49 protein-coding genes and 1 tRNA gene (1 of these 50 running past the window's edge) are annotated in these 57,671 nt (G+C 53.7%); 9 read left to right on the forward strand and 41 right to left on the reverse strand.

What is annotated here, in order from left to right; translation table 11 throughout:
- Positions 1 to 786: hypothetical protein (locus tag AC222A_RS07165; RefSeq protein WP_486774799.1), on the forward strand; the 786-nt coding region annotated here is incomplete at its 5' end.
- 99 nt (positions 787 to 885) lie between these two features.
- On the opposite strand, the gene AC222A_RS07170 is transcribed toward AC222A_RS07165, so the two are convergent.
- From AC222A_RS07170 to AC222A_RS07180, 3 genes are all read right to left on the reverse strand, one after another.
- Positions 886 to 3,063, reverse strand: coding sequence for a TcfC E-set like domain-containing protein (locus tag AC222A_RS07170; RefSeq protein ID WP_486774800.1), 2,178 nt, complete (start codon positions 3,061 to 3,063; stop codon positions 886 to 888).
- A 148-nt stretch (positions 3,064 to 3,211) separates the two neighbouring features.
- Positions 3,212 to 3,733 carry a hypothetical protein gene (locus AC222A_RS07175; RefSeq protein WP_372749557.1) on the reverse strand — a complete coding sequence of 174 codons (522 nt, stop codon included), beginning with the start codon at positions 3,731 to 3,733 and terminating at the stop codon, positions 3,212 to 3,214.
- 135 nt (positions 3,734 to 3,868) lie between these two features.
- Entirely contained in the window at positions 3,869 to 4,444 is a 576-nt protein-coding gene (locus AC222A_RS07180; protein WP_372749558.1) for a hypothetical protein, read from the reverse strand.
- A gap of 258 nt (positions 4,445 to 4,702) precedes the next feature.
- Here AC222A_RS07180 and AC222A_RS07185 point away from each other — a divergent pair, with 258 nt between their 5' ends.
- Entirely contained in the window at positions 4,703 to 5,437 is a 735-nt protein-coding gene (locus AC222A_RS07185; RefSeq protein WP_372749559.1) for a fimbrial biogenesis chaperone, read from the forward strand.
- On the opposite strand, the gene AC222A_RS07190 is transcribed toward AC222A_RS07185, so the two are convergent.
- The 12 genes from AC222A_RS07190 to AC222A_RS07245 all read right to left on the reverse strand — a co-directional run bounded on the left by AC222A_RS07190 (position 5,434) and on the right by AC222A_RS07245 (position 16,108).
- Complete coding sequence (locus tag AC222A_RS07190) at positions 5,434 to 6,486, reverse strand: patatin-like phospholipase family protein (protein WP_372763717.1); 1,053 nt, start codon at positions 6,484 to 6,486, stop codon at positions 5,434 to 5,436. The two genes, AC222A_RS07185 and AC222A_RS07190, sit on opposite strands and share 4 nt — an antisense overlap.
- Before the next feature lie 5 nt (positions 6,487 to 6,491).
- On the reverse strand, positions 6,492 to 6,878 hold the full coding sequence (locus AC222A_RS07195) for a nucleoside triphosphate pyrophosphohydrolase family protein (RefSeq protein ID WP_372748905.1): 387 nt from the start codon (positions 6,876 to 6,878) through the stop codon (positions 6,492 to 6,494).
- On the reverse strand, positions 6,878 to 9,940 hold the full coding sequence (locus AC222A_RS07200; protein ID WP_372748904.1) for an efflux RND transporter permease subunit: 3,063 nt from the start codon (positions 9,938 to 9,940) through the stop codon (positions 6,878 to 6,880). Before AC222A_RS07200 ends, AC222A_RS07195 begins: the two co-directional genes overlap by 1 nt.
- Positions 9,937 to 11,121: an efflux RND transporter periplasmic adaptor subunit gene (locus AC222A_RS07205; RefSeq protein WP_372748903.1), complete on the reverse strand. Its 1,185-nt coding sequence runs from the start codon at positions 11,119 to 11,121 to the stop codon at positions 9,937 to 9,939. The genes AC222A_RS07200 and AC222A_RS07205 overlap by 4 nt, the downstream gene beginning before the upstream one ends.
- 68 nt (positions 11,122 to 11,189) lie before the next feature.
- Entirely contained in the window at positions 11,190 to 11,663 is a 474-nt protein-coding gene (gene bcp, locus AC222A_RS07210) for a thioredoxin-dependent thiol peroxidase (protein WP_372748902.1), read from the reverse strand.
- Between the two features lie 11 nt (positions 11,664 to 11,674).
- Complete coding sequence (locus tag AC222A_RS07215) at positions 11,675 to 13,024, reverse strand: DNA recombination protein RmuC (RefSeq protein ID WP_372763716.1); 1,350 nt, start codon at positions 13,022 to 13,024, stop codon at positions 11,675 to 11,677.
- Between the two features lie 85 nt (positions 13,025 to 13,109).
- Complete coding sequence (locus AC222A_RS07220; RefSeq protein WP_486774801.1) at positions 13,110 to 13,673, reverse strand: NUDIX hydrolase; 564 nt, start codon at positions 13,671 to 13,673, stop codon at positions 13,110 to 13,112.
- A complete protein-coding gene (locus AC222A_RS07225; RefSeq protein WP_372750684.1) occupies positions 13,673 to 14,149 on the reverse strand; it encodes a flavin reductase family protein in 477 nt (158 codons plus the stop codon). Before AC222A_RS07225 ends, AC222A_RS07220 begins: the two co-directional genes overlap by 1 nt.
- A gap of 116 nt (positions 14,150 to 14,265) precedes the next feature.
- Positions 14,266 to 14,727 (reverse strand): molybdopterin synthase catalytic subunit MoaE, encoded by a 462-nt coding sequence (gene moaE, locus AC222A_RS07230; protein ID WP_372763715.1) that lies wholly within the window; start codon positions 14,725 to 14,727, stop codon positions 14,266 to 14,268.
- Between the two features lie 2 nt (positions 14,728 to 14,729).
- Positions 14,730 to 14,978, reverse strand: a complete 249-nt coding sequence (locus AC222A_RS07235) for a MoaD/ThiS family protein (RefSeq protein WP_486774802.1) — start codon at positions 14,976 to 14,978, stop codon at positions 14,730 to 14,732.
- A complete protein-coding gene (gene moaC / locus AC222A_RS07240) occupies positions 14,975 to 15,457 on the reverse strand; it encodes a cyclic pyranopterin monophosphate synthase MoaC (protein ID WP_372763713.1) in 483 nt (160 codons plus the stop codon). The genes AC222A_RS07235 and moaC overlap by 4 nt, the downstream gene beginning before the upstream one ends.
- A gap of 3 nt (positions 15,458 to 15,460) precedes the next feature.
- Positions 15,461 to 16,108 carry an MBL fold metallo-hydrolase gene (locus AC222A_RS07245; protein WP_372750680.1) on the reverse strand — a complete coding sequence of 216 codons (648 nt, stop codon included), beginning with the start codon at positions 16,106 to 16,108 and terminating at the stop codon, positions 15,461 to 15,463.
- Between the two features lie 378 nt (positions 16,109 to 16,486).
- On the opposite strand from AC222A_RS07245, the gene AC222A_RS07250 reads away from it, so the two are divergent.
- A tRNA-Ser gene (locus tag AC222A_RS07250) sits at positions 16,487 to 16,574 on the forward strand.
- A gap of 63 nt (positions 16,575 to 16,637) precedes the next feature.
- Here AC222A_RS07250 and AC222A_RS07255 read toward each other — a convergent pair.
- The 3 genes from AC222A_RS07255 to AC222A_RS07265 form a co-directional block, all read right to left on the reverse strand.
- Positions 16,638 to 17,993: a type IV pilus assembly protein FimV gene (locus tag AC222A_RS07255; RefSeq protein ID WP_486774803.1), complete on the reverse strand. Its 1,356-nt coding sequence runs from the start codon at positions 17,991 to 17,993 to the stop codon at positions 16,638 to 16,640.
- 159 nt (positions 17,994 to 18,152) lie between these two features.
- Positions 18,153 to 18,956, reverse strand: coding sequence for an enoyl-CoA hydratase (locus AC222A_RS07260; protein WP_372780820.1), 804 nt, complete (start codon positions 18,954 to 18,956; stop codon positions 18,153 to 18,155).
- Between the two features lie 78 nt (positions 18,957 to 19,034).
- Positions 19,035 to 20,360, reverse strand: coding sequence for an ABC1 kinase family protein (locus AC222A_RS07265; protein ID WP_372798808.1), 1,326 nt, complete (start codon positions 20,358 to 20,360; stop codon positions 19,035 to 19,037).
- 228 nt (positions 20,361 to 20,588) lie between these two features.
- On the opposite strand from AC222A_RS07265, the gene AC222A_RS07270 reads away from it, so the two are divergent.
- A complete protein-coding gene (locus AC222A_RS07270; RefSeq protein ID WP_372749192.1) occupies positions 20,589 to 22,049 on the forward strand; it encodes a DUF3336 domain-containing protein in 1,461 nt (486 codons plus the stop codon).
- A gap of 26 nt (positions 22,050 to 22,075) precedes the next feature.
- Here AC222A_RS07270 and AC222A_RS07275 read toward each other — a convergent pair whose 3' ends face one another.
- Complete coding sequence (locus AC222A_RS07275) at positions 22,076 to 22,501, reverse strand: hotdog fold thioesterase (protein WP_372749193.1); 426 nt, start codon at positions 22,499 to 22,501, stop codon at positions 22,076 to 22,078.
- 138 nt (positions 22,502 to 22,639) lie between these two features.
- Here AC222A_RS07275 and AC222A_RS07280 point away from each other — a divergent pair, with 138 nt between their 5' ends.
- Positions 22,640 to 23,479 (forward strand): DMT family transporter, encoded by an 840-nt coding sequence (locus AC222A_RS07280; protein ID WP_372749195.1) that lies wholly within the window; start codon positions 22,640 to 22,642, stop codon positions 23,477 to 23,479.
- Here AC222A_RS07280 and AC222A_RS07285 read toward each other — a convergent pair.
- From AC222A_RS07285 to AC222A_RS07305, 5 genes are all read right to left on the reverse strand, one after another.
- Positions 23,435 to 24,361 carry a DMT family transporter gene (locus AC222A_RS07285; protein ID WP_486774804.1) on the reverse strand — a complete coding sequence of 309 codons (927 nt, stop codon included), beginning with the start codon at positions 24,359 to 24,361 and terminating at the stop codon, positions 23,435 to 23,437. The genes AC222A_RS07280 and AC222A_RS07285 overlap by 45 nt on opposite strands.
- A gap of 293 nt (positions 24,362 to 24,654) precedes the next feature.
- The gene (locus AC222A_RS07290) at positions 24,655 to 26,397 is read right to left on the reverse strand and encodes a sugar phosphorylase (RefSeq protein WP_372748622.1); all 1,743 of its coding nucleotides are present in this window, start codon (positions 26,395 to 26,397) and stop codon (positions 24,655 to 24,657) included.
- Complete coding sequence (locus AC222A_RS07295; protein ID WP_372748623.1) at positions 26,390 to 27,619, reverse strand: glycosyltransferase family protein; 1,230 nt, start codon at positions 27,617 to 27,619, stop codon at positions 26,390 to 26,392. The genes AC222A_RS07290 and AC222A_RS07295 overlap by 8 nt, the downstream gene beginning before the upstream one ends.
- A complete protein-coding gene (locus tag AC222A_RS07300) occupies positions 27,620 to 28,384 on the reverse strand; it encodes an HAD-IIB family hydrolase (protein ID WP_372758481.1) in 765 nt (254 codons plus the stop codon).
- A 54-nt stretch (positions 28,385 to 28,438) separates the two neighbouring features.
- Positions 28,439 to 28,903 (reverse strand): FKBP-type peptidyl-prolyl cis-trans isomerase, encoded by a 465-nt coding sequence (locus AC222A_RS07305; protein ID WP_372748625.1) that lies wholly within the window; start codon positions 28,901 to 28,903, stop codon positions 28,439 to 28,441.
- A 266-nt stretch (positions 28,904 to 29,169) separates the two neighbouring features.
- Between AC222A_RS07305 and AC222A_RS07310 the strand changes: the two genes are divergently transcribed.
- Positions 29,170 to 29,868 carry a sterol desaturase family protein gene (locus AC222A_RS07310; protein ID WP_372748626.1) on the forward strand — a complete coding sequence of 233 codons (699 nt, stop codon included), beginning with the start codon at positions 29,170 to 29,172 and terminating at the stop codon, positions 29,866 to 29,868.
- A gap of 21 nt (positions 29,869 to 29,889) precedes the next feature.
- Here the strand turns inward: AC222A_RS07310 and pepN are convergent, their stop codons facing one another.
- From pepN to AC222A_RS07335, 5 genes are read right to left on the reverse strand one after another with little or no spacing between them, the layout of a single operon-like run.
- Positions 29,890 to 32,553, reverse strand: a complete 2,664-nt coding sequence (pepN, locus tag AC222A_RS07315) for an aminopeptidase N (RefSeq protein WP_372748627.1) — start codon at positions 32,551 to 32,553, stop codon at positions 29,890 to 29,892.
- A 43-nt stretch (positions 32,554 to 32,596) separates the two neighbouring features.
- Complete coding sequence (locus AC222A_RS07320; protein ID WP_486774805.1) at positions 32,597 to 33,424, reverse strand: DUF2797 domain-containing protein; 828 nt, start codon at positions 33,422 to 33,424, stop codon at positions 32,597 to 32,599.
- Positions 33,424 to 33,687, reverse strand: a complete 264-nt coding sequence (locus tag AC222A_RS07325; protein ID WP_372758478.1) for a YeaC family protein — start codon at positions 33,685 to 33,687, stop codon at positions 33,424 to 33,426. Before AC222A_RS07325 ends, AC222A_RS07320 begins: the two co-directional genes overlap by 1 nt.
- Before the next feature lie 58 nt (positions 33,688 to 33,745).
- Positions 33,746 to 34,585, reverse strand: a complete 840-nt coding sequence (locus tag AC222A_RS07330) for a rhomboid family intramembrane serine protease (protein WP_486774806.1) — start codon at positions 34,583 to 34,585, stop codon at positions 33,746 to 33,748.
- Positions 34,586 to 35,464: an NAD(+) kinase gene (locus tag AC222A_RS07335; protein ID WP_372758995.1), complete on the reverse strand. Its 879-nt coding sequence runs from the start codon at positions 35,462 to 35,464 to the stop codon at positions 34,586 to 34,588. It abuts the gene before it with no gap.
- A 39-nt stretch (positions 35,465 to 35,503) separates the two neighbouring features.
- On the opposite strand from AC222A_RS07335, the gene AC222A_RS07340 reads away from it, so the two are divergent.
- The gene (locus tag AC222A_RS07340) at positions 35,504 to 36,403 is read left to right on the forward strand and encodes a DUF1853 family protein (protein WP_372796568.1); all 900 of its coding nucleotides are present in this window, start codon (positions 35,504 to 35,506) and stop codon (positions 36,401 to 36,403) included.
- Between the two features lie 80 nt (positions 36,404 to 36,483).
- Here the strand turns inward: AC222A_RS07340 and secF are convergent, their stop codons facing one another.
- The 3 genes from secF to purL all read right to left on the reverse strand — a co-directional run bounded on the left by secF (position 36,484) and on the right by purL (position 43,279).
- Positions 36,484 to 37,401 (reverse strand): protein translocase subunit SecF, encoded by a 918-nt coding sequence (gene secF, locus AC222A_RS07345; RefSeq protein ID WP_486774807.1) that lies wholly within the window; start codon positions 37,399 to 37,401, stop codon positions 36,484 to 36,486.
- 8 nt (positions 37,402 to 37,409) lie between these two features.
- Complete coding sequence (gene secD / locus AC222A_RS07350) at positions 37,410 to 39,275, reverse strand: protein translocase subunit SecD (RefSeq protein WP_372758992.1); 1,866 nt, start codon at positions 39,273 to 39,275, stop codon at positions 37,410 to 37,412.
- Between the two features lie 113 nt (positions 39,276 to 39,388).
- Positions 39,389 to 43,279 carry a phosphoribosylformylglycinamidine synthase gene (gene purL, locus AC222A_RS07355; protein WP_486774808.1) on the reverse strand — a complete coding sequence of 1,297 codons (3,891 nt, stop codon included), beginning with the start codon at positions 43,277 to 43,279 and terminating at the stop codon, positions 39,389 to 39,391.
- Between the two features lie 157 nt (positions 43,280 to 43,436).
- On the opposite strand from purL, the gene mltF reads away from it, so the two are divergent.
- The gene (gene mltF, locus AC222A_RS07360) at positions 43,437 to 44,858 is read left to right on the forward strand and encodes a membrane-bound lytic murein transglycosylase MltF (RefSeq protein ID WP_372749412.1); all 1,422 of its coding nucleotides are present in this window, start codon (positions 43,437 to 43,439) and stop codon (positions 44,856 to 44,858) included.
- Positions 44,859 to 44,918: 60 nt separating this feature from the next.
- Here mltF and tadA read toward each other — a convergent pair whose 3' ends face one another.
- From tadA to guaB, 3 genes are all read right to left on the reverse strand, one after another.
- Positions 44,919 to 45,374 (reverse strand): tRNA adenosine(34) deaminase TadA, encoded by a 456-nt coding sequence (tadA, locus tag AC222A_RS07365; protein ID WP_372781723.1) that lies wholly within the window; start codon positions 45,372 to 45,374, stop codon positions 44,919 to 44,921.
- 3 nt (positions 45,375 to 45,377) lie between these two features.
- Positions 45,378 to 46,949: a glutamine-hydrolyzing GMP synthase gene (guaA, locus tag AC222A_RS07370; RefSeq protein ID WP_372749410.1), complete on the reverse strand. Its 1,572-nt coding sequence runs from the start codon at positions 46,947 to 46,949 to the stop codon at positions 45,378 to 45,380.
- 104 nt (positions 46,950 to 47,053) lie between these two features.
- Positions 47,054 to 48,523, reverse strand: coding sequence for an IMP dehydrogenase (guaB, locus tag AC222A_RS07375; RefSeq protein WP_372758487.1), 1,470 nt, complete (start codon positions 48,521 to 48,523; stop codon positions 47,054 to 47,056).
- Between the two features lie 107 nt (positions 48,524 to 48,630).
- Here guaB and xseA point away from each other — a divergent pair, with 107 nt between their 5' ends.
- On the forward strand, positions 48,631 to 50,019 hold the full coding sequence (gene xseA / locus AC222A_RS07380; protein WP_372781717.1) for an exodeoxyribonuclease VII large subunit: 1,389 nt from the start codon (positions 48,631 to 48,633) through the stop codon (positions 50,017 to 50,019).
- 19 nt (positions 50,020 to 50,038) lie between these two features.
- Here the strand turns inward: xseA and AC222A_RS07385 are convergent, their stop codons facing one another.
- The 6 genes from AC222A_RS07385 to AC222A_RS07410 all read right to left on the reverse strand — a co-directional run.
- On the reverse strand, positions 50,039 to 50,689 hold the full coding sequence (locus AC222A_RS07385; RefSeq protein ID WP_372747246.1) for a Crp/Fnr family transcriptional regulator: 651 nt from the start codon (positions 50,687 to 50,689) through the stop codon (positions 50,039 to 50,041).
- A gap of 42 nt (positions 50,690 to 50,731) precedes the next feature.
- Positions 50,732 to 52,261, reverse strand: a complete 1,530-nt coding sequence (gene lysS, locus AC222A_RS07390; RefSeq protein WP_372747245.1) for a lysine--tRNA ligase — start codon at positions 52,259 to 52,261, stop codon at positions 50,732 to 50,734.
- Between the two features lie 15 nt (positions 52,262 to 52,276).
- A protein-coding gene (gene prfB, locus AC222A_RS07395) for a peptide chain release factor 2 (RefSeq protein ID WP_372747244.1) occupies positions 52,277 to 53,375 on the reverse strand; the annotation gives its coding sequence in 2 pieces (ribosomal slippage) (positions 52,277 to 53,299 and positions 53,301 to 53,375; 1,098 coding nt in all).
- Positions 53,376 to 53,541: 166 nt separating this feature from the next.
- Complete coding sequence (recJ, locus tag AC222A_RS07400) at positions 53,542 to 55,275, reverse strand: single-stranded-DNA-specific exonuclease RecJ (protein WP_372781715.1); 1,734 nt, start codon at positions 55,273 to 55,275, stop codon at positions 53,542 to 53,544.
- A complete protein-coding gene (gene thrC, locus AC222A_RS07405) occupies positions 55,275 to 56,672 on the reverse strand; it encodes a threonine synthase (RefSeq protein WP_372747242.1) in 1,398 nt (465 codons plus the stop codon). Before thrC ends, recJ begins: the two co-directional genes overlap by 1 nt.
- A gap of 84 nt (positions 56,673 to 56,756) precedes the next feature.
- Positions 56,757 to 57,671 carry the 3' portion of a homoserine dehydrogenase gene (locus AC222A_RS07410; RefSeq protein ID WP_372747241.1) on the reverse strand. The gene runs 393 nt beyond the window's last position, so only the last 915 of its 1,308 coding nucleotides appear in the window; its start codon lies beyond the right edge, outside the window; the stop codon is at positions 56,757 to 56,759.

The following is a 57,671-nucleotide window of genomic DNA, read 5'->3' on the forward strand; positions in this document are numbered from 1 at the left end:
GTGTGGGGCGCCGATTCCGGCACCAATGTAACCAAAACGGAAACCTTCTATCGCGATGCGATTACGTATCGCTACCGCGTGCGGGTACACCCCATTCCGCCCGACGGTCTGTACACCTCCTGGGACTACAACCGCAGTGCCATGGTGCCAGTTCCGGGTGAAAACGTAGAGGAAGGTCGCTACTTCACGGTGTTGCGCCCGCAGGGCGTACCGATTGACGGTATCAACGACGAGTTCGGCCAGATTGACAGCCTGTTTGGCTCGCCGGCCTTCTTTGATGCGCCTGATCCCACCTTTAACTTGGCGCTCGGTTTTGAAAACTGGGAACAGGTTTCAGGCAAGGGCGACAGCGGCTCACTGGTGTATATCTTTGAGTTGAAAAACGCTCAAGCTTTGGCCAACCCCTTGATCGTGCCCTACTACAGAGATGACGCCTGCCTCGATGACGGCACCGGCGATGATCCGGTGGCCCGGCCGTGGCCCGGTGAAACCTCTACCGACTCACGGGTAATCAGCGGCTACGAACAGGCTAACGACGGTACGCCCTATGAGCAGTTGCGCTGTGACCAACGCCAAGGGGCTTTTGGCGCACACGGCATTCACTACTTCTTTACTCACGATAGTGACAACGCTTTTTCCCCTGCGCCAATCACAGAGATTGATGGTCAGCAATGGCAGTTTATGGTGCCAACAGATACGCCGCACAATGTTGCTGAGCCCTACGCAAATACTGTGCGATCAAGGCTCATCCCAGTTGCCACGCCACTGATCGCACCAACTAATTAGTCGGCGTATCGCACAATATTGAGGAGGAGCCCTGCCAGAGGGCGCACTAACCGCGCTCTCTGGCTCAAGCATTTTTCAAAGTAGAATGGGTTTCAGCTACTACAGAGAACACCGGACTAACCCCAGATCAATAACCGGCTGAGCATCTTGTATGTCCACCGGAATATCACAGGCTCTACCATCTACGCTGAATTCAATTAGAGGGGAGTCTGTGGCCAGATCTACAGCAAAAAACCCATTATTTTCAGTAACATCAGAACCCCGACTGGTTTTCACGATCACCCGCGTATCTTCGGCTTTACCCTCAAAGCTAACCTGCCCAAACACAGGCAGCACCCGAATACCGACCCACTCCAGGACCGGAACATGCCCTGGATACAAAACAACCTGTTTTTCCGTGGAATCGTATTCAAGCGCCGCACCTGACCTGGAAGAAACACTAACGTTATACACCCGGTACGGTTGCAGTGGGATAAACTGAACACCGCCTGACGTCGTTACGATATGGCGCGCTCCATCGACAGTAATAACGACAGGTGACTGATGCTCAGATGGCAGCGAGACCAAGATACCAGAGCCCAAATCCGCTCCATCAAACATTCTGACCCCAGCTTTAGATACGTTAAAAGCTGTATTGAAAATACCGGAATAGGCTGTAGTAGTATTTTCACCAGAGCTGACATTCAGCGACGACACATGCCTAAAGCGCTCGTGCGAAAGATCAATATCAGCACCCAGGTTTTTTCGTTCACCCCGCTGCTCTAATTGTGCAGCGTAGCGAAGTGAGTCCAGGGTCTTGAATGAATCCCGCCGACCTGACAGCCCTACAGCATGTTGAAACTCGTCGTCCTCGCGATCACGCCAACCGGCCCGCGCCCAATAGGCACCAGAGTTGCCGGAAAATGTGAGGGTAACGGAAACACTTGCACTTAACTTGCTTCTTTCATCATAGGCAAGCGACGACGACACGGAGAGCGCGGAATCTCGCCCTATTCGCTTGGATATATAGGCTGAAAGACTACTGTAAATTGTGTCATCGAGGTCTGATTCAAGCTTTCTGACATTGGCTTGTAACGACAGGGATTGAAAATGGTAGCCATACCGCACCCCATATTCTCTCGCCCTGATATTAAATCGTCGAAATTCGGGCAACTCGCTGCTTGCTCCCGGATCACCTTGCGTCCAGGTGAGGCCATAGGAGCCATGAGGAGTTCGATAAGACGAATTCAATGCAAACGCTCTATAACCATCGTCGGCCTGCAAGAGCGAAACATCACCGACCATATTTTTGCGCAACCAGCGGTGCGACATCTGGAACGAGCGCCAATAGTGATTGGAGAGGTATTCAGCTTCTAGGTAATTGGCATCATTCAATCGAAACCCATAGCCCCAGCGCAGAAATTCGGAACCCTCGACACTGGCGAATTGATTGACGTCAGTAATGAGCCCCGCATCCATCCGGAACACAGATTCGCCAACCGGAGGCAGAGTTGACGATTTTGAGAAGAAGCGAGTGTCTTCCTGAACGACCACATCGTCTACGAATATTTTCACATGGATGTCGTAGGCGCCCACAGGCAAATCAGACACATCAAGGCTATTATTTCCAGTGGGATAATATTTGACACTGAGCAGCCTTCCGTCACGATAGATTTCGACGCGTGAGCGCTGCGGCATAAAGTATTCGAGCTGCGTCGCCCCTACCTGCTCAAGATCAAGCCTGAGATCATTGGTTGTCTGTAGCCCGGCACCATATATCAGGCGGCCCGGCGTTAAACTATTACCCGGCAGTTCGTAGCGACCAAACAAAAATCGTTCTCTTTTTCGATCACTTGAAAAATAAACACTACGGGCATAATAGCTCTCGGAATCGGTTTTTCCGAGCTGTGCAACTAAACGTTTGTCGCCGCTACTAAACACCTGATCCATAAAAAGATTGTATGAAGAGAGATGCCCCTGACTCTGATCGATGTAGGAATACAGAGCGCTGACACGGGACAAATACGATGGAGTACCGGAGTAACCCGGCAGATAGTCATCCAATTCAACGTCATGGACCGGTAACAGAGAGGGGGCAATAAAAACCTGCACCGCAAACAGCTCGCTATCAAAGGTAAAAATAATCTTTTCCGCACTCTGCTCAAAGCAGCGGCTGATATTTCCTGCATTGCAGGCGTTTGGTGACAGATAGCGAATCGGGCGTGACAAGTACTCCCTGATATAGGCTCTATCGAGAGTCTCCGGCAACTTCTGCTCAAGCAACTCGGCATCAAACAACGTTATCTGCTGTTCGTCATACTCAGCTAATACCGACTCCACAAACTGCTCACCGTAGAATACGTCGAGGTAGACAACTTCTTGGGCGGAAACACAGGGCGGTAACGCTGAGAAAATGGGAAGGATTATAGAAAGCAGGCTGCGCGACTTATTCGACAGCGATAAGAATTTCCAAAACGTCGCTATAGGCCCCTGCTTTCGCGGCGTCAAGATCTGCCTCAGCCACCAGGACCTTGAGGAAGGGGCGCTCGGAAGCTTCGGTACCATTACTGCAATCGGCTGAACGGGAGGACGTGGACTGCCCCGCCAGCGATTGACCACTGACAAGCTCTTGATAACCCGCGCCACTATTCCAGTGCACGCTGTAATCCAGCATGCGGTTATTCGCACCCAGCATGCTGAATCGACTGCCGCCTTCAGTGGTAGTTGCAGTAATGTTATAGCCACCTGTACTAGACCAAACACAAACAGCCTGCTCCCCGGACATTGGGCCGGCACCGGACCAGTTTCCCAACACAAACGGCTCAATCTGCGTCACGAGCACCTGTGCGGGGATACTAATACTGACAGTCGTTGTTGCTGTGGCAGAATTCGTCTGGGCCAAGCCATTCGGAACACTCAACACCACCAACATCACGAACCATAGGCTGATCAGCCTTCGGACCACCATTTACCACTTACCTTGCGTCTAGGGTTATATCCATAAAACCAACGCAGCACCGGCAAGTCAAGCGCTGGGCGACTCAAATAAAGGCGTTCAAAGCGATGGGGGCAGGCGCGGATACACGCCTGCCCGTTATGACGCTTACTCTGGTGAAACGGTGATATTCAGTTCAGCAGAATAGTTACCTACTCGCGCTGCGTAGAGGTCACTAGCGGCAATGGACACACCAATGGTGGTATTGGTGCAGTTTTTATTCGTCGCCGTGGTAACCAGACCCGTTAGATCCGTGTTGTAAGTCACCGATTGCGCCGTATTGGACTCATCGGTCCAGGTTAACGAGAACGGCAGCGGCGCCAAGGTGAGATCTTCGTGGCCGGTAGCAGCCGTGGCCTCCAGGTCGAATTCAGTAGTTCCCGATGCCGACGTATTGTCAGTGATTTTAACCTTGTAACCTTCCGTAGATGACCATACACAGAAAGACGCACTGGTTTCACTGATATCACTTTCGCTGGCATTCCAGCCGTCCAATGCGGTATCCAGATTTACCTCTGTCAGACCGGCAATCTGAACCTTCTCTTTGACAGTGCCCTTAACATCGACCTTGCCATTGGAAGTAGCGCCTTTACTGCCGTCGGTAGTAGCTGCGAATGAAGTGCCGCAGATAGCGACAAGAGAAATAGACAGAATAGAACGGGAAAAATGCTTGGAAGCACTCATCAACACAACCCCTTAATTGTAGTCCTGCATCATGCAATGACACGTTTATTAGAAGTTGAGTAAAATGTAGTGGCCGCCATACATGGTAGAGCTTACTCGGTACCCTACCCCCTCTCCTTAAGGAGCACGGGAAAATTAGCACTACAAAATCACACTGTCAATACTTTGTGTCATAGCAATTACTAAACTGAATCCGCCCCCCAGATACGATCTTGGGTGCTATGATGCGTACAACGATAATAGATACCGCAATAATCCATGCATCTGAAAAATATCCCCCTCTATCTACTTCTTTGCTCATTGACCATGCTTTCTGCGCCACCACTCAATGCAGAAATCACGCTGGACCAGAGCGTCATCGACGTGATCGCCGGGTCTACACGCAGAGCGGATTTCCACGTCTACAACCGCGGTAATTCCACACAGTCAGTTCAAATTGAAGTATACAAAGTCTTGTTCCCGGGACAGCCGGAAGAGCAACGGGTAACACTCAGCAACCCGAGAGAAATGGGAATGATCGCCACCCCGCGGCAATTTGATGTTGAGCCACAGGGGCGGCGCAAAGTGCGCCTGTCGTTTTTGGGCATTCCAGAAGATACCGATGCAATCTATCGCGTTGTGGTAAAACCGCGCCAGATAGCAACGCCAAAGGACGATCAAAAAGCCCCGATTGTTTCCATTGTGTTCAATTACGAGGTTCTGGCTGTTTACCGTCCACCGTCTCCCGTTAGCGCGCTCGAATTTTCCCACACTAACAATGGTTTGACGTTTACCAATACCGGCAACAGTAACTTTTTGCTCTATGTTGGCAGGGAATGTCGCTCCAAGCAGGCACCGGACTGCAAGGTGTTGCCAACTAAACGCATCTACGCTGGCGCTTCACATACCTATATGATTGATGACGACACGCGGCACGTATCCTTTCTGGTAAAAGATCATCAGGAGCCACGCGCAATTACCCTCTGCGGAAACCCCTTAACCTACTGCGATTAAAGCGGCTCAATCATGCTGGCAATATCCTGTCGCTGAATTCTCTGCGCCAGAAAGTCAGCCAACTCTTCGCTGCGCTGTGCCACCAGCCGCCAGTCGCGAAATCGGCCGGCATCGTCATTGCGGTAGCCTTCGAAATCTTTTCGATCAGGAATTTTACGGTTTGGTAGTGTGGCTATCCACTCATCTGAGGGGTGAATCACCAGTGTATTTTCAAGGAAGCGGGGTTTACGCCAGGGGACAAATTTATCCAGCCAACCGGGAATCAGCAGCTTCGAAAAATGCGGCATCAACACAATACCGCTATTACTCAATGGTAGGTCCATGTGGTAATCCACCATACCGCCATCGCGGTAATTGCCAGACTGCCCCTGTACCTTTACCGCCTCCATCACAAAGGGAATGGAACCACTAGCGAGCAAGGCAGACGGTAGATTGGCAGCGGTCAGCTCTGGCAACTGTGTACTGAAACCGGGAAACGCAGCTAGAGATAAGACACCCTCTCGCGGATCTGCAAACACATGCCGCTCAAGAAAAGCGCCAAGCAAAGGGCGGCGCAGCGTATTGAGCGCCATTGCAGCGCCAAACCCTATCCCCATCGGCACTACTGCATCTTTGCCCGTCCAACCTCTACAGAGAGCCGTTACGATGTGCAGCCGCGCCCAAGGATGCTCGAGAATGTCACTGACACCCGTTGCACCTAACAGGTCTGACACCAGACGGGTCGCAGTCTGAGTAACCTGCCGGTAGCTTGGTTTACCCACGTAGGCCTGCTCAATGTAGAGATTTTCCAAGCGATCAATAGCAGCTTTCGGATTGCTCTGCGCGAGCGCCGCAAACCGCCAGCTACCAATGGATGCGCCCACCATCGGTAGCGGGGCCTTCCTCTCACCAAGCCAATCGGCAAGCATACGATCGATACCAGCCAGCACCAGCCATTTGGGTCCGCCGGCAGCGCCAGCCAATGCAGCTATATCCTGCAAGTGCAGACCATTCTGCTCGATAAAACGGCGCGCCTTCGGGCCCGCCCTAAAGCGAAGGGGAGAACTCACTACAGCTATTGCTCCAGGATTTTCCGCTCTGTGTCGAGGTCGCGATTAACGGCGTCGAATTCGGTAAATTTGTTAGGGTAGCGCGCACGCAATTTTTCGATATTTACTCTCATTGCGTGCTCAAAGCTGGCTTTATCACCAACGTCCACTTTGAGTTCATCCATAAGAATAGCGATATACCAGAACACATCACCAATCTCTTCAACCAGATTCACTTTATCCAGTGGCGTGCCATAAAAGATATGACGCTTAACCGCATCAGTCAGCTCACCGGTTTCAGTCTGCAGCCCCATCAGCGCATGAAGAATGCGCAAATTAACACGAGATAACTGCTCTTCACTGGGTTGCGATTCTGTTTGCAGCGCCTGCTGTATATATTCATCACCTTTCATTAAACGGTCTCCTGATAGTTTTCACTGATAATGGGGTCGGGTTTGCGCACTCGGGCGAAAAAGGTATAAAGCACTGGCACAGCAAACAGCGTAAACACGGTACCTATCGACATTCCTGCCGTGATGACCAGACCGATACTATAGCGGCTTTCTGCACCCGCACCGGTCGCAGTCAGCAGCGGCAGCACGCCAAACACCATCGCGGCGGTCGTCATGAGAATGGGACGCAAGCGCACTGCTGCAGCGCGCTTTGCGGCTTCACGAATACTCAAACCTTCGGATTCCTGCAGATTATTGGCAAAGTCGACTATAAGTATGCCGTGCTTACTGATCAGCCCTATCAATGTAATCAAGCCAATCTGGCTGTAGATATTCATGGTGGACAGACCAACGGCGAGCGGAATCAATGCGCCGCATATCGACATGGGCACACTGATGAGCACGATAATCGGATCCCTGAAACTCTCAAACTGGGCTGCCAGTACCAAGTAGATCAGGAGTACAGAGAACCCGAAGGTGGCAACCAGTACATTGCCCTCGTCCAGAAATTGGCGCGATTGCCCCATGTAATCATGGCTGAATCCATCCGGCAATACCCGTCCGGACAGCTCATCAAAGTAATCGACCGCCTGCCCCATGCTCACACCGGGTGCCAGCATTGCGCCAATATAAGTCGCATTCAATTGTTGAAACTGACTTAGCTTGTTAGGCGACGCCCGGAGCGTTGTAGTAACAAAAGTTGAAAGCGGCACCATAGTGCCATTGGCCGCAGGCACATAGTAATTGTTCATCGCTTCCGGATTCAGTCGGAACTGGGTATCTGCCTGAGCAATGACCTTGTAACTGCGTTCTTCCACACTGAATCGACCACTGTTAGCTTCTCCCAAATAGGTAGATAGCGTCTGCCCTATGGCCTCCATTGAAACACCCATTTCGCCGGCAATGGATCGATCGATGCTGAGCACGAGCTCGGGCTTGTTAAACTTCAGATCTTGACTAACGTAGGTAAACAAACCACTGGCCTGCGCTTCTTCACGTATCCTATTGGCAACTTGAAACAGCAACTCATCAGACAGCGTAGAAGTGAGCACGTATTGCATGGGCAGACCGCTGGCGGCGCCAGGCAAGGGTGGGAAGTTGTATGTATAAAGCTGCAGACCTGTGACCTTATTGAGATCGGCAAGCAGCGAATCCTGAATTTCCTTGGCGCTGCGCTCACGATTTTCCCATTCCGACAGCAGCACCAACGAAAAGACACTGGAATCAGACACCCAGAAGAAGCTGCGCTCCCGCTCCGGTATCGCCGCGATTGGCTTCTCCGCCTGCGCGACGTATTTTTCCATGTAGTCAGCATTGGCATCGATGGGGCCAACACCGGTAACAACCACAACGCCATCATCCTCCTGAGGTGCCAATTCCTGAGCAATGGAGTCGTAAAGAAAGTAAATACAGGCGAGGATAATTCCGCAGAACATCACTGTGAGCCAGCGCATTTTAATGGCTTCATCCAGCGCTCGCAGGTAGAGCTGAGTCAGACCATCGAGCACCGAATTAACCCCACGAGCAAAGCGTCCCACTTCAAGTTGCTCTGGCAACATCCGCGAGCACATCATGGGCGACAGGGTAAGTGCCACCACGCCCGACACGACAACAGCCGCTGCCAGCGTAAACGCAAACTCGGTAAACAACGCCCCCGTGAGCCCTTCCAGAAAACCTACAGGTCCGTATACGGCCGCGAGCGTAAAGGTCATGGCTATAACCGGAAAAGCGATTTCGCGCGCACCTTTAAGGGACGCCTGATAGCGCGACTCCCCCTCTTCCATATGGCGCTGAATATTTTCCAGCACCACTATCGCATCGTCGACCACCAGCCCAATCGCCAACACCATCGCGAGCAAGGTCAGCAGATTGAGGGAGAAACCCATCATCAACATCAACACCATCACGCCGATCAGCGATAGCGGAATCGTGACCACAGGTACCAACACGGAGCGCAAGTTACCCAAGAAAATCAGGATAACCAGCACCACGATGGCGCTGGCTTCCACTAGGGTTTTCAACACTTCATTAATCGAGCGCTCAATAGATACCGTGGTATCAAAAACCACTTCCATTTTCAGCTCTGGCGGCAACTGCTTTTCCAGTTGAGGCAAGGCCTGACGAACATTCTCTGCCACTTCAACCGGGTTCGCCGCAGCCGCAGCCGTGGTCTGAAGAAAGACAGTACGCTTGCCACCGTAGCGAATCACATCCCGGTAGTGCTCAGCGCCGAGCTCTACTCGTGCAATATCACGCAAGCGGATCAATGTCTGACCATCGCCACGAATGACAATATCGTTAAACTCTTCCACCGTATTTAGGTCGGTATCGGCTGTCACAGAAATACGGACAAACTCACCTTCAATTTTTCCCGCTGCGCTCTGGTAATTGTTGCGCGCCAGCGCACTTTCTACGTCTTGGGTGGAGATACCCAGAGACGCCATACGATCACTGTCCAACCAGATACGCATGGCAAAGGTTCGCTTACCGCGAATTTGAGCCCTACTGACACCTTCAATCGTGGTAATTTCCGGCAACACGACCTTGCTCAAATAATCGGTAATCTGCTCCTGACTCATTACATCACTAACAAAACTGATGTACTGCAGAATATCGCCTGTGGCGCCTTCCATTTTTTCGACCAGCGGGTTCTCTGACTCCCTAGGCAGCTCACTTTTAACCTTGTTGATCTTGGCGCTCACCTCAAGAAAAGCTGAGTCCACATCGTAGTCCGGCAACAGGAAAGCCGTAACGGTAGAGGTGCCGTCAGTGCTCGTGGCTGTCAAATAGGAAATCCCCTGGGCAGAACTCAAGGCCGAGAGGACTGGGGTTGTTACAAATCCTTTCATCAACGATGCTGAGGCACCAGGATAAACCGTGGTAACGTTGATTGCCGGGTAGGTTATTTCCGGGTACTGCCTCACCTGCAAACTGGTAAAAGCCTTCATACCCGACACCAGCAGTAACAGGCTGAGTACGGTTGCCAGCACCGGACGGCGAATAAAGATATCGGTAAAATTCATAGGCCGTCTTCTGATCCGGGAGCGATAACTTCTACGCGCGTGCCATTATTCAATTTGAGCTGCCCGGCGGTAACCACCAATTCACCCGCCGCGACACCTTCTTCTATGGCCACACGGTCACCTTGACGGGCACCAAGCTTAACGTAACGTCTGCTGACCACCAGCCCTCGTTCAGGAGGAGTCTCCATCTTATGAATGCTGGACAGATCAATCGTCATCCCCAACAGCTCTATGGTGGTGTCTGGCTTTTTCAGGTTGAGCTCTTGTTCCGATACGACAAACACCGAATCGCCATACAGTGAATAGCTGACCGAGGTTTGCGGCACCGTGGTAACTGACTTCTGTTCGTCCAGCACCACATTGACGTTGGCAAACATACCAGGCACAACCGTTCCCAAATCATTGAGGAAACTCCCCTGCACCTGAATGTTGCGGGTGGTTTCATCGACCTTCGCATCGATGGATGAAATCGCAGCTTCAAAAACGCGGCGCCCAAAGGCAGTTACGGTAAAACGCAGCTTTTGGCCGACAAACAGTTTTGGCGTGTAGTATTCAGGCACATTGAAGTTGATCAATAGTTCGTCAAGCGCTTGAAGGGTAACAATCTTGTCGCCGCTGTTGACGAATTCACCCACATTTACCTGGCGAATCCCCAACCGGCCAGCAAAAGGCGCCTTGATTTTTTTCTGAGCAATGATGGCTTGTGTGCGCTCTACCTGGGCTTTCATATCCGCCAGCTGGGCTTCGACCTTGTCGAACGCTGTACGGGAAATGGCATTGCTTCGCATCAGCCGCGAATCACGATCGTAATTTATCTTCGCCAGACGATATTGCGCTTTAAAGCTTTTCAGGTTTGCCTGTTCAACGTCATCGTCAAGCTGAATGAGAACGTCACCCTCTTCGACATTCTGACCCGACGCAAAATAGATTTCTTTTACGAGCCCGCCGACCTCGGTGGTAATGTCTACGCCATTCACGGCTTTCACCGTACCCACGGCAGACAATGTGGTGTCCCAGTGATCGTCCCTTGCGGGCTCGGCCTCTACACCAACAGGTGGTGGTATATAGGCCGCCACAAAACTGTCAACCATTCGATCGCGAAATTCAATCCAACCAAACACGGCTCCAAACACAATGCTCAGGGTAAGCAGTGTGATGGCTGTGTACATAAATTTTTTCATGGGGCTACCCGGTTAATTTCGCGATGCCTGAGGCACTGTTTGCGCTGAAAAACTACAGCGTTTGCGGTTTAAAGGTTTTGTTCCACCCATGCCACAAGGTCTTCGTGGTGAGTCTTGGTTTTGAACTTGTCGAGAATATATTTTAACCGGCCATCTTTGCCGATAATAAAAGTGGTTCTGACCGTACCCATATTTTCCTTGCCCATAAACTTCTTGAGTTGCCAGCAGCCATATTTATCAATGACGGCATGATCCTCGTCGGACAAAAGTGTAAAGTTCAGGTCGTATTTCTCTTGAAACTTTTTGAGTTTGGCTACGGGGTCAAAACTTACTCCCAACACAACACAATCGCGCTTGGCCAGCTCGGCTTCGGTGTCACGCAGACCGCAAGCTTGCGTGGTACAACCCGGTGTCATAGCGCGCGGATAAAAATACAAAACGACATTTTTCTTATCACGAAAATCTTTCAATGAAACCTTATTGCCATCCTGATCTTTCAGGCTAAAGGCAGGGGCCAGATTGCCAACTTTGGGAAATGTCATCGTATGCTCCGTTAGTCTTGTTCATTGGGAAGAGATTCAAGCTCTTCATCTTCTGAAGTATATTTACGCGGGAGGCTGCGCTTAACCTTGGCACCTAACTTTTCCAATTTCTCCACACGTCTGACCAGATTGCCTCGCCCTCGGCTGATACGATCCAGCGTTTTTTCGTAGGCTTCACGACTCCGGTCCAGAAACTTGCCGACATCTTCCAGTGAGCTCAGCATTAAAACAAACTGGTCGTGCAACCCGCCCGCCTCTCTGGCAATGGTCTCAGCATTGCGATTCTGGTGTTCATGACGCCAGATACTCTGTACTGTGCGCAGGGTGGCCAGTAGGGTTGTCGGGCTAACAACGATAATATTTTTCTCATAGGCGACTCGGAACAGCTCAGGGTCGCTATCAAATGCCGCCATAAAGGCCGACTCAATCGGAACAAATATCAATACAAAGTCCAGCGTATTGATGCCTTCTATATGCTCGTAGGATTTCAGGCTAAGGCCATCAATATGCTGCTTTAGTGAGCGAACATGAGCTTGCAGTGCCGCCTTTTTCTCCGCCTCTTCCTCTGCTCTCACATACTGTTCATAGGCAACCAGTGAAACCTTGGCGTCGATCACGATATCCTTGTCATCAGGCAAGTGCACCACTACGTCAGGCTGCAGGCGGCGACCATCCTGCTCGGTAAAACTGGCCTGAGTTTCATACTCATGACCTTTGCGCAAACCAGATTCTTCCAGCACCCGCTCCAGGATCACCTCACCCCAATTGCCGCGAGCCTTGCTATCTCCCTTGAGCGCCCTGGTAAGGTTGAGCGCTTCCTGGCTCATACGCTGGTTCACTTGTTGCAACTGATTGATTTGTTCTTTGAGTGAGCTCCGATCTCGCGTTTCCCGGTCGTAGATATCATCTACCCGAGTGCGAAATTCCTTAATCTGATCCCGAAAGGGCGTCAACAGCGACTCCAGCGTTTGCCGACTGGATTCGTTAAAACTTTTCTGCTTGTGGTCGAAGATGGTGTCGGAGAGCTGTTTAAACTGCGAGGTCAGCTGATCGCGGGCGCTATTGAGCACCTGCATTTTTTCCTCGTGCACTTTCGCCTGCTCTTCCAGGCGTGTCGTCAGCCGGGCATTTTCATTGGTTTGTTCCAGAATTTCCTGGCGCGCCTGAGTGAGCTCGCTGCTTAATCTCTGGCTTTGGGCAACGGCGGCTTCAAGCTTCACAGAATACGCGCTGGCATCAATTCTGGCAGCCTGTACCTCTGAATCTGACTGGCGCCGGCGTCTTAAGTCGCCTATTAACACACCGAGCAGCAATCCGAAAATCAATGCTGCTACCAGCATGGCTATTGTCTGTGTTGTCATAGTATCCCTACGCTGAACACCTTGGTTATTTGGTAGTTATTACCGCACGCACGCTGCGAATGCAGATAACCGTGGCGCGCGGGGGCTAGCGCTTGTTCCACCCGGTATGTTCGGCCCACAATGGCCCCGGTTGATCTATACGCACGGGATATTGACCGGTTTTCCGATCTTCCAGATATTCCATCAGTAGATCTGTGACCACGGGAAAAGCCAGCTCGGACCAGGGAATTTCATCCTCATCAAACAAGCGCACTTCCAAACTTTCCGGGCCGGCATCAAAGGCGCCATTTTTTAGCGTGCCACGATAAAATACATACACCTGGTTAATTCGGGGAATATCAAACAGCCGGTAAAGCGTCTCGCCCTGCACTTCGGCACAAGCCTCTTCCTGTGACTCACGCAGAGCACCCTGAAACATGGTTTCACCGTTTTCCATAAAGCCGGCAGGTATGGTCCAGAAATTCTTACGGGGCTCAATGGCGCGACGACAGAGCAGAATCTTATCGCCTTCGGTTATCAGGCAACCTACAACGACACGTGGATTCTGGTAGTGGATAGTATCGCAGTGATCACAAATATAGCGCAGCCGGTCGTCCCCTTCAGGAACCCTCTGCGCAACTGGTTTACCGCATTCACTGCAATAATTCATCAGCGCAACTCGCGATATTTCCCGGAAAAGAATACCAGTGGCTTGGTCTCAAAACTGTTGAGCATGGCCTGTACTTTGCCAACAAGAATCACATGGTCCCCACCTTCGTATCGCTGCCAGATATCACACTCAAAGGTAGTCAGTGCGCCTTTAATCACAGGCGTTCCGTGGCGACCCATCGTGTAGTGTTCTTTCTGCAAGGTGTGGTCGCCTTTCTTCGCATAGAAGTTCGAAAGCTGCATCTGGTCTTCAGCCAATATATTCACCGCATACTTTTTGGCTTTGGCAAATGCTTCAAAACACTCTGAATCATTTTGCAGACTCCACAGCACCAGGGCCGGATCTAACGACACAGAGGCAAAGGAGTTGACCGTCATACCAAATGGCTCATATCCGTCCGGATTGGCAGTAATTACGCACACTCCGGTGGGAAAGCGCCCCAGCGCATTGCGAAACTCTCGGCTGTCTAGACTCATGCTTATTCCTTATAATCAGGCAGGGTAAAACTCAGCATTATACACCGCTGCCTTTTTAAATTAATGCTCTGCGAGGCCGATGGCCCCGCAGAATGTGGCCGTAGAGGCCACCCAAATCAAGTAGACTGCCAACGATCCGCCGCGCTGTCGTCACTGCTGCGTGCGTCTACCCAGAACTCGCCCTGCGCGGTAATTTCCTTCTTCCAGAACGGCGCTCGTGTTTTCAGGAAATCCATGATGAATTCACAGGCCTGGAACGCCTCGCCGCGATGCGATGCCGCAGTCACCACGAGCACGATCTGATCCCCCGGTTTGAAGAGCCCTACACGGTGAATGACGGTAATAGCCTCCAGCGACCAGCGCTCACTTGCCTGCTGCGCAATGGCTGCCAGTGCCTTTTCAGTCATCCCCGGGTAGTGCTCGAGATGCATTGCCTCCACCGCTCTCCCGTCATTGTTGCTGCGCATTACGCCAACAAAATTGACGACCCCACCAATGGTATCCGCCATCGCAAGCACGCGCTGGACTTCAACGCCTACGTCAAAGTCTGCTTCACCAACGCGAATTAGCGGCTCCACAGCTAACCTCCGGTCACCGGCGGATAAAACGCAACCTCGTCACCAGGTTGAACAACCTCATGCGGTGCTGCGACCGCCTGATTCACCGCCGCGATCACATTTTGCGCGCACAGGTCGGGCTCCCACTCTGGGTGCCTGACAATGATCTGGTCACGTAAATCCTTTAACGAGAGCGGCTCCTGAACGGGCCACTCGAGAGAGCCGCAGACTAAACTTTCACGCAATTTGGCAAAAAACAAAACCTTTATCATGGCACTGCCTGCCAATGGCCCGAACGGCCGCCGAGCTTTTCCAGCAATCTGACGTCGCCGATCACCATTCCCTTATCAACTGCCTTGCACATATCATAAATAGTCAGTGCCGCCACCGAAGCGGCTGTCAGCGCTTCCATCTCCACACCGGTCTGCCCGGCGAGCTTGCATACCGCCTCTATGCGAACGCAATTTTCCTCTGGCACGGGTGACAGCTCCACTTTAATTGAGCTAAGCATCAGTGGGTGGCAAAGCGGAATAAGGTCTGCACATTTCTTGGCGGCCTGAATACCGGCGATTCTTGCAACGGTGAGAACATCGCCCTTCTTATGCTCTCCCTTTACAATCATGCTCAGGGTTTCAGGCTGCATGGATACCGTGGCTGTCGCCCGGGCTTCACGCTGGGTAACCGCCTTGTCGGTAACATCGACCATCTGGGCATTACCCTTGGCATCTATATGCGTCAGTTGATCACCCATGGCTCACCCAAATCGCGAATCTGAAACAAAGGGGTTGGTGCGCCGCTCCTGACCAAAGGTAGAGGTGGGACCATGCCCGGGAATAAAGGTTACGTCATCGCCTAGTGGCCAGAGCTTATCCTGAATGGAGTTTATCAGTGTATCGTGATCACCCATCGGAAAGTCCGTGCGCCCAATCGAGCCTTGAAACAACACGTCGCCCACGATGGCCAGACGAATCCCCTCGTGAAAGAAGATGACATGCCCCGGCGTATGGCCGGGACAGTGGCGAACCTTGAGGGTCTGCTCACCGACAGTTACCGTGTCACCCTCTGCCAGCCACTGATCCGGCACAAAAGCCTCGGCGCGGGGAAAGCCTGCCATCTGGCACCATTCGGGAAGCTTGTCGATCCAGAAGCTGTCTTCTTTATGCGGCCCAACAATGGGTACGCCATACTCTTGGCGCATATCATCGGCCGCTGCGCAATGGTCCATATGCCCGTGGGTTAGCAAGACCTTTTCCAAGGTTCCGCCAAGCTGCTCCAAGCCCTGCTTGATGCGTTCCACGTCACCACCGGGATCAACGACCGCAGCCTTGCCTGTCTGTTCGCACACCAGAATACTGCAATTCTGTTGGTAGGCCGTGACCGGCACAATCGCACATTTCAACATCGTAAAACACCTTCAAATCAAGCCCCCAGCTTACCACAGCACCGCTTGGCGGGCAGCCGCATTGGCGAAACATGAAACGCATATTGCCATTTTGGCCGCATTTCTATAGAGTAGCGGCCCTTCTCGGGAAGGCTGTAAACAACTGGCTCTCAGCGCCGGAGCAAGGGAGCCCGAAAGGGCGATAACGAGCGCGCAGGCGTGCGAATTTGGAGCTCGTAAAAAAACCACATAGTACGCTGATGTTTCATCTGGTGAGGTGTCCGAGTGGCTGACTCGGAGGTATCACCGGAGAGAGCGCCCCAAAGGGCGATAACGAGCGCGCAGGCGTGCGAATTTGGAGCTCGTAAAAAAACCGCATAGTACGCTGATGTTTCATCTGGTGAGGTGTCCGAGTGGCTGAAGGAGCACGCCTGGAAAGTGTGTAAACGGCAACGTTTCGAGGGTTCGAATCCCTCCCTCACCGCCATAAACTAAAACGCCCGGCAGTTGCCGGGCGTTTTAGTTTATGGCCTACAAATATTCGCCTGAGTTAATTTTTTCTCAGCATCGACGCAAAATCCGCCTGGCGGTTCCGCCGACCACCCACCCGAAAACTTGGGCCACTGCGATCCCTGTACATAATATACCCAAGCACCAGCGACATGCCGAGCGCCAACCAGCCCATCGAACGGAAGAGATAAGCAGGGGTAGTCAGATCTGCCAACACCGGCGGTACGGAAGCAGTCACCGGCAAATTTTCCAGCGACAGCTGCTGCCCAGCAACGAGCTGACTCTGCTGCTCAATCAATGCCAGCGCTTCAACCAACTGCCGCTCCAGCTCTGCAACTCGCTGCTCATTCAAAACAACCTGTGATTCGATAGCATCACGTTCGGCGACCGGCGACACACTGAGTTCCGGCGCACCCTCATCCATGCTCGGGACCGGCTCGACGGGCAGCGAAGCCTCGACCAATAACTGCTCGCCGGCTAACACTTCCGATGCACCTAATTCAGCTACTAACGACGGCTTTGTGTCGACGACTGATTCGGAACCCTTCTCTAGTGCAGGTGCAGCCGCCGCGTCATTCTCAGCACGGCCAGCAACCTTCTGGTGCTCACCTGCCACCAACCGATAGCCCCCGTCAGCCGTTAACAGAAGTCTGGTGTCTGAGCAGGCTTCTGGCACAGTTAAGAAGTAGGCCTCTTTCAACCGATCAGGCCGCCCTGAAATAAAAGCGCCTGGGTTTTCCTGAAACAGCGCGGCCATCCACTGAGCATGACTGCCCTGGCGTTGATCACTGATATCTTGCGCCAGCTTCCAGAGCGAATCACCTCTCACAACACGGTAACGGCCGCTGTCATAATCTGCCGCTGCCTGCTCTGGCGGCATCCGTGGCTCAGCCCTAACTGGCACTGCCTTTACACTGCTGACATCAGCTGCCACAGCGCCAGAACCTACACCAGGTTTACCGACAGCCTGATTGACGTTGGCAACGTGTTGGGCTGGTTTGGTGGTGTGTATTGCGGGCATATCGAGCAGTACGGTGTATTCGCGGCTCAGATGTCCACTGGGCCACCGCACTTTCAGGGTAAACGCGAGATAGGGCTCCATGACCGGCTCGTTCGAACGCAGTCGTATAGATTGCGTAGCAGGGTCATAGTCGACCTCATACTTGCTGCCCACCATCGCGTCCAGAGGGGAGCCGGAGACTGCGTCATTGAGTGCCGAAAGGGCTATTCGTAGATCATCCCCTGTCATTCCACTGAGATGCTGTACAGGAATACTCAAATCCAGCGGTGAGCCAAAATGAGAACGTACCTGAGCTTCTCCCAGTCCGAGGGCGTGTCCACGCCCCCCCACCATCAGCAGGGCTGCGATCGCTATGTACGTCAGGTAACGCGACATGATTGTGCTCTTGTGGCTTGAATGGTGACTTTAGCGCTAAAAATCACCAGTTACCCCCAAGAGTAGCGCAAGCTACCACTAATTCCTAGGTGTGCCATAGGGCATTCTGGGGTGAATGCCCTATACGGCCGCATGCGCAGGCCAAAGCAAACCAACTGACTAATCCTTAAATTCGGGCGCCCTGCCCTGTTTTCTGGCCTTGATCGCCTCTTCAAAGTTCTGCGTCGTCATCCGCACAAACAGCTGAGCATGCCCTTCGTGGTTCATGTGCGAATGCCTGCTTCCGGCCTCCAGACCTGCCCACAACATTTGCTTGGTCAACTCCACACCCAACTGGCTGAAACCAACAATTCTCTCGGCCACCGAATAACACTCATCGAGCAGGGACTCATGTGGGACGGCTTTTGATACCAAACCAATAAGATCGGCCTCTGTCGCATCAACATCCCGGCCGGACAACATAATTTCGAAAGCGCGACTCGACCCTATTGCCCGGGGCAACATATAACTGAGCCCCAGCTCCGCCGCAGTCAGACCATTATTGATGCCAGCCGCGCGAAAATACGCTCTCTCGGAGACGACCCGAATATCCGTAGCCATTGCCAGACAAAAACCACCACCAATGGCTGCGCCGTTAATGGCGCCGATCACCGGCTGATGCATATCCTGCAGCGCCTTCACTACGTCATCGAGAACTTTCATCGCGCGGCGCGCTATACCGGGCATGGTGAGACCATCAAAGATTGACATGTAGCCAGGATCTTCCAGATCGGCACCCGAGCAAAAGCCCTCTCCTGCGCCGGTCAGGATGACAACCCGGGTATCATTGTCAAAGCTGACTTCTTCCAATGCCTCTTTTAGAGGGACCATGACATCGAATGCCATGGCGTTCATTCGCTCAGGGCGATTCAGGGTAATACGGGTGACGTGCGGGCGGGGCTTATCAACCAGAACAAAAGACATGGGATTGGCCTGTTAGTTTTATCGGTGCCGCCATTGAAGACCAGCCAGCACCCGATTTCCATTAACAGGCGTACAGTATTAGTGGTAGAGGTTTACCCGATCGTCGCCGAAAATATTGGCGCCCGGGGCAAGCAGATCCATATAGCGATCAAAATACAGGAACTGCTTTAGCAACAGGGTAAAAGAACGCGGGAAGCGGATACCATAATCTTTGGCAATAGCACCCAGCTCCGTCATTAAGTTCGTCACCCCATCCGGCTCTGCGCCACCATTACCAAGCAAGTACTCAGGCTCCATCGCATCCAAGCGACTAAACAGGCGCTCTATATCTCGCGCCAAAGCGGCGACATCCACTTCACTGCGTGTGACGCCGATAGCCAGCATCGATTCCGCCATGGCCTGATAATCCTGTTCGTTTACCGCCATGAAGAGCCTGAAGGTCGCCTCCCAAACGCTCGGTTTGATCCGCCCAACCATACCAAAATCAATAAATCCCACTTCGCCAGTTTTCAGCAACATCAAATTGCCACTGTGCAAATCTGCATGAAAGAAGTCGCATTGAGTTAGGCTGGCAAACCAGGTGTTCATGGCATTGAAGAGGCTTTCTGCCGGGTCATGCCCCGAAGCCTTGAGAGCCTCCATGTCCGTCAGCGCCACGCCATAAAATCGCTCCATAGTCAGCACCCGCTCATTACTGGCCTGTAAGTAGGGCTTTGGCACCACCACCATCGAATTGCTGGACTTGGCAAGAAAACGGTCAAATTGGATCAGGTTGTCGGCCTCTTTGACAAAATCACACTCATCGAGCATTGCCTGAAACATCTCCTCGACCAGGTCGGCAATCGAGCCCCTATCCAGATTCGGCACGATCCGCTCAAACAAGCGGGTTACGAGGTATACCGCATTCAGGTCAGTGGTGAGGGTGGCGCGCACACCGGGTTTTTGCACCTTGACCACTACGTCTTCGCCCGTGAGCAGTTTTGCCGCGTGAACCTGGGCAATCGAGGCTGAGGCTAAGGGTTCCGGGCTGACATGGGCAAACACGCGATCCAACGGCTTACCCAGATCCTCCTCAATAATGGCCTTTACCTTACGAAAGGGTATCGCTGGCGTCTGATCCAGGCACTTCTGGAACTCATCCACGTACTCTTTGGGAAAGATAGAGGGTGAGCTGGCAATAAACTGACCAAATTTGATATAGGTCACACCCAAGGTCTCAAACAGCTCTCGCATCTCTGCCGGTGACGGCACACGCCAGTTATAGAGCCATTTCACCGCTTTGGGATAGACGGCAGCGAAGGTTTGCAACATACGCACCGAACCGCGCACCCCTAGCTCCGCGAGTTGCATGGAGCGCCGTCTTTGAGAGTACTTTTGGGGCATAAAAACCGGGTCGTCAGCCATACCTCGTCCCTGATCCTGAACAAAACGGCAATTATACGCGAGCCCTCCCCAAGATGAGAGGGAAAACTGAGCTGCAAGGGCCATATTCACACGATGGAAACATATATTTGCGAGTGTGCCATCTGACAACATCAGTAAGTGGGGCCGCTATGAATCAGCTGATAGACGCTCTACAATGTGGCCACTGTCAATTTATATGTGAATCAGGAATCTATGGTGCAGCTACCGGTGAGAAGACGTAAACAACTCGAAGATCGCATGCGCAATGCCGAGAACTACGAGCAATGGTCTCAGGCCGCCCAGGCTTACGATGAACTGGTTGGACTGGCTCAGTGGCGCAAAATGGACCAAACCCGGCTATACGACCATGTGTCCATCCGATACCGCCTAGACCGCCTGCGCGCGCTGCGCGCCCGCCATGATGACATTGGCCTGCTGTTCACCCTGAATGAGGGCATTCACGGCAATATGGGCGGCATGGGCAAAGCTGCCGTGCACTCCCGCTCCAAATTTGGCACCAAGGTGCTGATAGAGGACTATGTGGATGAAATTGCCAGCGCCCTGACACACATTGCCAACACCGACAACCCAGACATCAGTTTCGAGGACAAGCTCGACTTCTTTAATCGGGCCAGCCAATGCTATGGCCGCTCAGCGCTGATGCTCAGCGGCGGCGGTGCACTGGGCTTCTACCACATTGGCGTGGTCAAAGCCCTGCTGGAAGAAAAGCTACTCCCCCACGTGATTTCCGGCGCCAGCGCCGGCTCACTCGTCGCCGCCGTGCTCGGCACGCACACCGACGACGAGATGGAAAAGTTCATGGATCCCAAGAACCTGGCGTTTGAAGCACAGCAGGAAGCCAGCTGGTTCAATCGCATGTTCCGCGGAGCCCGCGCCAACATCGACATTCACGACCTGCAGAATTTGATAAGCCGTCTGATTCCAGACATGACCTTTGAAGAGGCTTACAAGAAAACGGGACGAGAAATCTGTATCTCGATTGCCCCGGCTGAGCCGCACCAGACCTCGCGTCTGCTAAATGCCATTGCCTCACCCAATGTTTATATCCGCTCGGCTGTACTCGCCTCCTGCGCGGTACCCGGCGTGTACCCACCGGTCAGCCTTCAGGCTAAAAACGTTTACGGTGACAGCCAGCCATACCTGGCCTCACGCAAATGGATCGATGGCTCGATTTCGGATGACCTGCCGGCGAAACGACTGTCACGCATGTACGGCGTGAACCACTTCATCGTCAGCCAGGTTAACCCCGTCGTTCTGCCGTTTATCAGCCGTAAAAAGAAGCGCGGAGGTCTGTCTACCCTACTGACCGGCGTCGGTCGCTCGGCTTTGACCGAAGTACTCGATGCCCAGCGCTTTATATCGCAAAACTATTTACGCGATATGCCTCGCGTCAACATGGCGCTGAACAGTATGCACAGCCTCGCCAAGCAGGAGTATTCGGGTGATATCAATATCGTACCGAGCTTCCGTTTTTACGATTTGCGCAAACTGCTCGCCAAATTGTCGGAAGAGGAGTTATTCGGCCTGATGCGTGAAGGTGAACGGGCAACCTGGCCCAACCTTGAAACCATTCGCACCTGCACCAAAATCAGCACTGTGCTCGATAACATTCTGGAAGATCTTCAAGATCTCGAAGTTGAGGCCGTACGCAAAATCCAGGGGCTGTAACCAGCCCCCAACCTTCGAATTTACGGTTACTTCTTAGGCGTTTTGACGACTACGGTTAGCCGGGACACACATACCAATCGCTGCTGCGCGTCGTGAACCTGAGTTTCCCAGACCTGCGTGGTTCGCCCCATATGTAATGGCTTACAGGTACCTGTAACCACACCCTCCGTCGCCGACCGCAAATGATTGGCATTCACCTCCAGGCCAACAACCATCGAGCCCGGCGCCGCCGCCAGAAAGCCGCCTACACTTCCCATGGTTTCCGACAGCACGACCGAAGCCCCGCCGTGCAGCAGGCCAAAGGGCTGCCGGGTACGATTATCCACTGGCATGGTGGCCCTCAAGTAATCGTCGCCAATTTCAATAAACTCAATACCCAACACAGTGGCGAGGCTGTCACCCTGCATGCGATTTAGGTCGTCAATTGTTGCCGGCTGCTTCCACACAGACATCACTTCACCTTACACTTCACGCTACAAAGACCCAATTGTAAATTTCAGCCCGCCGCATGACGCCCCCCGATCTGCGCACAAAGGCTGTGCAAGGAAAACAACATTACTACTGGCAATCCAAGACAATTTGCGCTCGGTATCTCACTCGGCATTCTAACGGTATTCCTCGGCAGCACTGTTGCTGCGGCCGGCAAACACCTCAGCGGACAGGTTCACATCTCCGCTATTGTTCTGGCGCAATACCTGATCTGCTTCCTATTGGTGTTGCCCTGGTGGCTGCGCAACGGCAAACGCGCGATAGTCACCCAACGGCCATTGCAACACGCCATTCGCGGTATTAGCGGCTGCGCGTGTTTCTATACGTACTATCTGGCGATGCAATATATGCCACTGGTCGAAGCGACCCTGTTTCGGAATACGGCGCCACTGATGGTACCAATGGTCATACTCGTCTGGTATCGCAACGCCATCCCCACTTCACGATTGTTGCCACTGATCATTGGCTTTGCCGGTGTACTACTGGTACTGCGCCCCACTATCGACGGCATCAGCCCATGGCAGTTGGTAGCTCTCAGTTCCGGGCTGGGGCTGGCCATCTCAATGGTCAGCACGCGTGAGCTTGCCCGCACCGAACCAGAAAGCCGGATACTGTTTTACTATTTCAGTATATCCCTGCTGTTTGTATTGCCGTTTTTCGTTCTTCACTACCAACCTATCCCCGAAGCTGCGCTGCCCTGGCTGCTGTACGTCGGCGTGGTCATGTATGGCACGTTTGTGATCTATACCAAGGCTTTCTCCTATGTGCCCTCGTCCATTCTGGCACCCACCAGTTACTTTGCCCTGGTCTTCGCCGGACTACTCGATTGGTGGATCTGGGGTGCGGTTCCCGACACCCCAACAGTTCTCGGCATTGCGCTTGTGATTAGCGGTGGCCTACTGATGCTGCGCAGTCCCAGCACAGCCGCTGACGACAACTGACATGCGCCTGCGTTTCAGCAGGCCGGGCACCACCTCGTAGATTGCCAGCCCCAACAAAATCATAAGGCTGCCGAGCTTTAGTGCATCATCAACCATCTCGCCGGCATAAAGCACGCCCAGCGTCATGGCCAGCGCTGGAGTGATCAGCGGCACCAGCCCAACCAGTTCAAACGGCAGCGTGCGCAGCACATAGTAAAACGCCATAAAACCGACAATTGATGCCACGACCGCAAGATACACAACGGCCCAGGTGGCGCTATTGGGGGCAATTTTCGGCACATTTCCATCACTAACCTGCCAGCACAGTAACAGCCCAGGCAACGCAAATATCATAGCGCCAAGGCTCTGCTCCAGAGGATCAATCGTCGAAGTATCCATTCGTTTGAGCAACACATTACTCAATGAAAATGTGAAGGTGGAGCCAAGCATAAGTAATATGCCCCGCCACGCATCAGCATCCAACGCAAACTGATTCGCGGTGATCACCAGCAGCCCTGCCAGCGCGACCACCAGCCCCAACATCCGCAAGGGTGTAAAGGGGTTCTGTCGCAAAACAAAGATGGATAAGGCGCCCATAATAAACGGCGCGGTTGCCATCATTACCGACACCAACCCCGAAGAGATATAGCCGGTTGCCATGTAAACCAAAGGCATATTCGGAAAGATACCCAAACTCGCTACCAGGTAGGCTTTCCAGTGAGTCCGTTTCAGGCTACTACCGCCACGAAACAGCGCAATCAAACAGCAGGCGATGGCACAGGCTAGCAAAAATCGCAGCGAAGCCGCCGCCATTGGCGCGTAATATTCACTGCTCAGTTTGATAGCGAGCGGTGTTGTTGCCCAAACGGCAATCACAATCAGGTAAGCCAGCGGCGGCCCCATGTTTTGGTTCTCCTGTTGTGCCGGAGAAATCTGGAGCCTGAAACAAAAAAAGCCGCAGATTTCTGCGGCCTTTTTGAATTAGGGGTTTACCTCATCCAGACACGCAGCCAAGCCTCGCCGGGCACACCAGCCAGCGAATAGCACTAAACGTCATAAGATGAAGTGGATACATGTGATCTCAGATCAGAAAGTTGAGTAACACCGAGAATCCTAAGCTACCTTTGGGCGGGGCACAAGCACTAATAGCGCAAAGCGATGAGTGCGGCCAACAGCCAGAGCTTGCATCGCCACGACTACAAGCCTGAATTACTGATCCAGACACACTGATACGGCGCAAGCGATAGCGTACCGCGTAAATCCTCAATAGCGATACCGCTGAGCAGGTCAAACCAGGCATCCGTTCCGATGAGGTTCAACTCTGTCAGGCTGACTGTCTGCTCTTGTCGGGAAATATTGTGCAGGGCAAATATGCTTTGCCGTCGGTCAGCACTCTGCCGCCAGAAAGCAAAGACCTGATCATTGATGTGCAGCGTATATTGTGTGGCATTGGGGTGAAATGCGGGCTGCGCCTTGCGCACACGAATCAGGCGCTGCAGCGCCTCGAAGATCTGGCGATGCGTGGTGTCATCCGTTATCGCAGTTTGCAGCTCGTCCCACTGCCATTGATGACGATTGATCGCGCGGTTATGACTAGTATTTTCTAAACGTTTGTAATCGTTGCGCGTACCAAACAGGCTATGAATATAAAACGCCGGTATACCTTCAAGCGCCAACATGATCGCATGCGCGCAAAGAAAACGCGGCACTGCGAACTCGTCCTCCCCCTGATGAGTTCCGCGCAAGGCATCAAACAAGCTCACATTGAGTTCATAGGGGCGGTTACCGCCATCTTCCAAGGCTCGCCACGAAATCTTAGCGCCGAAAGACTCGACACTGGTTACCAACTGCGACAGTTCCTCGTCGCTCAGCAGCCCCTCCGCAGGGCGTAGACCAATACCATCATGGGACGCAATAAAATTAAGGTAGGTAGTACCATGCTGAGCAGGCGGCATGCTCATCAGCCAGGTTTTCAAGTGGCTGCAGTCTTCACTGAGAAGGCTGTGCAGAAGCAACGGCGGTAGTGAAAAGTTGTAAACGATATGCGCCTCATTGGCATTACCGAAATAGCTCAGATTTTCCCTGTTAGGAATATTGGTCTCGGTAATAATAACTGAGTCGCCGCGGTAGTGTTCACACACTGTTCGAATCAAGCGCACGATCTCGTGCGTTTGCGGCAGGTTAAGGCAATTGCTACCTAATTCCTTCCACAAAAAAGCTATTGCATCCAAACGCAGAATGCGTACGCCGCGATCCAGGTAGAGCTTGATAATTGAAAGGAATTCAAGCAGCACGCTGGGATTACCAAAATCAAAATCCACCTGATCGTGACTGAAGGTACACCACACATGCTTCAGGCCACTCGCAGTTTCCGTAGGCCGCAATAAGGGGCTGGTGCGCGGCCGCACTACTGCAGTGAGATCATCTTCCGGAGAGGCTTCATAAAAGAAATCGGCACCAACACCTTCGCCCTTCTTAAAGTTTTCAAACCACAGGCTGCGACTGGAACAATGGTTGATAACACAGTCGGCCATTAAGCTGTAGTTTCGCGAGATTGCTTCGATATCTTCCCATTCACCTAGTGCGGGGTTTATCTCCACATAATTGATGACGGCAAAACCGTCATCGGAGCTGTAGGGGCAAAACGGCAGAATATGCACACCCGAAATTGCACCCTGCAAGCGCGTATCAAGAAATTCCTTGAGCACCTGCAAGGGAGGGTCAGGCGCCCGCTGAACGCTGTCACCATAGGTAATCATCCAGATATCGGATTGATCCCAGTGATTACTGAAGGGCTCGGGACCAAACGTTGTGTCATTAAAGCCAAACAAGCTGACAATCCGCTCGCGCAACTCAAGCGCCCGCGCTTCACCGTAAATAAACGACAACTGACTGTCGAGTGTGGCCGTCAGCAAGCCAAAATCAGTCTGATTAGTCACGCCCACCAAACTCCCGTCGATCAGCCTCAACCGCTTCACGCAGGTCACACAGAATGGACGGGATGGCACTGACAACCCGGTTCCAACTGGGAATAAACGGCGTTTCCATCGGGTTGTCGAGAAAGATATTCCCCGCTTTTACAATATTGCCGGCAAACAGCTCCACCGCTTGCTCTTCGCGATGTATATCCAACTGCAGACCATTCATCAACGCGTCGTTGTTGTACATCTCGACAAAATCCAGCGCCATGCGGTAATAGGTAGCCTTAATGGAGCGGAAGGTTTCGTTGGAAAATACTACGCCATTGATTGCTAGCTTTCGGAAAATGGCTTTGGTGATATCGATAGACATTTTCGACAAGCCGCCACTATCGTCGTGTTCTGACAGATCCTGGTGTTTGTGATCGTAGCGATCCGCAATATCCACCTGACACAGGCGATTACAGGAATAGTTACGGAAGACTTCCGACAACAGCCCGATTTCAAGCCCCCAGTCACTGGGAATGCGCAGGTCACTGACAACGTCTGCCTGCATGGAGAATTCACCGGCCAGTGGATAACGAAAGCTATCCAGATAATCCAGATATTCCATATTCGGGTAGATTTTTTTGAGCGACCGGATCAGCGGCGTCACCAGCAAGCGGCTCACCCGACCATTGATCGTTTTGTCGGTGACCCGGGCGTAATAACCTTTACAGAATTCGTAGCTGAATACCGGATTAGCTACCGGATAAAATAAACGCGCCGGCAGCGAACGGTCATAGGTGACGATATCGCAATCGTGCAAGGCTATCGCTTTGCCCCTGCCTGAAGCCTGCACATACCCCAGACAATACCAGGCATTGCGCCCCTTTCCTGCCTCCTGCGGCGCCAAGCCTTCCTGCTGCAAGCGCTGATCAAGTGCTTTCAGGCGCGGCCCATCATTCCAGAGAATTCTGTGGTGTTGCGGCAACCGGCCAAAGAAATCGATGGCCTGTCGAAACTCGTCCTCGCTGGCCCGATCAAGCCCAACAACGATTTCGCTCAGATAGGGAACCTTCTGCAAATGTTGGACAATGTTCTCCAGCGCCTCGCCCTGGAGCTCGGAAAAGAGGCTCGGTAACACCAGACTCATCGGCCGGGTGTGAGAGAACTGACACAACTCCGCCTCAAGCGCCTCCAGCGGCCGATCCACGAGATTGTGCAAGGTGGCTATGCTGCCGCTCTGATAAAAATCGCCCACTTAATCTCTTCCCCATTGATTGAGAATATCTGTCATGGCCTCGGCCCACCCTTGCGGACCATAGTTGTCGGTATGTATTGCTACGACTGACGATGCCGGTTCCAGCCGGCGGTCAGAATAAGAGCGAATACACACGGCAATATCGGCCTGCTCGAGCATGGCCAGATCATTTTCGCTATCCCCGAGCGCCACCACCGGGCCACGATTGTCAGTATAGTAGTGCTGTATTAGTTGTTGCATAGCCAGCCCCTTATCGCAGCGCCCCATCACGTGAACAAAGCGCCCTCCACGTAAACACTGCAATCCCCGTGCCTTAATCCATTGCGCAAAATCAGCAAGGCGTTCTGGGGTATCTTCCCAAACAACAGGCTCGGTAAATTCACGCGCCATCGACGCCTGCGCCTGGGCTTCGCTGAGCCCGGTGTGCTGAACCACGTCCTGAACAGACATATCAGCATAGCCAGAGAAACGGTAACCCTGAATTCGTGCGTCGCCCAACGCGCTCAACAACTCGACGCGAGGCACCCCAAGCACCCTACAAGCTGATTGATCCGCACTGTAGATAGCAGAGCCGTTTTCAACCACAAACGGGGTCTGCAGGCCCAAGGCTCGCTGCAAATCGGTGAGCTCCGCGCGGGTTTTACTAGTATTGAGAATAACCGGGATATGGCGTCGGGCCAGTTCGGCCAGCACCGGGCGTGCGGGGTCAAAAGAATAGGAGTGGTGATCGAGGAGCGTACCGTCGAGGTCGGTAACAACAATCATATGGTCTGGAATTGCCGCCACAACGTTGTGTGGCGGCACCCTGTCAGTATCACGTCAGTGGGCGTGACCGTGTTCAATCTCTTCGGCAGATGCTTCGCGAACCGATTCGATGGTTACGTCAAAGTTCAGTACCTGACCTGCCAGCGGGTGATTCCCGTCAACCAACACAGCCTCGTCAGTAACCTCACGAACCACGACCATCTGGGCCTGACCACCTTCACCCTGAGCTTGGAACTGCATACCGGGCTCAATACTTTCTACGCCCTGGAAGGCTTCGCGCGGAACCTGTTGCAGCAGCTCGGGATTAAATTCTCCGTAGCCATCTTCCGGCTGAACAACCACCTGCAGAGAGTCGCCTTGGCCTTTACCCACCAGTTCATTTTCCAGACCGGGAATGATGCCGTTGTGGCCGTGCAGATAGGCCAGTGGCTCGCGGCCATCTGAGCTATCCAGAGTCTGGCCGTCTTCGTCCGTGAGCGTGTAATGGAAGGAGACGACACAGTTGTTTGCGATTTTCATAGTAACCTCATCAATGAATTAGCCCTACAGGATGCCAGTTTGTGGGCCTGAGGTCACGGAAAAGCCCCCACAATCGGGCAATTTGACGATATTTGAGCCATCTCCCGGAAACGGGCCAAGGATGTAGCAGGGTATTTTTGCACCAAAATAGCGCAAACCGCACCTAAAGGGGCAGATACACCGCCAAACTGGTAAATATGTATTTTACTCTTCGTAAATGTATGTTTACATAATTACAGGGTAGCGATTAAAGAAAGGAGCGCACCATGACCTACAACTGGCAGGCCACTCTGATACTGCTGGCGACGCTGACGCTTGTTACCGTCATCGGTAATAGACTGGTGAAGCAGGTCCGCGCCTTTGATGGTATGCGGGCAGTCAATCGCGAGGAAGACAAACATAAAATTGCGAAGGACAAATACCCCCCAGTAGTCGCCTCCACACGCAAAATCGGCGCAATTACCAATCTCGTGTTCTACTCAACCATGGTGCCCTTTATCGTGACACAGCAGCCTCAGCCGCTGTGGAAGATCGCGCTGGATTGCGTCGCGATATTAATGGTGTACGATTTCTTTTATTACCTGACCCATCGTTTTGTATTTCACGGCAACGGCTACTTCCGAAAAATACATGGACTGCATCACCAGGCTCGCCATCCAACATACATCGACGCCTTCTATGTGCACCCGCTGGAAACCTTTATCGGTATCGGCCTGTTTATGGGCTCTGCCGCGCTGCTGGGTATATTTATGGGGCCCTTTCACATAGCCACGCTGGCATTTTGTGTCTTGGTTTTCCAGAACCTGAACGTAATTAACCACTGCCATATTCGCATGGATCACTTTCCAGGAAGACTGCTGAGCTGGATTTCAGTCAAGCACGCCAATCACCACAAAGACATGCAGCAGGGTAACTATTCGACTATTACCCTGCTCTACGACAAGCTGTTTCGAACGTTTGTCTAACGTGCCGAAATGCCCTGGCCGCTACTCGGCCAGGGATTTGGAAACCACTTCGTACACGTCACGCGAGAGACCCGCACAAGCTGCGATGCGCTCCAGCTCCGCTTTCATCAAAGCCTGCTGTTCAGGCAAATATTTTTGCCACTTGGACAAAGGCCCAAGTAATCGTGCGGCAATTTGCGGATTGATGCTGTTCAGCGCGATAACCTGATCGGCCAGAAAGCGATAGCCAGCGCCATCAGTCTGGTGGAAGTTGACCGCGTTCTGTCCGCAAAAAGCACCAATTACCGCGCGCACCTTATTCGGGTTACGAATTTCAAAGGCCGGGTGATTGAGCAGCTCGTGAACCCGCGTCAGCGTGCCCGGACGACTGCAGGTAGCCTGCACCTGGAACCACTGGTTGATCACCAAGGGTTCATGCTGCCACTGCTGGTAAAACTGCTGCAGCGCCAGCGCCTTTTCCTTTTCGTAATCACTGTTCAACAAGGCCACCAGTGCCGACAAACGATCTGTCATATTGTCGGCGGTCGCCAGCTGCTCTAGGCAGAGCTGCAGGCTGTGCTCATCGGGCAACAGCATCAGGTATTGCAGACAGAGGTTTTTCAGGCTGCGACTCGCAATCTGTTCCGCCGTCGGTTGGTATTCACCCTGGGCCATCGACAGGCGACGATAAGTAGCCAGTAATTCGCCTTTGAGGGCGATCGCCAACTCGAGCCTCGCCTGCTGCCGGGCCGCGTGGTTGGCCAGCACATCAACCGGCTGCATCAACTCTGCCAGATAGCCCTCACTGGGCAAGGTCAACATGAGGGCCACCATCGCCGGGTCGAGAGACTCATCGCACAGCAGGCTTTGACCTGCGGTTATCAGACGACTGTCCAGCGCGCAGCCTTCTCCCTTGCGATGGGCGGCGATCATATCTTTCAAGGCAAGAACGCCCAGCTGCTGAGAGGCTTCCCAGCGGTTAAACCCATCAGTGTCCTGCTGCATCAAAAACAGCAGGTCATCCCGATCGTAGTCATAATAGAGCTTGACGGGTGCTGAAAATCCGCGCAGCAGGCTGGGCACCGGGGCTTCTTTCACCTGCTCGAAAATAAAGGTCTGCTCCGGCTCGGTAACATGCAACACCGTGTGGGTATTGTCGGCGGTTTCAGTATCAGGCTGCACGCCGCGCAAGGTTAGTGGCAGTGCACCTGCGTCACCGAGCAAGCCCATCGCCAGAGGGATATGGAAAGGCTGCTTCTCCTTTTGTCCTGGCGTTGGTCGACAGTTTTGCTTAACCGTTAGTGCAAAGGTTTCTGCCGCCGCATCATAGTGTCCAGACACCTCAAGTTCTGGCGTACCGGCCTGTGAATACCAGTGTCGAAACTGAGTCAGATCTATCCCGCTGGCTTCCTCCATCGCCCGCACGAAATCCTCACAGGTCACTGCCTGACCATCGTGACGCTCAAAATACAGGTCACTGCCCTTGCGAAACTGTTCCGGCCCCAGCAAGGTATGAATCATGCGCACCACTTCCGCGCCTTTTTCATAAATGGTCACAGTGTAAAAATTGGAAATTTCCATGTAAGAATCCGGGCGAACCGGGTGTGACATAGGGCCGGCATCTTCAGCAAACTGCGCGGTGCGCAGTAGGCTTACGTCCTCTACCCGTTTGACGACGGGCGACCCCATATCCGCCGAAAATTCGGCGTCGCGAAATACGGTAAAACCTTCTTTAAGGCTTAGCTGAAACCAGTCTCTACAGGTGACGCGGTTACCAGACCAGTTGTGAAAATATTCGTGAGCGACGACGCCCTCAACGCGCTGAAAGCCTGCATCGGTAGTGGTTCCGGGGCTAGCCAGCACGCAGGAGGTATTGAAAATATTGAGACTTTTGTTTTCCATCGCCCCCATATTGAAATCATCAACCGCAACAATGTTGAAGATATCCAGGTCGTATTCGCGGCCGTAAACCTCCTCATCCCAACGCATCGCGTTCTTCAATGAAGTCATCGCGTGGTCGCATTTATCAACATCTTTGGCTTCCACATAGATGTGTAAATCAACCTTGCGGCCACTCATGGTGACGAAACTATCGCTTACCCGTTCGAGATCACCTGCCACTAGGGCAAACAGATAGGCTGGCTTTTTAAATGGATCTTCCCACACCGCCCGGTGACGACCATTGGCCAGGTTTTCCGTGGCGACAAGATTGCCATTGGATAACAGCACAGGATAGCGTGCCGCATCCGCATCGACGGTAACCGTGTACACCGACATCACGTCGGGGCGATCCAGGTACCAGGTGATCTTGCGAAAACCTTCGGCCTCGCATTGGGTGCAGAACATACCACTAGATTTGTACAAACCTTCAAGCGAAGTATTGTTGTGCGGCTCTATACGCGTGGTACAGGCAAGCTCGAACTGTGCGGGCACGTCGGGTATTGTCAGTGTTTCACCGTTAATCTGGTACGCACTGCCGCTCAAGGCCGAGCCGTCAATTGACAACGACACAAGTTCCAGCTCAGCGCCGTCGAGCTGCAAGGCAGCCTTGTCAGAGGGTGCTTGCGGATTGCGCCGCATCGCCAACCGTGAATGCACCAGGGTATGCGATTCAAACAGTTCAAAATGTAAATCGGTTTTATCAATCAGAAAATCAGGAACACGATAATCTTTCAGGTATATGGTGGTCGCCTGTGCATCACGCATGATTGAACTCCACTGTTAACGCACGAAAAGGTAGTCTGCCAGTTTATTCGGACAGGCTGAGTCGATAACCGCCGTATTTACGCATATTGATCACACCGGTATCGAGGATAAGGTATTGCCCCTTAATCCCCATCAACGTACCTTCAACCGAGGGTAACTTGTCGAGATTAAAGGCTTTTACTTTGGCGGGATACGCTTCGACAGGGAAGCGAATCTGGCATTCTTTCTCATTGAGCGCCGTTATGGCTGATTCACCATAACGGGCCTGCAATTCCTGTATGTCGGTCTCACATTCGGCCATCAGCCGCTGCGCCTCAGCCACCAGATCAACCGGGTCGGGTTCGCTTTTCAGCATGGCTTGCCAGCTGGTTTTATCCGCCACATGATTTTTGAAGACAGTTTCCACCAAACCTGATTGCAGCCGGTTGCTCACCCGAAAGATCGGCAAGGCCTGAGTCGCGCCCTGATCTATCCAGCGGGTCGGAACCTGCGTCCCGCGGGTAATGCCCACTTTGACCTTGGAGGTATTGGACAGGTACACGATGTGGTCTGTCATGCAGTGGGTCTCGGCCCATTCAGGTTCTCGGCAGGTTCCCTCAAAATAATGACACTTTTCCGGGCTCATAATGCAACTGTCGCACTGCGCGAGCTTTTGGAAACAGGGGTAGCAATAGCCCTGACTAAAACTCTTCTTGGTTTTCCGATCGCAGTGAACGCAGTTGATCACCCCGTCAAAATCTATTTTTAGTCGTTGACCAATGCGCGTGTTCATATCCAGCAATTGATCACCCAGAGGTAATTGATAATGGGCAGTGCCCTCAACCAGCTCGGTACGCATTTTGCTGATATTGCCTTCGCCGACTACGCCCATTACTGATCCGCCCACTTCAAGATGCTGGTCGCCGCGTCATCGTCACACAGCTCCCCATCAGCTTTGCTACCACGATCGATATAGCCCACCCGCTGCTCTTCAGTCAGGTTGCGTAGATCATAGGTAATCACCGCCTCCATACAAATTTCGCGCTGTTCTGGCGACAGGCGACGACCATCTGGCCATTTGCCAATTTCTACCGCGCGCTTGAGGGCAGCGTGGATTTCCGGCGTCATGGCTTTGAGCATTTCATCTACATTCATGGGCTGTCTTCAGTTGTATGCTTTCAATTGCGAAAAGAGGGGAATTATATCAAAGCCGTCAACGCGCAGTGAGAGTGCGCAGCACGATGGCCGCGACTGCCACCACAATGCCGCTGACAAGCCCACCAAGGTGGGCCGCATTGGCAATTGCGCCCAATCCCACCATCTCGGTAAAGCCGACCATACAAATAAATAGCCAGGCCAACATGAAAATAACGATCCCTTTGGGTAGTTCGTAGGCAGGGACCGGCGCGAAACGTTGCCAAACAACGATATAGCCCAGATAGCCATATATCACGCCAGACATGCCGCCAAACAGCTGCCCCGGGGTATACCAGACCTGAGCCAGATTGGACGCGACGCCGACTGCTACTGTCAGCAGCAACAGCCACAGACTGCCCTGCTGAAATTCAATGCGCCGACCCAGCTCCCACACCCACAGCGCGTTGAAGGTGATATGCAAAAACCCAAAATGCAGGAACACCGGCGTAAACCAGCGCCAATACTGCCCCGGTGCCTCGCTTAACAGGTAGCCGTTGTCCACCGCGCTCAGCTGGTAGTAACTCAATACAGACGATAATTCCGGGCTCAGCGACGTCAGGCCAGCACCAATAATACTGGCTACAATCAACAGCAGTGTTACTGGCAGAAAGGCCTTGGGGTGTGCGGGACGATCTTGTGCGCGGCTCTCTCCCGCTATCGCACCAATCTCCAATTCTCCGGCCAAAAAGCGCTCGTAGAACGCTCGAACCAAAACCGCAGACTCCCTATCCATCACCCAGACGACCTGCTCTCCCTGCTGCTCACTAATCTGATGAGCTACGCCCTTGTCGATCAGGAACACCGAGAGCGGACGCAGATCCTTGGAAAGAGGTGCGCGAAGTGCTTCTAGATTCATCTATTGCCCCAGCTTCCCGCCCCAACCCAGCTTATCGCGACAACTGGCATAAAAGCTGTGACTCGACGGGTGAATCATTGTCATCTTATGGGGCTTTTTACGCACGTAGACTACGTCGCCCGGCCGGGTCGGGATAATCTCCTGACCATCACAAGTCACCGGTGCCGGGAGTTTGTTGTCCGCCAAAATCACGATTTTTATTTCGCTTTTGCCATCGACCACAATGGGCCGACTACTGAGGGAGTGGGGAAACATCGGCACCAGGACAATGGCGTCGAGCTTCGGGTGCATAATCGGACCACCACCCGACATGGAATAAGCGGTGGAGCCCGTCGGGGTCGAAATAATCAATCCATCAGAGCGCTGACGATAGACGAATTCACCCTCAATGTAGAGGTCAAACTCCATCATATGCGCTGAGGTACCCGAATTTACCACCACATCGTTGAGTGCTTCTCCAGCGCCTACTGGCTCACCATTTCGCGTCACTTCAACATCTAGCAGGAAGCGCTTTTCCTTCGTGTAATGACCGTCCAACACGGCGCCGATCTGTGCTTCCAGATCATCCGGTGAAATGTCTGTCAGAAACCCCAGCCGGCCGCGGTTAATACCCAGCACTGGCGCAGGCTGCTTGGACAAGGTGCGTGCAGCCCCCAGAAAACTACCATCACCGCCCACGACAATGACCAGATCACAAATTTCCCCGATCATTTTGCGTGGACTGACACGAAGCCCGTGCTCAGGCAACAGGCGCGCGATATGTTCGCCCAACACAACCGTCAGATCGCGCGACTGCAGAAAGCACACCAGACGTTGCAAGGTCTCTGCAACACCGTTACCTTCACGTCCTACAATGCCGATATTTCGAAAGGTTTCCATAAAATTGGTCATTTCACCCCGGCCCGCCAGTATCGCACTATGACAGACTTTATTCATTCTCTTCAGCACCCGCGGGTGCGGCAACTGGCCTGGATATGCTTTTCAGAACCGCTGATTGCCAACTTCAGCGGCTTGACGGACGATTCGCCGCACAAGGTTACCGCACCTGCATTTCAACTGCACGAAGGCCGGCGCCAGTGGCTGCGTTCGCTCGATCAGGAACCCGGCCCGCTGCTCGATTACATAGACGAGCACTGCAAGTCGCGACGACTCGGACTGATTTTTGAAAGTTATTGGCATTTCTTCCTGAAAGAAGACCCTGACACGACGCTGCTCGCCCACAATCTACCCGTGCGCGACGAAGGCCGCACGCTGGGTGAATTTGACGTTCTTTACCATTGCCATCGCCGCGACCAGTCTATTCATCTGGAATTGGCGATAAAGTTTTTTATGGCCACACTGTCCCCGCTCGCCCCCGGCAATGCGCTGAGCTACTGGCTGGGACCCAACAGCCGAGACCGACTTGATATCAAATGGGCCCGTATGGCATCACATCAGCTTGCACTGCCACACCGCTCTGCCAGCCGCGCCGTGCTGAGCAACTTGGGTATCAACTCGCTGGCGCAAGAAGTGGCCATTAAGGGCTGGCTGTTTCATCACGCCTCTGGCACTCCCCTACACCCCAATATTCATCCTGAGCACCCTCGCGGCTTCTGGCAACATCGTTCAGATTTTTTACAGCAGGAAAATCGCGCCTCTTGGCGCTATTTAAGCAAACCCGCCTGGCTAGGCGACCGCGATGACAGTGACAAGTTGACCGACAAGCACCTAGCGCTGGGGGCCGAACGACCGGTGATGGTATTGAGCGACAATGGAGAGCGGCGAATGATTGCACCAGACAGCTGGCCAGCATCAGTCCTGGGGAATGATTCGGATTGAGCGAAAATTTTCTTCGTCTGCGGCCCACAGACTCCTACGCGATGGACGTCGCATAAGAGCCTGGGGGTTTCAGAACTGCACTAAGGCAGATCGTCGATGGGCTCGCCTTCTTTCTCCGGAATAATCAGATCTTCCTGGGAAATGCCCATGGCCAACATAAAGTTTGCTGCTACATACATGGAAGAGTAGGTGCCCACCACGATGCCGATGATCAAGGCTTCTGCGAAGCTGCGGATCATCTCGCCGCCGACAAAAAACAGCGCCAACAACACCAGTAAGGTGGTTAACGAGGTTACCAAGGTTCGGCCCAGGGTCTCTGTTAGCGATACGTTGAGCACGTCTATTGACGGTATTTTCCGCAACTTGCGGAAATTTTCGCGAATGCGGTCCGACACAACAATCGTGTCATTGAGCGAGTAACCGATAACAGCCAATAGAGCCGCCAAGACCGTCAGATCGAAGTCGATACTGAACAAGGAAAACGCACCCAGCACAATAATCACGTCGTGCACCAGCGCAATAACCGCCCCGGCAGCAAACTTGAACTGAAAGCGCATGGAGATATAGATCAACACCACGATCAGTGCGAGCAGGATAGCCAGACCGCCCTGTTCACGTAACTCCTCACCCACTTGCGGGCCAACAAACTCGATCCGCCGGAGCTCGACGCCCACCCCCGCAGCATCTGTGAGCACCCCGAGAATGGTCTCTCCCAACTCGGGGCTCATACCCTGCGGCACGCGCACCAGTACGTCGGTGTCCGAGCCGAAAAACACAACGACAGCATCAGCATAGCCGGCATCAGCGAGTGTTTGGCGGATGCTGGAAAGCGGTTGCGCTTCGTCGTAAACAACTTCTACAAGGGTACCCCCAGTAAAGTCGAGGCCAAAGTTCAGACCTTTTCCAATTAAGGATCCGATTGATATCAATATCAGTGCAATAGAAAACGCCGCCGCAATTTTGCGGGCGCCCATAAAATTGATCACTTTATCCGTCATGACTAACCTCAGATCGCCAGTTTATTAACACGGCGACCGCCGTATATCAGGTTGATGATGGAGCGAGTGCCCATGAGAGCCGTGAACATCGAGGTAATAATCCCGATAGACAGGGTCACCGCAAAGCCTTTAACCGGCCCCGTACCCACAGCATAAAGAATAATCGCCACCAGCAAGGTAGTGATATTGGCATCCATGATCGTCACAAAGGCACGATCAAAGCCGGCTGAAATGGCCTGCTGCGGTGACGCCCTGTTAGCCAGTTCTTCGCGAATTCTGGCAAAAATAAGCACGTTGGCATCCACCGCCATACCCACCGTTAATACAATCCCGGCGATACCCGGCAAAGTCAATGTAGCTGACAATATCGACATCACCGCAATCAGCAACACGATATTGACCGACAGGGCTATCACAGCGGCTACGCCGAACACTCGGTAATACAACAACATGAACGCAGCAACCAGCGCCAGACCAATCTGCACTGACAGCACACCCTGTTTAATATTTTCGGCGCCCAGTGACGGCCCAACCGTACGCTCTTCAACAAAATCGATCGGCGCTGCCAGCGCACCAGCGCGCAGCAGCAGTGCCAACTCCGCTGCTTCTGCTGGGCTGTCCAGTCCGGTAATACGAAACTGAACACCCAACGCATCGCGAATGGTCGCAAGACTGATTATGCGCTTTTCATCGTATGGCGTTTTTATAACTTTCTCTTCGCCGGACGCTGTCTCAACATAGGTCGTGCGCGTTTTGCGCTCAATAAACAGCACCCCCAGACGGCGATTGATATTGTGGCGCGTTATCCTGTGCATCAGGGTGCCGCCTTCGCTGTCCAGCGTGATATTTACCTGCGCCTGTCCAGTTTGCTGATCAAACCCAGCCTGGGCATTGGACACTCGTTCGCCCGTGATAACGATATCCTTTTCCAACCAGGCACCGGCATCGCCATAGCGGTCAGAACGGAACTCGAAGTACTGACGGTCAGACGCTGGCGCGTCATAACGTGCTTCTAAGCGAAATTCCAGATTCGCTGTTTTACCCAGAATCCGTTTGGCTTCCGCGGTATCCTGGATACCCGGCAATTCAACCACAATGCGGCTTTTGCCCTGGCGCTGAACCAAAGGCTCGGAAACCCCCAGTTCATTGACTCGATTACGCAGGGTCGTCAGGTTCTGCTCCACTGCGTAATTTTCAATTTCTTTACGGGTTTGCTCGCCAATAACAGCACGCAGAAAGTAATCCTCACCCTCTTCCGTTTTGGTGACCTGAAGCTCGGCGTATTCATCTCGAATTACTCGCGCTGCGCGGTCTCGCAGCTCTTCGCTCTTGAACCGGCCTTCTATAGCACCGTTGTCCTGCAACTGCACCAGTCCGCGAATACGCTCTTGGCGAAGTGCGCGTTTGATTCCCGTACTGTAGAACTCCTGACGCCCGACTATCGCGCTGTCGGTATCCACTTCCAGCAGAAAATGCACACCACCACTAAGATCCAGGCCCAGCTTCATGGGCTGGCCGCCCCACGCGGTGAGCCAATCCGGTGTGGTAGGTGCCAGATTCAACGCAACGATAAAGCCGTCACCCAGAGCACGTTGGATCAGTCGCTGAGCGGTAAGCTGCTGCTCGCGATCTTTAAGCCGCACCAGCGCCGAATTACCTTTTTCCGAGATGGATTCCCCGAAATGCTCAATACCTTCGGCTTCCAGCGCCTTGGTCACTTTCTGCAGTTCAACTTCACTGATGATGGCGCCACCACTTTCACCTGAAATCTGAATTGCCGGATCGGGGCTGTAAAGGTTGGGGGCGGCATAAAACAGCCCAAACGCCACGATCACCAGTATCAGTGCGTTTTTCCACCAGGGGTACTTGTTCATTTAATCCTGTCCACCGTTATTGTCGGCCCCAAATAGGGCCTGTGTTCTGGCCAGTGCCTGCTAAAAGCGAGCGAGTATAACAAGCACTGGCGTAGATTGCTGTTGCAGAGAAGTTACCCGAGCCAGACGCGAGCGTTGCGGAACAGACGCAGCCAGGCGCCGTCTTCCTGCCAGTCATCCGGATACCAGGAGTTGGTCACTGCACGAAATACCCGCTCTGGATGCGGCATCATGATAGTGACACGACCATCTTCGGAACACAGCCCAGTCAGCCCCTCAGGAGAACCGTTCGGGTTTGCCGGATAGACCTCAGTGGCTGCCAGTTGTGTATCCACAAAGCGCATAGCCAGCGTGCCGCTGTCGAAACACTGCTGCTGATGCTCGACCGAGCGGAACTCTGCCCGACCTTCGCCGTGGGCCACCGCCACCGGCATGTGAGAACCCGCCATGCCGGCGAGCACAATAGAGGGTGATGACTCAACTTTAACCAGCGAAAAACGCGCCTCAAATTGCTCTGAGCGATTACGTACAAAACGCGGCCAGTGCGCAGCACCAGGGATAAGGTCACGCAGGTTGGACATCATCTGACAGCCATTGCACACCCCCAGCGAGAACGTGTCTTCGCGGGTAAAATACGCTTCAAATTCATCACGCGCGCGATTGTTGAAGAGAATGGTTTTGGCCCAGCCTTCACCTGCGCCAAGTACGTCGCCATAGGAGAAACCACCACAGGCGGCAAGCCCTTTGAAGTCCGCCAGCGATACTCTGCCGCTGAGAATATCACTCATATGCACATCAACCGCGGTAAAGCCAGCGCGATCAAAGGCCGCAGCCATTTCCATCTGCCCGTTGACACCCTGCTCACGCAGAATAGCTACTTTGGGCTTAGCCCCCCGCTGGATAAAGGGTGCAGCGATATCCTCGTTGATATCATAGGTAAGCTTCACACTCAGACCTGGGTCATCCGTCAGCAAGGCGTCATACTCCTGCTGGGCACACTCCGGGTTGTCGCGTAGCGACTGAATCGCATAGCTGGTTTGCGACCACAAACGCTGACAATACGAACGCGGCTTATCAAATAACACCTCAGCAAAGCGGCGAATGCGTAGGGAATCACCCGTTTCCGGTTTGCCAATTTCAACCACCTGCTGTGCCAGCCCAAAGTCGGCAAACACCGCCTTAACCGCATCGATGTCACCGCGACGAACCTGCAGCACCGCGCCCGGCTCCTCGGAATACAGCACCGCCAGGCTTGGCCCTTCCAACGCAGAGAGGTCAACATCCAACCCGCAATGTCCAGCAAAGGCCATTTCCGCTAGCGTCACAAACAAACCGCCGTCTGAACGATCGTGGTAGGCCAACAGCTTGTCTTCAGCCAACAGCGACTGAACCGCGTTAAAGAAGCCCTTAAGTTGCTCAGCACTGTCAAGGTCAGCCGGCTCATCGCCAATCTGGTTATAAACCTGCGCAAGACAGGACGCGCCCAGGCGATGCTTGCCATTGCCCAAATCCACCAGCAATAGACAGGTATCTTCAGCCAGCGCTTTGAGCTGCGGGGTAACCGTTTTGCGAACATCGAGCACTGGCGAGAAGGCTGAGATAATCAGAGACATTGGCGCGGTAACGGCTTTCTCTTCATCACCTTCATTCCAGACCGTGCGCATGGACATGGAATCTTTACCCACGGGAACCGTGATCCCGAGCTGCGGACACAATTCCATACCCACTGCACGCACGGTGTCGTAGAGTCGTTCATCTTCGCCAGGGTGACCCGCCGCACACATCCAGTTAGCCGACAGTTTGATGTCGGACAGCTGGCCAATCCGGGTAGATGCAATATTGGTAATGGCTTCAGCAATGGCCATTCGACCGGATGCCGGGCTGTCAATCAGCGCCATTGGCGTGCGCTCACCCATTGCCATCGCCTCACCCGCATAGCTGTCATATGACACGGTGGTAACCGCACAATCCGCTACCGGCACTTGCCAGGGGCCGACCAGCTGATCACGGTGCACCTGACCGGTTACCGAGCGATCGCCAATAGTGATCAGAAATTGTTTACTACCGACGGTAGGCAAGCGCAACAGCCGCTCTGCGGCTTCTTCCAGATCAACGCCTTCCAGATCCAGCGTGGGCTTGGCAAACTTTGCTCTCTGTACCTCCCGATGCATTTTCGGCGGCTTACCAAACAATACCGACATCGGTAGATCTACCGGATTATTTTCGAAGTGCGTGTCGCCAACACGTAGGTGTTTCTCGTCTGTTGCCTCGCCTACCACGGCATAGGGACAACGTTCGCGCTCGCAGATGGCTTCAAATGTGGCCATGTCTTGCGGATTGATGGCAAGTACATAGCGCTCCTGGGATTCGTTGCACCAGATTTCCAGCGGCGACATACCCGGTTCTGCATTGGGCACGTTCCGGATATCAAAGGTGCCGCCCGTGCCGCCGTCTTTGACTAGCTCCGGAAAGGCATTAGACAGGCCGCCTGCACCCACATCATGAATAAAGGCTATGGGGTTTTGCTCACCACGAGACCAGCAGCGGTCGATAACTTCCTGGCAACGACGCTCAATTTCCGGGTTCTGACGCTGCACCGAGGCAAAATCCAGATCTTCGCTGGAGGCCCCGCTGCTCATGGAAGACGCCGCGCCACCACCCAAGCCAATCAGCATCGCAGGCCCACCTAGAACCACCAGTTTGGCACCAGCTGAAAACGGGGGCTTATCCACGTGTTCGGCTTTGATATTACCGTAGCCACCGGCAATCATGATGGGCTTATGGTAACCGCGCCGCTCCTCGCCGTTAGGGCCAGCAACCGTTTCTTCGTATGTACGGAAGTAACCACAGATATTTGGACGGCCAAATTCATTGTTAAACGCGGCGCCGCCAATAGGCCCTTCCACCATAATATCCAGCGCTGAAACTATTCGACCGGGTTTGCCGTAATCCTGCTCCCAGGGTTGGGTTGCACCAGGCAACTGCAGATTGGAAACGGTAAAGCCCGTCAATCCCACTTTGGGTTTAGAGCCACGACCGACTGCACCCTCATCGCGAATTTCACCGCCACTGCCCGTTCCCGCCCCCGGGAATGGCGCTATTGCAGTAGGATGATTATGGGTTTCCACCTTCATCAGCAGATGAATATCTTCCTGATGGTAGCGATACTCAAAATTGTCCGCCTCGGGGTAGAAACGGCCAGCCTTGGTGCCCGTCACCACGGCTGCGTTATCCGCATAGGCGCTGAGCACATTTTCTCCGCCCAGTTCATGCGTATTTTTGATCATTTTGAACAGGGAGTAGGCCTGCTCTTCGCCGTCTATACTCCAGCTGGCGTTAAAAATCTTGTGGCGACAGTGTTCCGAGTTGGCCTGGGCGAACATCATCAATTCAACGTCAGTGGGGTCACGCTGCAATCCGCTGAAAGCCTCCAGCAGATAATCAATTTCGTCGTCCGCCAACGCCAGCCCAAGGCTTGTGTTGGCCTGCTCCAATGCCTCACGCCCACTAGCCAGCACAGGCACAGTTGCCAGCGGTGCAGGCGCCTGCTGCTGAAAAAGCACCTCGGCCTGTTCCGGCGTGGCAAACACCGTTTCAACCATACGATCGTGAAGCGCGGCGCGCACCGCTTGCAGCTGCTCTTCAGTGGGCGATTCGCTGAACAACAGCCGATATTCCACCCCCCGCTCCAGACGCTGAATTTTGTTCAACCCGGCATTGCGGGCTATATCAGTCGCCTTGCTCGACCATGGGGAGATAGTGCCTACCCGCGGCGTCACAACAACACTGAGGCCGTCCACCGATTCCTGCTCCAGCGAGGGCCCGTAATGCAACAGCTGGTCCAGCACCGCCTTCTCATCCTCTGTGAGCGCACCATCGACAGCCGCCAGATGAACAAAATTAGCTGACAGCGCCCGCAGATCGGGTACGATGTCATGCAGCGTCAATTTGAGCTTTTCCAGCCGGAAGTCGGAAAGCGCCGGGGAGCCGGGAAGTATCAGCATGCTGGGAGAGTGCCTTGTGTGAGCTAAAATTGAGCGGCGTATTGTAATCGATTTGGCGGCGAATTTTTATCGAAATCCACCACTTGCACCGGACGACAAATCTGGCGCCTAAACCCCGCCAAGGCTAGAATTGTGACAAATTACCGCTGAGCATGTTGTGAACAGACTCCCGACCCTAGTTACCCTACTGTTTAGCCTGTTGCTGGCCGCCTGCCAGGAGCAGGACAGCCTGGATCATATCCAGAAGGAAGGCGTCCTCAAGGTAGTGACCCGCAATGGCCCCACCACCTACTACGAAAACCGCGGCACCGGCACCGGCTTCGAGTACGTTCTGGCCAATATGTTTGCTGACTACCTGGGTGTAGAGCTTAAAGTAACCCCGGTATACGGCATCGACGACCTGTTTCTGCGCCTAGAGAAGGGACGCAGCCATATTGCGGCTGCAAGCCTCACCCCCTCTCAGGAGCGAAGCCTGCACTTCGAATACGGCCCTACCTACATGAAAGTACGGCAGTTTGTCATTTATCGAAGGGGCATTGCCTACGCTGATTCGGTAGAAGACCTCATTGGACGCAAACTGCAGGTCATGCAGGGCAGCACCCAGGAAGAAACCCTCAAAGAACTCCGGGAAGAGTATCCAGAGCTCACTTGGGAATCGCCTCCAAAACTCGAAACGGCTGACCTGCTGGAATTGCTTGAGAATGGCGACATCGAATTCACCGTCATCGACTCCAATGAGTATATCGCCAATAAAGGCTTTTACCCCCAACTCCGCGTCGCCTTCTCTATCGGTGAACCCAGCGCTCTCGCGTGGGCACTGACGAGCAAGTACGACAACACCCGCCTGCAAAAAAAACTGGATGCTTTTTTTGAGAAGATCCGCGGCAGCGGTGCTCTCGCCAGTTTGGTGGAACGCTTTTATGGCCACAATGAAAGCAATACCCAGATTAACTCGCAGACCTTTGTTGAAGCGGTAGAGTTGAGACTCCCGGAATACAAGGATCTGATTGAACAGGTTGCACTAGAATACGAAATCGACTGGCGCCTGCTGGCCGCCATGAGCTATCAAGAGTCCTACTGGAATCCGCGAGCAGTTTCACCCACCGGGGTTAAAGGCATGATGATGCTGACCCGACGCACGGCCAAAGAGATGGGTGTCAAATACCGATTCGACGCCCGCCAGAGCCTGCGCGGCGGAGCCCGTTACTACAAGAAAATCTACCAACTGCTCGATGATACGATTCCCGAGCCAGACCGCAGCTGGTTCGCGCTGGCGTCCTACAATATCGGCCGCGGCCACCTTGAAGACGCCCGCACGCTCACCAAAAAACAGGGCGGCAACCCCAATCTGTGGACCGATGTAAAAGAGCGCCTGCCTTTACTGCGTCAACGCAAATACTTCAGTAAAACACGCTATGGCTTCGCCCGTGGTGACGAAGCCGTGCACTACGTACAGAATATCCGCCACTACTACAGCCTGCTTACCTGGACAGAAATAAGCAAGGTGCGGGTACCGCCACCCAAAGTCGCAGAAGACCTGCTTCCGCCCGCTTTAGCGCCATTTTACAAGGCACTGTGATCAGACACACACCCTTGAGTAATCACTAATCTTGAAAGAACTGGGATTGCGACGTGGAGCTCAGCGCCGCTTATTGGCAAAAAAATCGCTCATCAGCGTCGCGCACTCTTCAGCCAGTACACCGCCCTCCACCTCCATCCGATGGTTATAAAACGGTTGCGACAAAATCTGCAACTGACTGGCAACCGCGCCCGCTCGAGGTTCCGGGGCACCATACACCAGACGGCTGACACGCGCGTGAATCAACGAACCGGCGCACATGGTGCATGGCTCAACAGTGACATAAAGGGTTGTGCCGGGTAACCGGTAATTACTCACCGCCTTTGCTGCATTGCGCAGCACAACCACTTCAGCGTGCGCAGTGGGGTCATTGCTGCTGATTGGCTGATTAAAACCTTCTGCCAATAGCTCACCGCCGCGAACCAGCACGGCCCCCACCGGCACCTCACCCAGACGCTCCGCTTCACGTGCCAGCGCTAGGGCATGGCGCATCCACTTTTCGTCATCGGCGAGCACCGATTACTCCCATTCAATGGTAGCTGGCGGCTTACTGGAAACGTCATACGTTACGCGCGAGACACCGGATATTTCATTGATAATCCGGTTGGAGACAGTCTCCAACAGCTCGTATGGCAGGTGAGCCCAACGAGCAGTCATGAAGTCGATGGTTTCTACGGCGCGCAGCGCTATAACATATTCGTAGCGGCGCTGGTCGCCTACCACCCCTACCGATTTTACCGGCAGGAATACGGCAAAGGCCTGGCTGGTTTTGTGGTACCAATCAGCCTTGTGCAGCTCTTCAATAAAGATAGCGTCGGCCTCGCGCAACAGGTCGGCGTATTCTTTTTTAACTTCACCCAGAATGCGTACACCCAAACCAGGCCCCGGGAAGGGATGACGATAGACCATGTCATACGGCAGGCCCAGTTCCAAACCGATCTTGCGCACCTCATCCTTGAATAGTTCGCGCAGCGGCTCTACCAATTCAAAACGCATGTCATCTGGCAGACCACCCACATTGTGGTGGGATTTGATCACATGGGCCTTACCGGTTTTGGCTGCAGCCGACTCAATGACATCCGGATAAATGGTGCCCTGCGCCAGAAAATCCACATCTTTCAGCTTCTGGGCTTCTTCATCGAAGATCTCAATGAAGGTATTGCCGATAACTTTGCGTTTCTGCTCAGGGTCATTGATGCCTTGCAAGCGCGATAGGAAGACTTCAACTGCATCAGCGCGAATTACCCGCACACCCATGTTTTCGGCAAACATGGTCATCACTTGATCGCCTTCGTTTTTACGCAGCAGGCCATTATCCACAAACACACAAGTCAGCTGATCGCCGATAGCGCGATGCAAGAGCGCCGCCACTACCGAACTGTCTACACCGCCGGACAGCCCCAGCAATACTTTACGATCACCAACCTGTTTACGTACCCGCTCAATACCATCGTTAATGATGTTCTCTGCGGTCCACAGAGCCTCGCATCCGCAAATATTCAGCAAGAAGTGCTCAAATATACGCTTGCCCTGCAACGTATGCGTCACCTCCGGGTGAAATTGCACACCATAGAATTTCCGGGCTTCATTCACCATACCGGCTATAGGACACGATGGTGTTTCGGCCATGACGGAAAACCCTTGCGGCAGGGTCACAACCTTGTCGCCATGACTCATCCACACATCGAGCTGAGCGCGAGAACCCTCCATGTGATCTGCAATATCTTGCAGCAGGCTACCGGGCTCATTGACCGATACTCGCGCGTAACCAAACTCGCGAATCGTAGACGACTCAACCTTGCCGCCTAATTGCTCAGCCATGGTTTGCATGCCGTAACAGATGCCCAGCACCGGCACATCCAGTTCAAACACAACCTGCGGCGCACGCGGCGACTGACCGGCGGTTACCGACTCAGGCCCCCCTGCCAGAATGATGCCTTTTGCATTAAACGCACGGATATCCTCTTCCGGCATATCAAAGGCATGGATCTCACAGTACACACCGATTTCGCGTACACGACGTGCAATAAGCTGGGTGTACTGGGAACCGAAATCTAGAACCAGAATACGGTGAGAATGGATGTTTTGCATGCTTGTGTCTCTGATCTGAAAAGAGAAACGGGGCCTGCGCCCCGTGTCGACAATACCTGTGGCTTTTCGGCGAGAGCGAGCAGCACTCACTCTCGCGATCAGCCTTACCCGCGCGGGTAGTTAGGTGCTTCCTTGGTGATACTCACGTCATGCACATGACTTTCGTTCATACCGGCAGACGTCACCCGGGTAAACTGAGGCCGGGTACGCATGGTGTCGATATCAATACTGCCGGTGTAACCCATGGCAGAACGCAGCCCACCCATCAACTGATGGACAATGGCAGACAGTGACCCTTTAAAGGGAACACGGCCTTCAATACCTTCTGGAACCAGCTTCTCCACGCCTTCTTCTGCACTTTGGAAATAGCGATCGCTGGATCCCTGGGTTTTAGCCATGGCGCCCATTGAACCCATGCCACGGTAGGATTTGTAAGTACGCCCCTGATAAAGCTCCACTTCGCCTGGAGCTTCTTCTGTACCGGCAAACATGGAACCCATCATCACCGCGTGCGCACCGGCTGCAACAGCCTTGGAGATATCGCCAGAGTAACGAATACCACCATCGGCGATGACCGGCACATCGGTTCCCTGCAGGGCCTCCACGACATTGGCAATCGCCGAAATCTGAGGCACGCCAATACCGGTGACAATCCGGGTAGTACAGATTGAGCCCGGTCCAATGCCCACTTTCACGCCATCGGCACCTGCTTCCAACAGAGCCTTGGCCGCTTCTGCGGTCGCGATATTGCCACCAATCACGTCGATCTGCGGATATTGCTGCTTGATCATAGATACCCGCTTGAGCACATTACGGGAATGCCCGTGAGCGGTATCGACCACCAGCACATCCACCCCAGCCTCGACCAGTGCGGCAACCCGATCATCGGTATCGGCACTGGTGCCTACGGAGGCTCCGACACGCAGCTGACCGGACGCATCCTTACAAGCGTGAGGATAGGTCTGGGCATTGTTCATATCCTTGACGGTAATCATGCCGCGCAGCTTAAAGGCATCATTGACCACCAGGACCTTTTCGATACGATTGCGGTGCAGCAATTCACGCACCAAGGCCATATCGGCGCCTTCCTGCACCGTTACCAGCTTATCTTTTGGCGTCATGATCGCCGACACGAGCTTGCTCGGGTCTTCCTCAAAACGAACATCGCGACTGGTCACAATACCCACCAGCTCGCCTTTGTCCATGACCGGCAGGCCGGAGATCTTGTTTTTACGTCGCAGCTCAATCAGATCCGCCAATGTGGCATTGGCATCAATGGTGATAGGGTCTTTCACCACACCACTTTCGTGCTTTTTGACCGCACGTACTTCTGCGGCCTGCTGCTCGATCGTCATGCTTTTGTGGATAATGCCAATACCCCCTTCCTGAGCAAGCGCAATGGCGAGACGGCTTTCGGTCACCGTATCCATTGCTGCAGACAGCAGGGGAATGTTCAATTCAATATTACGGCTCAGACGAGTCCGCAGGCTCACATCCTTAGCGGTAACCTCGGAGTAGCCTGGCAGTAGGAGTACATCGTCAAAAGTGAGGGCTTCTTGTGCGATTCGCAGCATAGCTTCTTCCGGTGATCGCGAGTTAATCGGACAATTTTAAGGGATGGGGGCCATGCGAGTAAACCAATAGTCGCCGGCTTTGCTCTCATTCGTTTACAATGCCGCCCATGCAAACACCCTCTCCTACTGATGTTCTGTCGGTTGGCCAGCTCAATAGGCTGGCAAAACAGCTGTTAGAAGACTGTTTTTCGCAGGTTAGCGTGGTTGGCGAGCTTTCCAACCTCGCGCGCCCTGGCTCAGGCCACTGGTATTTCACATTAAAGGATGACCGCGCCCAGATTCGATGCGCGATGTTCAAAAGCCGGAACTTTGCGGTGCGCTTTCAGCCCCAAGCGGGGCAGCAGGTGCAGATCACCGGCAAAGTAAGCCTGTACGAGGGGCGCGGCGACTATCAGCTAATAGTCGACACGATGCAGCCCGCAGGGGCTGGCGCGCTGGCCCAAGCCTTTGAACAGCTTAAACAGGAACTCAAGGCGGCGGGCAAGTTCGATCGCAAGCGCGCGTTGCCGAAACGGGTTCGCCACTTGGCGGTGATCACCTCCCCCACCGGTGCGGCGATCCGCGATGTGCTTTCGGTGATCGCCCGCCGCTGGCCGGCACTTCGCGTTACCCTGATCCCCTCTCAGGTGCAGGGTGAGGCAGCAGCCGCGCAGCTTGTCAACGCTCTGAAACTGGCCAACCAGCTCAGCGGAGACGACCGCCCAGACGTTGTGTTACTAACCCGTGGCGGCGGTTCGCTGGAAGATCTATGGCCCTTCAACGAACGTAGCGTGGCCGAAGCGGTATTCAGCAGTGAGCTACCCGTAGTAAGCGCTGTCGGGCACGAAGTTGACTTCAGCATAGCCGACTTTGTTGCCGACCTGCGCGCACCCACACCGTCGGCGGCCGCAGAGCTACTGTGCCCGGACCAAATGGAAGTGCGCACTTACCTCAGCTCACTCAACGCCTCGTTGCAGAACCAAATACTGCGGACACTGCGCGGTGCCCGCGAAAGACAGCAGAGTCTGCACAAGCGGCTTCGTAATCCCGCGCAATTGATCAGTGAGCGCTCGCAACGTCTCGATGAACGGGAATTGTATCTGCAACGCCTGATTGGGCAGCTCTTACAAACCCATCGCCATCGCGTAAACAGTCTGGAAAAACGCCTGCTGTCGCTCAGCCCCAGTCGCCAACTGACACAGCAACAGCGACAACTCGAAGAGACCCAAAAGCGACTGATGGTCGCAGTCAGAAACGCGCTGCGCCACCAGCAACAACGCCTGAACCACACAGCAGAAATGATCCGCAAGCTGAGTCCCGACGGCACTCTTCAGCGGGGCTATGCGATTGTGCTGGATGCACGTGGAAAGGCCGTGACGGATGCTGGCTCGCTATCCCAGGGCGACACCCTTCAGGCACGATTTGGACGCGGCCGAGCTACTGCCACAGTGACAACCGTCGAACCGGCTGGAGAAGATTCATCAGCGAACCCGGCTCCTACGCCGACGGGCAATTAGGAGCCGAGCTGCTGCTGGTTTAATAGCTTTCGGGCAGCTGTTTGAGCAGCAAAATCTGGCGAGACTCAATGGCGATATACTCGCCGATCGTCAGGTCCTTCAGGATTCGCGCAACCATTTCACGTGAAGCGCCGACTCGGTCGGCAATATCCTGCTGAGTCAGCTTTTCCTGGATTCGCCCCACACCTTTGTCGTCAGTCTCCGCCAATGTCGTCAGCACCTTGGCCACACGGCCGTATACATCCTGCAAAGCCAGCGCTTTAACGTCGTCGGTCAACTTGCGAATGCGACGAGTCAGGTTGCGGATCAGCGTGCGCGCGATATTCGGGTGAGCGTCCAGAACGGTATTGAAATCCTGCTTATAAATCACCCGAAAACTGGCCGTTTCCATGGCGCGAACAGAGGCGGAACGGCGGTCATCATCCAGCAAGGCAAGCTCCCCGAAATAATCGCCATCTTCGAGAATATCGAGCACAAAGTCCTTACCGTTCTTGTCGCTACAGTAAACCTTAACGCGCCCACGCTCTATGATATAAAGGGAGTCAGCCAGATCACCTTCGTGAATGACAACTGAATTTTTACTGAACTCTCTGGCAACGCTGGCACGACGCAAGGCCTCCAGCTCTTCATTACTCAAACCCTGAAACAAGTCCACTGTATCGAGTCGCATTCACAGTCTCCCTTTTGTTTTAGACAACAATATCCTTTTCTATCAGCCAGCACTACCCTCCGGCCGCATATGTGGAAACAGCAACACATCGCGAATGGACGGAGAATCGGTTAACAGCATAACCAAGCGGTCAATACCTATACCTTCACCGGCTGTCGGTGGCAAGCCATATTCCAACGCCTTGATATAGTCAGCGTCGTAGTGCATAGCCTCAAGATCTCCACCTTCTTTTTCGGCAACCTGCTCCATAAAGCGGGCCGCCTGGTCTTCTGCGTCATTCAGCTCCGAAAAACCGTTAGCAAGCTCTCGACCACCAACAAAAAACTCAAAGCGGTCTGTGACGAAGGGATTCGCATCGCTTCGGCGAGCAAGCGGGGAAACCTCAGTTGGGTACTCCGTAATGAAGGTTGGCTGGTCTAATAGATGCTCTACAGTCTCTTCAAAGATTTCGATCTGTACCTTACCTAGACCCCAACTATCCTTCAGCTTGATACCCAATCGCTTCGCAATTTCCCGCGCCTGAGTATCGTCTGCCAGCGCCTCGGCGGTGATGTCAGGGTTGAATTTCAACACTGCATCAAACACCGACAGGCGCTGGAAGGGCTCGCCAAAATCGTAAACTTTCTCGTTCACCACCTCGCCATCTGCATTGCGCTCGGTTTGTACCACGCGGGTGGTGCCTAACACTTCCAGCGTTACCGTTCGCAACATGTCTTCCGTCAGATCCATCAGGTCTTTGTAGTCTGCGTAAGCCTGATAGAACTCCAGCATTGTAAATTCTGGATTGTGCCGTGTTGACAAACCTTCGTTGCGAAAGTTTCGGTTAATTTCAAAAACTCGTTCAAAACCGCCAACTACTAGACGTTTTAGGTACAACTCAGGAGCGATTCTGAGATACATATCAAGATCGAGTGCGTTGTGGTGCGTGATGAAGGGACGCGCACTGGCACCGCCGGGAATCACCTGCATCATGGGCGTTTCCACTTCCATGTAGTCTCGCTCACCCAGATAGCGGCGAATGGAGCTCACAATTTTAGCGCGTGTGCGAAATACGTCACGAACTTCGGGGTTGACGATCAGGTCGACATAACGCTGACGGTAGCGCATTTCCTGATCCTGCAAACCATGGAATTTGTCGGGCAAGGGGCGCAGGGATTTAGTCAGCAGTTCCACCTTTTCCAGGTAGACGTAGAGATCACCCTTTCCGGATTTATGTACAGGCCCGGTGGTGCCGATAATGTCCCCGATATCCCAGGTTTTAATTTCTTCCATCTGCTCGGCGGGGAGCGTCTTCTTGTCTACATACGCCTGAATTCGCCCGGTGCCATCCTGCAGCACCAGAAACGGCCCCCGCTTGGCCATAATGCGACCTGCGACACAGGCCTTGCGATCCAGTGCTTCCAACTCGGCCTTATCTTTCTCGCCCAACTCGTTTTGCAGGTCTGCCGCATAGTCGGTTCGACGATAGGTATTGGGAAAAGCGTTGCGCTGATCCCGTATTTTCTGCAATTTTCCGCGACGTTCCGCGATCAGGCGATTGTCGTCAGCGTTCAGAGGAGTTTGCTCGGTCATTGAGGTACCTATGGATTAGAGGCCGCTTTTCAGGCTGGCTTCAATAAATTGATCGATATCGCCATCCAGCACCCGATCGCAGTTGCTGGTTTGTACGTTAGTGCGCAAATCCTTGATACGCTGGTCATCCAGTACGTATGAGCGGATTTGACTGCCCCATCCGATATCCGACTTGCTGTCTTCTACCGCTTGGGCCGCCTGATTGCGTTTTTGTAGCTCCAACTCGTAAAGCTTTGCCTTGAGCATTTTCCAGGACTTATCGCGGTTCTGATGCTGCGAGCGCTCGCTCTGACACTGCACCACGATGCCCGTAGGTTCGTGGGTCAGACGCACCGCTGAGTCGGTTTTGTTAATGTGCTGACCGCCCGCGCCGCTCGCTCGATAAGTATCGGTGCGCACATCGGACGGATTAATCTCAATATCGATATCATCGTCGATCTCCGGCGAGACCCAAACCGATGCAAATGACGTATGTCGACGATTGCCCGAGTCAAAAGGCGACTTGCGCACCAAACGATGAACCCCGGTTTCCGTTCGCAGCCAACCGTAGGCGTACTCTCCACTAAACTGTACTGTGGCACTTTTAATGCCTGCAACCTCACCAGCAGAGACTTCAATCAGCTCGGGCTTGAAACCACGACGCTCACCCCAGCGCAGATACATGCGAAGGAGCATATTGGCCCAGTCCTGCGCCTCAGTACCACCAGAACCGGCCTGAATATCGAGAAAGCAGTTACTTGCATCCATCTCGCCGGAAAACATGCGGCGGAACTCTAGGGTATTAAGCCCGGCCTCGAGTTTTTCAATGTCGCCTTCGAGCGCTTCGAGCGTGTCTTCATCGCCCTCTTCCACCACCATTTCCAGCAGTTCAGACAAGTCCACCAGACCGCTGTCCATCTCGTCTATGGTGTGCACCACAGCCTCTAGTGCTGCTCGCTCGCGCCCAAGGGCCTGCGCTTTGTCTGGGTCGTCCCACACGGAGGGTTCACCCAGCTCCAGCTCGACTTCAGTCAGCCGCTCTTTCTTGTGAGCGTAGTCAAAGATACCCCCGGAGCACGTCTGTTCGCTCGGTCATATCCTTGATTGATTGTCTCAGTGCGTTAACTTCCAGCATGTAGAGTCTGTCCAGCGATAAAAAGAGCGGCAATTTTACAGGAAGGACACTAGAGCTGAAAGCCGCGACGCTGTTTTGGGGTGCCCGCCCGGCGACAGCACAGATTCACCGATCAGGCAGTCTTGCCAGTGCTCCCGAAACTCAGTGGCACGCCGTAAAATAATGGCTAGTCCATAACCTCGAGGGACTGCACCATAAGCTGCAATTGCTCTGTGCCGCGAAATCGGTTTACATCCAGCGCATAGTAAAGCCGCACCCGGCGGGCGTCAGGGTTTGGCCAGACATCGGGGTCAATATTGAAGGCAATGGCATCAATGGCTTTTTGCGGCGAAGATTCCGGCGCAACCACCAGTTTTAGATGCTTTTCACCGACGATACGCTGATTAATCAGTAAAAATTCGCCATCGAATCGCGGCTCGGGAAAATGCTGGCCCCAAGGTCCTGCGTCCAACAGTGACTGAGCCATAGACTGGGTCAGCTCGCCAGCGTGCAATTCACCATCACTACTTAGTCGCGCCTCAAACAGCTCAGGATCTGATTGCTCGGCAATCGTGCTGGCGAACGCATGCGAAAATTCATCGAGCGCCGCTCGATGCAGGCTCAGCCCGGCTGCCATAGCATGTCCCCCGAACTTAATGATCGCGCCGGGACACCGTTTATTGACCAGATCCAGCACATCGCGCAGATGAATACCGGCGATGGAACGGCCTGAGCCTTTGACCGTGTCGTTGTCTTCAGGTGCGAATGCGATAACCGGCCGGTGAAAACGCTCTTTAATACGTGAAGCCACCAAACCAACCACGCCGGGATGCCAGGTATCGTCATGCAAGGTGAGCCCCAGCGGCATTTTATCGGCATCCAGTTGCAGGTTTTCAAGGTGCCGCAATGCCTCCTGCTGCATGCCCTGCTCAATCTCGCGCCGCTCACGGTTAAGACTATCCAGCTCTGACGCCAGCCTTCTCGCCTCGTCAGCGCTGTCTGCCACCAGACAGCGGATGCCCAGCGACATGTCATCGAGCCGACCGGCCGCATTAAGGCGCGGGCCGACCACAAACCCAAGATCTGCGGCCTGCAGATGCGTGGGGTCGCGCCGCCCCACCTCCAACAGCGCGTAAATACCGGGACTGGCCATGCCGGCCCGAATCCGCCGAATGCCCTGAGCCACCAAAATACGGTTGTTATGATCCAGCGGCACCACGTCCGCCACCGTACCCAGCGCGACCAGATCGAGGTAATCCGCCATGCGTGGCGGCGCGATTGCCCTCTTCTTAAACCACCCTGCAGCAGTCAGTCCTGCGCGCAGGGCCGACAGCAGATAAAACATAACGCCCACACCAGCCAGAGCCTTGCTTGGAAACGGACAGCCCGGTTGATTGGGATTCACAATGGCGAGCGCGTCGGGCAATTCGTCACCCGGCAAATGGTGATCGGTCACCACCACGTCAATACCACACGCATTGGCGGCTGCGACGCCGGCGATACTGGAAATGCCGTTATCTACCGTAACAATCAGGTCAGGGGTGGATTGGGCGGCCACGTCAACAATTTCCGGGCTCAGACCATAGCCGTACTCGAACCGATTGGGCACGAGGAAATCCACGCGTTCAGCACCAAAAGCTCGCAACACGCGAAGACCAAGTGCCGAACTGGTAGCGCCATCAGCGTCGAAATCGCCGACGATCAGTATCTTTTGCTGGAGAGTAATTGCGTCGACAAGGCGTGATACCGCTTCGTCCAGCCCCTTGCAGGTAGGCGGCAACAGGCGGCTCAGCGACAGGTCACAGTCTTCATCCTTGAACAGCCCACGCGACGCATAAATACGCTGCAACAGCGACGGCACGGCATCAGAAAACCCAACCTTGTCCAGCGCCGGCTGGCGTCGCTGAATAATAAGACTCATCAGGCGCTGATGTGCGACGCCATAAAGGATTGCACCGCAGTAAGATCGTTATCGAGCACCTCATAGCGCTCTGGCAGGGTCAGCAGATCCTGCATGTGGTGCGGCAGTGCCGGTGATTCGGGGTAGCCTGCCTTCATGACCGCATCCGGGAATTTGGCCGGATGCGCAGTCGCCAAGGTCACCATCGGCACACTGCGATCACGCCAGCAGGCACGCGCCGCGTGAACACCAATAGCGGAGTGCGGATCAAGCAGGTATTCGCTTTCGTCAAAGACGGATTTTATTGTGGCAACCGTTTCATCATCACTAACTCGGCCGCTGTCAAACAGGTCTCGAACCCGCGCAAATACACTATCCGGCACGGATACAGGTTCGCGATTGAAGCGATCCATCAGGTCGTCGATAGCCGCCCCATCGCGCTCATAGCCATCAAACAGCATACGTTCGAAGTTACTGGATATAACAATATCCATACTGGGCGAGAGTGTGTGCTGCAGTTCCTGCTTTTCAAAGCGATTATTGCTGACAAACCGGTGCAGAATATCGTTGCAGTTGGTCGCAATCACCAGCTGGTCTATAGGCAGGCCCATCTGTTTGGCCAGATATCCTGCATAGATATCACCGAAATTACCGGTCGGTACCGAGAAGCTGACTTTGCGACCGGGCGCGCCCAGCGCCAGCCCCGCATAAAAATAGTAAACAATCTGAGCCATGATGCGCGCCCAGTTGATAGAATTAACCGCCACCAACTGACGCCCTTCCGGCAAGAAGCTCTGATCCGCAAAGCTGGCTTTGACCATTGCCTGGCAATGGTCGAAATGCCCCTTGAGCGCGATGTTATGGATATTGTCACCGGCCACGGTTGTCATCTGGCGTCGCTGCACTTCCGACACACGCTGGTAAGGGTGCAGAATAAAAATGTCCAGATTTTTGCAGCGCTTACAGCCTTGAATGGCGGCAGACCCGGTATCACCCGAGGTTGCGCCCATCACCACCACTTTCTGGTTTTTGCGCTCAAGCACGTAATCCAGCAGTCGCCCCAGCATCTGCAACGCAAAATCTTTAAACGCCAGCGTTGGCCCCTGAAACAGCTCCAGCACCCACTCGTTCTGGTCAATCTGTACCAGCGGTGCGATGGCCCCGTGGCGGAAATCGCTGTAGCTGTCGTTAACGATTGCGCGCAGATCTTCCTGAGGGATACAGTCGTCAACAAAGGGTTTGACGATTTCAAAGGCCAGCTCGGCGTATGAAAGCTTCGACCAGGCGGCAATCTGCTCAGCGCTGTAAGTTGGCAGCTTTTCCGGCACATAGAGCCCGCCATCCGGCGCAAGTCCGGTCAGCAGTACATCTTCAAAGTTAAGAGCGGGCGCTTTGCCCCGGGTGCTGATGTATTTCATCGTTTGCCTTCGTCTTTATCTAAAGTGGGAGCCAGCCTTACGGTAAATCAGCCCCGTGCTTTTACTGGTGCTCACTTGCACTCATCAACCTGCCAGAGATTCAACCCGGATGCGCACTACTTCTTCAGCAATACTATCGAGCGCCTGAATCTGCTCCACAGCGCTCATCAAGGCTTTTTCCTGAGCAATGTTGGTCAATAGAATCACTGGCACGTGATCAGCGCCTTCTGCTGGCTGCTTCTGAATCAACGCTTCAATGCTGATGCCCGCATTGCTGAGAATCTGGGCAATTTGCGACAACACGCCCGGCTTATCGAGCGCAGACATTCTCAAATAGTAGGCGCTGTGTACATCCTCGATGGCCATAACCGGATGATCACTCAAGGTATCAGGATGGAACGCCAGATACGGTACACGATGCTGAGGCTCTGCCGTGAGCGTACGCGCCACATCGACCACGTCAGCCACCACGGATGAGGCGGTAGGTTCGCTACCCGCACCGGGGCCGTAATAAAGCGTTGGGCCAACCGCATCGGCCTTGACCAGAATGGCATTCATCACGCCATTTACATTGGCGATCAGGCGTTTTTCAGGGATCAGGGTGGGATGTACCCGCAGTTCAATACCCCTGTCATCGCACCGCGCGATACCCAGATGCTTGATCCGGTAGCCCAGCTCTTCTGCGTAGTTCACGTCGTCAGTAGAGATGCGGGTAATACCCTCGGTATATACCTTGTCAAATTGCAACGGTATGCCAAACGCGATAGACGCCAGAATGACCAGCTTGTGAGCGGCGTCGATACCTTCCACATCAAAGGTGGGGTCTGCTTCGGCATAACCCAGTGCCTGAGCCTCTGCCAGCACATCGGCGAAATCACGCCCCTTTTCACGCATTTCCGTGAGGATGAAATTCCCGGTGCCATTGATGATGCCAGCCAGCCACTCCACCTGGTTGGCCGCCAGCCCTTCACGCAGGGCCTTGATAATCGGAATGCCGCC

It is taken from the genome of Litorivivens sp. (assembly GCF_057445395.1).

Bases quoted from the DNA above. Each gene is read 5' to 3' on its own strand.
- AC222A_RS07175 (WP_372749557.1), bottom strand. From the start codon at position 3,733: ATGGTGGTCCGAAGGCTGATCAGCCTATGGTTCGTGATGTTGGTGGTG.
- AC222A_RS07180 (WP_372749558.1), bottom strand. From the start codon at position 4,444: ATGAGTGCTTCCAAGCATTTTTCCCGTTCTATTCTGTCTATTTCTCTT.
- AC222A_RS07185 (WP_372749559.1), top strand. From the start codon at position 4,703: ATGCATCTGAAAAATATCCCCCTCTATCTACTTCTTTGCTCATTGACC.
- AC222A_RS07195 (WP_372748905.1), bottom strand. From the start codon at position 6,878: ATGAAAGGTGATGAATATATACAGCAGGCGCTGCAAACAGAATCGCAA.
- AC222A_RS07200 (WP_372748904.1), bottom strand. From the start codon at position 9,940: ATGAATTTTACCGATATCTTTATTCGCCGTCCGGTGCTGGCAACCGTA.
- AC222A_RS07205 (WP_372748903.1), bottom strand. From the start codon at position 11,121: ATGAAAAAATTTATGTACACAGCCATCACACTGCTTACCCTGAGCATT.
- bcp (WP_372748902.1), bottom strand. From the start codon at position 11,663: ATGACATTTCCCAAAGTTGGCAATCTGGCCCCTGCCTTTAGCCTGAAA.
- AC222A_RS07215 (WP_372763716.1), bottom strand. From the start codon at position 13,024: ATGACAACACAGACAATAGCCATGCTGGTAGCAGCATTGATTTTCGGA.
- AC222A_RS07220 (WP_486774801.1), bottom strand. From the start codon at position 13,673: ATGAATTATTGCAGTGAATGCGGTAAACCAGTTGCGCAGAGGGTTCCT.
- AC222A_RS07225 (WP_372750684.1), bottom strand. From the start codon at position 14,149: ATGAGTCTAGACAGCCGAGAGTTTCGCAATGCGCTGGGGCGCTTTCCC.
- AC222A_RS07235 (WP_486774802.1), bottom strand. From the start codon at position 14,978: ATGATAAAGGTTTTGTTTTTTGCCAAATTGCGTGAAAGTTTAGTCTGC.
- moaC (WP_372763713.1), bottom strand. From the start codon at position 15,457: ATGGGTGATCAACTGACGCATATAGATGCCAAGGGTAATGCCCAGATG.
- AC222A_RS07245 (WP_372750680.1), bottom strand. From the start codon at position 16,108: ATGTTGAAATGTGCGATTGTGCCGGTCACGGCCTACCAACAGAATTGC.
- AC222A_RS07255 (WP_486774803.1), bottom strand. From the start codon at position 17,993: ATGTCGCGTTACCTGACGTACATAGCGATCGCAGCCCTGCTGATGGTG.
- AC222A_RS07260 (WP_372780820.1), bottom strand. From the start codon at position 18,956: ATGTCTTTTGTTCTGGTTGATAAGCCCCGCCCGCACGTCACCCGTATT.
- AC222A_RS07265 (WP_372798808.1), bottom strand. From the start codon at position 20,360: ATGGCTGACGACCCGGTTTTTATGCCCCAAAAGTACTCTCAAAGACGG.
- AC222A_RS07275 (WP_372749193.1), bottom strand. From the start codon at position 22,501: ATGTCTGTGTGGAAGCAGCCGGCAACAATTGACGACCTAAATCGCATG.
- AC222A_RS07285 (WP_486774804.1), bottom strand. From the start codon at position 24,361: ATGGGGCCGCCGCTGGCTTACCTGATTGTGATTGCCGTTTGGGCAACA.
- AC222A_RS07300 (WP_372758481.1), bottom strand. From the start codon at position 28,384: ATGATTGTTGTTACCGACCTCGACGGTACGCTCCTCGATCACCACTCC.
- AC222A_RS07305 (WP_372748625.1), bottom strand. From the start codon at position 28,903: ATGAAAATCGCAAACAACTGTGTCGTCTCCTTCCATTACACGCTCACG.
- AC222A_RS07310 (WP_372748626.1), top strand. From the start codon at position 29,170: ATGACCTACAACTGGCAGGCCACTCTGATACTGCTGGCGACGCTGACG.
- pepN (WP_372748627.1), bottom strand. From the start codon at position 32,553: ATGCGTGATGCACAGGCGACCACCATATACCTGAAAGATTATCGTGTT.
- AC222A_RS07320 (WP_486774805.1), bottom strand. From the start codon at position 33,424: ATGGGCGTAGTCGGCGAAGGCAATATCAGCAAAATGCGTACCGAGCTG.
- AC222A_RS07325 (WP_372758478.1), bottom strand. From the start codon at position 33,687: ATGAATGTAGATGAAATGCTCAAAGCCATGACGCCGGAAATCCACGCT.
- AC222A_RS07330 (WP_486774806.1), bottom strand. From the start codon at position 34,585: ATGAATCTAGAAGCACTTCGCGCACCTCTTTCCAAGGATCTGCGTCCG.
- AC222A_RS07335 (WP_372758995.1), bottom strand. From the start codon at position 35,464: ATGGAAACCTTTCGAAATATCGGCATTGTAGGACGTGAAGGTAACGGT.
- AC222A_RS07340 (WP_372796568.1), top strand. From the start codon at position 35,504: ATGACAGACTTTATTCATTCTCTTCAGCACCCGCGGGTGCGGCAACTG.
- secF (WP_486774807.1), bottom strand. From the start codon at position 37,401: ATGACGGATAAAGTGATCAATTTTATGGGCGCCCGCAAAATTGCGGCG.
- secD (WP_372758992.1), bottom strand. From the start codon at position 39,275: ATGAACAAGTACCCCTGGTGGAAAAACGCACTGATACTGGTGATCGTG.
- purL (WP_486774808.1), bottom strand. From the start codon at position 43,279: ATGCTGATACTTCCCGGCTCCCCGGCGCTTTCCGACTTCCGGCTGGAA.
- guaA (WP_372749410.1), bottom strand. From the start codon at position 46,949: ATGCAAAACATCCATTCTCACCGTATTCTGGTTCTAGATTTCGGTTCC.
- guaB (WP_372758487.1), bottom strand. From the start codon at position 48,523: ATGCTGCGAATCGCACAAGAAGCCCTCACTTTTGACGATGTACTCCTA.
- xseA (WP_372781717.1), top strand. From the start codon at position 48,631: ATGCAAACACCCTCTCCTACTGATGTTCTGTCGGTTGGCCAGCTCAAT.
- AC222A_RS07385 (WP_372747246.1), bottom strand. From the start codon at position 50,689: ATGCGACTCGATACAGTGGACTTGTTTCAGGGTTTGAGTAATGAAGAG.
- lysS (WP_372747245.1), bottom strand. From the start codon at position 52,261: ATGACCGAGCAAACTCCTCTGAACGCTGACGACAATCGCCTGATCGCG.
- recJ (WP_372781715.1), bottom strand. From the start codon at position 55,275: ATGAGTCTTATTATTCAGCGACGCCAGCCGGCGCTGGACAAGGTTGGG.
- thrC (WP_372747242.1), bottom strand. From the start codon at position 56,672: ATGAAATACATCAGCACCCGGGGCAAAGCGCCCGCTCTTAACTTTGAA.